This is a genomic window from Streptomyces canus, from assembly GCF_001514145.1.
In the GTDB taxonomy this organism is placed as follows: domain Bacteria; phylum Actinomycetota; class Actinomycetes; order Streptomycetales; family Streptomycetaceae; genus Streptomyces; species Streptomyces canus.
In genome coordinates this window covers 199,997-246,606 of record NZ_KQ948673.1, presented here as the reverse complement: position 1 = coordinate 246,606, position 46,610 = coordinate 199,997, and the positions used below count along the sequence as shown (strand labels likewise).

The window sequence follows — 46,610 nt, the reverse complement described above, 5'->3', positions numbered from 1 at the left end:
CCGCACCCGTGGCCGCCACCGGCGAGGGGAAGTCCTGACATGGCGGCCCCACTCGACCGTATCCGCGTCGGCTCGGCCCCGGACTCCTGGGGCGTCTGGTTCCCCGACGACCCGGCGCAGGTGCCGTGGGAACGCTTCCTGGACGAGGTCGCCGAGGCGGGCTACTCCTGGATCGAGCTGGGGCCGTACGGCTATCTTCCGACCGACCCGGCCCGGCTGACCGACGAGATCGCCCGGCGCGACCTCAAGGTCTCGGCGGGCACCGTCTTCACCGGTCTGCACCGCGGCCCCTCGGTCTGGGAGTCCACCTGGGAGCACGTCAGCCAGGTCGCCGCGCTCACCCAGGCCATGGGGGCGAGGCACCTCGTCGTCATCCCGTCCTTCTGGCGCGACGACAAGACCGCCGAGATCCTCGAGCCGCCGGAGCTGACCCACGAGCAGTGGGCCCACCTCACCAAGGGCATGGAACGGCTCGGCCACGAGGTGAAGGAGGCGTACGGCCTGGACATCGTCGTCCACCCGCACGCCGACACCCACCTCGACACCGAGGACCACGTCGAGCACTTCCTGGACTCGACGGACTCCGAGCTCGTCAACCTCTGTCTGGACACCGGGCACTACGCCTACTGCGGAGGCGACAGCGTCAAGCTCATCGAGACGTACGGCGAGCGCATCGGCTATCTCCACCTCAAGCAGGTCGACCCGGAGATCCTCGCGGACGTCGTCACGAACGAGGTGCCGTTCGGGCCGGCCGTCCAGCGCGGGGTGATGTGCGAACCGCCGTCCGGTGTACCCGAGTTGGAGCCGGTGCTGGTGGCGGCGCAGAAGCTCGGCGTGGAGCTGTTCGCCATCGTCGAGCAGGACATGTACCCGTGCGAGCCGGACAAGCCGCTGCCGATCGCGGTGCGCACCCGTAAGTTCCTGAGGTCCTGCGGCGCCTGAAGGGGATGACCATGACCGAGCGAGCCAACTTGGGCGTCGCCGTCATCGGCACCGGCAAGATGGGCGCCGACCACGTCCGCCGTCTCCATGAGGTCGTCAGCGGCGCGCGGGTGAGTGCCGTCGTGGACGTCGACGCGGAACGGGCCAAGACGATCGCCGCCCGCGTCGACGGCTGCACCGCCTACACCGACCCGGCCTCGGCGATGGCGGCGTCCGACGTCGACGCCGTCCTCATCGCCTCGCCGGGCCCCGCCCACGAGGCGGCACTCCTCCAGGCCTTCGAGCACGATCTGCCGGTGCTGTGCGAGAAGCCGCTCACCCCCGACGCGGCCTCCGCGCTGCGGGTCGTGGAGGCCGAGCAACGACTGGGCCGCAGACGTGCCCAGGTCGGCTTCATGCGGCGCTACGACACCGAGTACATGAAGCTCAAGTCCCTGCTGGAGACAGGCCAGTTGGGGCGTCCGCTCATGCTGCACAACCGGCACCGCAACGCCGCGAGCCCGCCCTTCTTCACCAGCTCCATGCTGATCAGCGACTCCGTGGCCCACGAGACCGACGTGACCCGCTGGCTGCTGGGGCACGAGATCACCGCGGTCACGGTCCTGCGCCCGACGCCGTCCGCGAACGCCCCCGACGACCTCCAGGACCCGCAGTTCGTCGTCTTCGAGACCGACGGCGGTGCCCTCGCCGACGTCGAGATCTTCGTCAACTGCGGCTTCGGCTACCAGGTCCAGGCCGAGGCGGTCTGCGAACGCGGTACCGCCCGCGTCGGCGACGGCCACGCCATGGTCACCAACATGGCAGGACGCTGGGGCGGCACCATCGCCCAGGACTTCGTCGAACGCTTCGCCGACGCCTACGACCGTGAGGTCCAGGCCTGGGTCGACGCCACCCGCCGCGGCGAGGTCACCGGCCCCAGCGTGTGGGACGGCTACGCGGCGGCCGCGGTGTGCGAGGCGGGCGTGAGGTCGCTGAACGAGGGCGGCCGGATGACCGTGGAGCTCGTGGAACGGCCCGCCCTGTACGGCTGACTTCGCTCCGTACAGGCGGAGTTCGGCAAAGTTCCCCCGTGCTCGCTACGTACTCGGTGAACAGCGGCATCGGCGTGCCCCCCTGTGCCACCATGGCGCGGCTGTCCTCGGCGGGGCGGCGAGGGGGTGCGTATGGGACTCGTACGGATATTGCTGCCGTTGCCGCGCGCGGCGGCCAAATGGGCGCCGGAGAAGGGCGGACCGCTGCTGGGGGCCGCGCTGTCGTCATGCGTCACGCCTTCCTGGGCGGGGCTGCCTCCGCCGTCGCCCGCGCGACGGCTGGCCTGGGCCGAGGAGGCGGTCGAGGTCTACCGCTCGACGGCCGACGCGGAGGGGCTGAGCCGGGCCCTGGCGCTGCGCGCCCACGCGTTGCTGCTGTCCGGCCGGTACGAGGAGGCGTGCACGGCAGCGATCGCCGTACCCGAGGCGTCGTGGGCGCTGACCGCCTTCGCGGGGGACGTGCGGGCGCAGGCGCTCGCGGGCGTGGGCCGGGCCGAGGAGGCCGTGTCGGTGGCACAGGCGTGCGTGGAGGCGTACCGCCGCCTGTCCGCCCCCGACCGCAGGGACCGGGTGCTCGGCAGCCTGCCCGGCGCGCTGCGGACGTACGGGATGCTGCTCGCCGCGGTCGGCCGCAGCGAGGAGTCGGTGGCCGTCTACGAGGAGTGTGCTGCGCTCCTCGCCGCCATGTCGCTCCGGGAGCTGGCGCACGTCGAGCTGGTGCGTCCGCAGGCGCTCGCCGAACTGGTCGGTGTGCTGAGGGTGTTGGGGCGGTACGGGGACGCGCTGGGCGTGGGCCCCGAGGCCCGGGAGGCGCTGCGGGGGCCCCTCGCATGGTCCGTCCCCGAGATCGTTCTGCCGTTGCGGGTACGGCTCCTGATCGATCTCGCCCGCTGCCACACCGCCACCGGGGACCCGGCCGAGGCCCGCGCCTGTGCCGTGGCGGCGGTGGCCGAGGCCCGCAAGCCGCACGGCGCGGGTGAGTTGACCTCGGCACTGGACTGCCTGGCCGAGCTGCGCGACAGCTAGGACACGCGCGGCCGCGGCTCGAACCCGGCCGCCCGGTAGGCGGCGTCGATCAGCGTCATCGTGGTCACCGCGTCGTCCGCGTCCAGCGGCAGCGGGGCACCCCCGCGCACCCGGTCCGCGAACGCCTCCAGCTGGTAGGTGTACGACGACCGCGTGCCGAGCCGCTCGGTGCGCTCGCCGTCTCCGGTGCGCACCACGACCCGGTCGTCCCGGTGCGGCAGCACGAAGTTCGGCGCGAGGACCTCGCCCCGCGAACCGATGATCCGGCAGCTCATCTCCAGCCCGTCGTACGCCATGTGGCAGCGTGCCGACCCGGTAGCGCCGCCGGGGAAGGCCAGGTCGGCGTCGAGCCACTCGTCGACGCCGGGCGCCCCCGCCCTCCCCCGGACTCCGTCCGGGGGGACCCCCATCTCGCTTCGCTCGCCTCCCCGCGCGGAGACCAGCCGCGGTGCACCGCCCGCCCACGGGGCCAGCATGCGCAGCGCGTGCAGGCTGTAGCAGCCGAGGTCCATCACCGCGCCGCCGGCCAGCGGCAGCGACCAGCGCGGGTCGGTGTCCGGCGGCGCCTGGATCGCGACCATGGCCTCGACGTGCCGCAGCTCGCCGATCTCACCGCTCGCGAGGACTTCGTGGAGCCGCCGGGTGACCGGGTGGAAGAGGTAGTGGAAGGCCTCCATGAAGACCGTGCCGGCCTTCGCGGCCGCCTCCCGCACTTCCGCGGCCTCCTCGGCGTTGCTCGCCGACGGCTTCTCGCTCAGTACGTGCTTGCCCGCGGCGAGCGCCGCGAGGTTCCACGGGCCGTGCAGACCGTTGGCGAGCGGGTTGTAGACGACCTCGACCTCGGGGTCTGCGATCAGCTCGGCGTACGACCCCGCCACCCGCTCCACCCCGTGCTCGGCCGCGTAGGCCTCGGCGCGGGACCGGTCCCGCGCGGCCACCGCGACGACACGGTGACCGGTCGCCCGGGCCGGGCCGATCAGTGAGGCCCCGCTGATCCGCGCGGCTCCCAGTACTCCGATGCGCAGCGGTTCGCTCATGTCCGCGGTTCCTCCTCGATGGCGGCAGGACGGGGCTCCTGCCGGATCAGTGTGCGCCTGCGCCCCGGGGCCCTGGGCACCCGGGACGCAGGAGACGACTCAAGCGGAGCGGACCTCGGCGATCGTCACCGGGCGGTGCTCGTGCAGCGACAACGTGCACGCCTCGGCGATCCAGCCCGCCTCCAGGGCGTCCGAGATCGTGCACGGCGAGGGCCGGGTGCCGGCCACGACCTCGGTGAACGCGGTGAGTTCGGCGCGGTAGGCGGCCGTGAAGCGGTCCATGAAGAAGTCGTGCGGGGTGCCCGCCGGGAAGGTCACGCCGGGCTCGACCGAGCGCAGCGGGAGCTTGTCCTCCAGACCGACCGCGATGGAGTCCGTGAAGCCGTGGATCTCCATGCGGACGTCGTAACCACGGGCGTTGTGACGGGAGTTGGAGACCACCGCGATCGTGCCGTCGTCGAGGGTGAGGATCGCGCCGGTGGTGTCGGCGTCGCCCGCCTCCTTGATGTACTCGGCGCCCCGGTTGCCGCCGACGGCGTACACCTCGACAACCTCGCGGCCGGTCACCCAGCGGATGATGTCGAAGTCGTGCACCGAGCAGTCCCGGAAGATGCCACCGGAGGCGGCGACGTACGCGGCCGGCGGCGGGGCCGGGTCCAGCGTGGTCGAGCGCACGGTGTGCAGCTTGCCCAGCTCGCCGCTCTGCACGGCGGCCCGGGCGTTGACGAAACCGGTGTCGAAGCGGCGGTTGTAGCCGATCTGGATCGGCACGTCGCTGCCCTCGACGGCCCTGAGGACCTCGACGCCCTCGCTCATGTGCTTGGCGACGGGCTTCTCGCAGAAGACGGGGATGCCGGCCTCCACTCCGGCCAGGATCAGCTTGGGGTGGGCGTCCGTCGCCGCCGCGACCACGATGCCGTCCACGCCGGCGGCCAGCAGGGCCTCGGGCGAGTCCACGACCTCGCCGCCGAACCGCTCCGCGGCGGACTTGGCGGCCTCCGCGAAGGGGTCGGTGAGCACGAGTGACTCGACGGCGTCGAGTCCGGAGAGGGTCTCGGCGTGGAAGGCGCCGATGCGGCCGAGGCCGAGGATTCCGATGCGCATGAGGGTGCAGCTCCTTGAGGGTTTTTCTTGCGAGCGGTGTTTCTCACGTGGGCGAAGCGGTCAGTCGAGGCCGCCGAGGACGTTCTGGTCCCAGTCGATCACCGAACCGGTCACCACGCCCGACCGGTCGGACAGCAGGAGGACCACGAAGTCGGCGATCTCGTCGGGCTGGCCGAGCTTGCCCATCGGGAGCTTGGCGGCGGCCTCCTCACGCCAGTCGTCGCCGGCGCCGTGGAAGGTCTTCTGGGTGGCGTCCTCGCCCTCGGTCGCCGTCCACCCGATGTTGAGACCGTTGATCCGGACCCGGTCCCAGCGGTGGGCGTGCGCGGCGTTACGGGTGAGGCCGATCAGGCCCGCCTTCGCGGCGACGTAGGGCGCGAGGAACGGCTGCCCGCCGTGCGCCGAGGACGTGATGATGTTGACGACCGTGCCGGGCGCCTTGCGGCCGACCATGTCCGCCACCGCCGCCTGCATGGCGAAGAAGGGCGCCTTGAGGTTGATCGCGATGTGCTGGTCGAACAGCTCGGGCGTGGTGTCGAGGAGCGTGCCCCGGGAGGTGAGCCCGGCGGAGTTCACCAGGCAGTCGACACGGCCGTACGCCTCCACGACCCGGGCGACGGACGCCTTGGCCTGCTCGGCGTCGGCGAGGTCGGCGCGGACGAACAGTGCCTTGCCGCCGGCCGCCTCCAGCTCCGCCACCAGCGCCGCACCGGGCTCGGGGCGGCGGCCGGTCACGGCCACGACCGCGCCTTCGCGGACGGCGGCCCGGGCGATGGCGGCACCGACGCCCTGGCTGCCGCCGTTGACGAGGACGACCTTGTCGTCGAGAAGTCCCATGAATGTGCCAGTACCTTTCAGCTTGTGCGGCGCTGATTCAGCTCGTACGCCGATCGGCGCCCGCGCGCAGCTCGTCCCTGAGGGTCCGTGGGGTCCAGCCCTCGGCGAGCGCCCGTCGTACGAGGTCCGCCTGGGAGGGCGGGGCGAGGCCGTCGACCGGAGGGTCGCTGTCGAGATTGGTCGGGAAGGGGTAGCCCTCGGCGCTCGCGGCGATCACGTTGTCCAGCCACTGTGCGTCGGCGCCGTCCGTCCTGCGGCGCAGCAGCGCCGGGTAGACGGCGTTCGACACCGCCTCCCGGTCCACGGTCTCCATGGCACGCCCGAAGGCCGAGGACACCTGCAGGAGATTGGCCATGCGCCGCACGTCGGTGGTGCGGTTGGTCCCGGCCGCGTGGAACAACGCCGGGTTGAAGAAGACGGCGTCGCCCTTCGCGAGCGGCAGCTGGACGTGGTGTTCCTTGAAGTACGCCTGGAACTCCGGCCGCCGCCATGCCAGATACCCGGGCTCGAACATCTGTGAGAACGGCAGGTACAGCGTCGGCCCCGACTCCACCGGCATGTCACAGTGCGCGACCGCGCCCTGGAGCGTGAGCACGGGAGACAGACGGTGCACATGCGCCGGATAGGCCGCGGCGACCTCGTCGGAGAGGAAGCCGAGGTGGTAGTCGCGGTGCGCGGTCTGTGCGAGGCCGCCCGGGTTGACCACGTTGACCTGCGAGGTGACCTGGTAACCGGGGCCGAGCCAGGCCTCGGACACCAGGGCGAGGACCGGGTTGGCGTAGTAGTCGGCGAATGCCGAGGGGTCGTACAGGGCCGCCTTCTCCAGCGCGTTCCACACCCGCTCGTTGGCACCGGGCTTCGCGAAGTGGTCGCCCGCGGTCGTGCCCGCCGCGTACTGCTCGCGGATCAGCGAGTCGAAGACCTCGGTGAACCGGTCGACCACCGAGTGATCGGGGAACGCCCCCTGGAAGACCACGACCCCGGGGCCGTCGGTCAGGGCCCGCACCAGCTCCTCCTGCAGCTCCCTGCGGTCCTTGGCGCCGCGGACGCGCTCGGCGTCGTACAGCAGGACGTTCCGCTCCACGGCGGTGGCGTGCGGGTAGTCGGCGGGGTCGGCCGTCCGCTCGACGAGCGCGCGGAACGAGTCGAGGTCGCAGTCCTGCTCGGACAGCCAGGCGCGGCGGTGTACGGCGGTGAAGGACATCGGCGTCCTCTCGGTGACAGGGGCGACTCAGCGCTGTCATTCTTGTCATGACAAAGGCGTCGAACAACCAGCAGGCAGCCATCAAAAACCCCTCAAGGAGCAGACGCGTGGGTCACCCGTACCCGATCCGGGAAATCGCACGTCAGGCGGGGCTGAGCGAGGCCACCGTCGACCGGGTCCTGAACGGCAGGGGAGGGGTGCGGGAGAACACCGCCCGCGAGGTCCACCAGGCGATCACGGATCTGGACCGGCAGCGCACCCAGGTCCGGCTGGTCGGCCGCACGTTCATGATCGACATAGTGATGCAGACGCCGGAGCGCTTTTCCACGGCCGTCCGCGCGGCCCTGGAGGCCGAGCTGCCCGCGCTGCATCCCGCCGTCCTGCGCTCCCGTTTCCACTTCCGCGAGACGGGCCCCGGCGCGGAGCTGACGAAGACCCTCGACCGGATAGCCCGCCGGGGCTCCCAGGGCGTGATCCTCAAGGCGCCCGACGTCCCCGAGATCACGGCAGCCGTCGGCCGGCTCGCGGAGGCGGGCATCCCCGTGGTCACCCTGGTCACCGACCTGCCCTCCACGGCTCGTCTCGCCTACGTGGGCATCGACAACCGGGCGGCGGGAGCGACCGCCGCCTACCTCATGGGCCAGTGGCTCGGCGACCGCCCCGGCAACGTCCTCACCAGCCTCAGCAGCGGTTTCTTCCGCAACGAGGAGGAGCGCGAGATGGGGTTCCGCAGCGCGATGCGCACCCGGCACCCGGAACGCGCGGTGGTGGAGATCGCCGAGGGACAGGGCCTGGACGCCACGCAGTACGACCTCGTCCGGGCCGCGCTGGAGCGGGATCCGGAGATCAGGGCGGTCTACTCCATCGGCGGCGGCAACATCGCCACGCTCAGGGCCTTCGAGGATCTGGGCAGGGAGTGCGCGGTGTTCGTGGCCCACGACCTGGACCACGACAACGACCGGCTGCTGCGGGAACACCGCCTGTCGGCGGTCCTCCATCACGATCTGCGGCAGGACATGCGGGAGGCGTGCCACATCGTGATGCGGGCACACGGGGCGCTGCCGCCGGCGGGGCCGACGACGCCTTCGGCGATACAGGTGGTGACGCCGTACAACATGCCGTACTAGGTCGCTGTCCGGCGGCGGGTCCGGTCCGGCTGTTCGCCGGGGAAGACGATCCCGCACTGCCTTCTGATCTCGTCCATCACCCGCAGCGCTGCGACCGAGTCGGAGAGCGGCCGCAGCGGTGTCCCGACGAGGCCGTCCCGGATGCAGCGGGCTGCCTCGGCGGCCTCGAAGTGCAGGCCGTCGTGGCCCGTACGAGGTTCGGTGTACGTCAGTGAAGGGCCCCCTCCGGCCGGGCCGAACACCACGTCCCCGGGCTGGTAGAAGGGCCCCGGCAGCTGGAGGGTCCCCTCGGTCCCCGCGATCACCGCCGTGCTCGGAGTGTCACTGAACAGCGTGGTGTGCACGACGGCCCGCCCGTCCAGGACGGCACCGATCTGCCCGTTCACCCCCGCAGGGTGCGCCTGTCCCGAAGCCTGCACGTTCTCCGCGGGGCCCAGCACCCAGGTGGCCAGCGACAGCGGGTAGGTACCGAGGTCGAGCAGTGGCCCACCGGTGAGATCGGCACGGAGGATGCGATGGCCCCCGGCAGGGTCGAAGTACTCACCCAGGTCGGCCAGTACGGACTTCACCTCGCCGAGCATCCCGGAGTCGAGCACCTGCCGTACGACATCGAAGCGCGGCAGAAAGAACGTCCACAACGCCTCGGCACAGAACAGCCCACGCGAGGCGGCGAGTTCGGCGATCTCCGCCCCCTGCGCCGCGTTCAGGCCGAGCGGCTTCTCGACCAGGACGTGCTTGCCGGCCTCCAACGCCAGTCGCGCACAGGCGAGATGGGCGGTGTGCTCGGTGGCGACGTACACGACATCGACGTCGGCGGCGGCCACCAGCTCCTCGTACGAGCCGTATCCGCGCGTGATCCCGTGCCGTGCGGCGAACTCACCGGCCCGAGCGGCATTTCGTGAAGCCACGGCGGTGAACCGCTGCCGGGTGTGCCGCTGGACCGAACCGATGAACCGCTCGGCGATCCAACCGGTTCCGAGGACACCCCAGTCGAGGGCGGGCGCGGCCATGGGGTCGGGGGTGCGGGGCGCGGGAAGGGTCGTCACGGCACGCCTCACACGGCCGGCAGGGACACGGGCGCGGTCCGGCCGCCGTCCCGCATCGACGCGATCACCGCCTCGGCGACCGCGGACGCGGTCAGCCCCGCACGCGCGGAGGCCAGCGGCGAGGGCCGTCCGGCGACGACCGCGTCGATCCACGCCTGCAGCTCCAGCCGGTAGGCCTCGGCGAACCGAGGCCGCCAGTCGGCCGGGTATCCGGTGGACCGGTTCCGTTCCAGAGAACTCACGACCAGCGCGGGATCGGCCAGCCGCAGCGCGCCCCGCTCACCGGCGATCTCACAGCGGACCTCGTACCCGTAGCGGGCGTTGAGGAAGGTCTCGAGGGTGGTGAGCGTGCCGTCGGCGGTGTGCAGGAGCATCACCTGGGGGTCACGCAGACCGGGAGCGGACTCGCCCTCGGGCGCGTGCCAGGACACCGCGGTGACGGGTGAGTCCAGCAGCCACGGCACGACGTCGAACTCGTGGATCGACGACCCGGTGACGCTGAACTCGCTGACCGCGCCCGGTGCCGAGGTCACACCGCGGCTCACACAGTGCACCACCCTGGGCCGACCGCACCGGCCCTCTCCCAGCGCGGCCTTCAAAGCGACGTACGCCGGGTCGAACCGCCGCATGAACCCCACCGACACGAGCCCGCCGCCCGCCTTGTCGTCCTCACGGACGACCTCGACGCACTCGGCGACCGTCGGCGCCAGCGGCTTCTCGCACAGCACCGGCTTCCCGGCGCGCACGGCGGCCACGGTCAGCTCCGCGTGGGTGGAGTCGTGCGAGGCGACCACGACGGCGTCCACACGGGAATCGGCGATCAGCGCCCACGCGTCGGGGCTGACGAGCGCCCCCGGCACGCCGGACGCGACGGCCCTCGCCCGCGCCCCGTCGACATCCGCCACCGCCACGACCTCGGCCGACGAGACGAACCCGTGCAGCAGCCGCACATGATCGGCACCCATCACCCCGGCCCCGATCACCCCCACCCGGACCGTCATGCCGACACCTCCACCCATGAACCGCTTTCCGCGGACCGGGACATGGCGTCCAGTACGACGGCGCTGTGCACGGCGTCCTCCACCGTGGCCCCGTACGACGTGCCCTCGGCGACCGAACGCAGGAAGCGGTACGCCTCCACGACCTTGAGGTCGTCGTAGCCCATGGCGTTGGCCGCGCCGGGCTGGAAGGCGCCGAACTCGCCGTCGCCCGGGCCGACATACACCGTGCTGACGGGCTGGTCCTGGTAGCCGGTGCCGCGGCTGATGCCCAGCTCACCCATGCGGCGGAAGTCCCAGAACACCGCGCCCTTCGTGCCGTGCACCTCGAAGCCGTAGTTGTTCTGCTCGCCGACCGAGACCCGGCAGGCCTCCAGGACGCCACGGGCACCGGAGGCGAAGCGCAGCAGGCAGTTGACGTAGTCCTCGTTCTCGACGGGCCCGAGCTCTCCGGTCGCCAGGGTGTGCCCGGCGGTGGCTCCGGTGGGGCGGGCGCGCTCGGGCACGAAGATCGCGGTGTCGGCCGTGAGGGAAGCGATGTCGCCGAGCAGGAAGCGGGCCAGGTCGGCGCCGTGCGAGGCGAGGTCCCCGAGCACTCCGCTGCCACCGCGTTCACGTTCGTAACGCCAGGTCAGGGCGCCCTGCGGGTGGGCCGCGTAGTCGCTGAAGAGCCGGACGCGGACATGGGTGACCGTGCCGATCTCCCCGGAGGCGATCAGGGCGCGCGCGGTCTCGACGGCGGGCGCGTTGCGGTAGTTGAAGCCGACCGCGCTCCGCACCCCGGTCCCGGCCGCCGCGTCGGCCACCGCGCGGGCGTCCTCGGCGGTGAGGCCGACCGGCTTCTCGATCCAGATGTGTTTGCCGGCCTCGGCCATCGCGACGCCGATCTCCCGGTGCAGGAAGTTGGGCGCGGTGATGCTGACGGCCTGGACGCGCGGGTCGGCGGCGACCTCGCGCCAGTCGCGGGTCGCCGAGGCGAACCCGAACTGCGCGGCCGCCTCCTCGGCCCGTCCCGGCACGTCCTCGGCGACGGTCACGAGCTCGGCGCGCAGCGGGAGCCCGGGGTAGTGGTGCGGGACACGGGCGTAGGCCTGGGTGTGCACCCGCCCCATCCAGCCGAATCCGACGACGGCGACACCGAGCGTATCGACCATGGGGAAGCCACCTTTTTGGACCGGTCCATTTTCTGTCCAGGTCACCTTGGGTGCCGTCTTCCCTCGCTGTCAACCCTTTGACAAGCCGCACCGCATCATGGAACGGTCCATACCATGAGACCGCCGACGATCCGTGATGTGGCCGACCGGGCCGGTGTCTCGAAGTCGCTGGTCTCACTCGTGCTGCGGGGCTCCGACCAGGTGCGCCCGGAGAGACGGGAGGCCGTGCTGCGGGCCGTGCGCGAGCTCGGCTACCGTCCGAACGCCGCCGCCCGCAGCCTCAGCGAGCAGCGCACCCGCACGGTCGGCGTCCTCCTGAACGACCTGCGCAACCCCTGGTTCGTGGACCTGCTCGACGGTCTGAACTCCCTGCTCCACGACAACGGCCTGCGCATGCTCCTGGCCGACGCCCGTCTCAACCGCCGTACCGGACAGGATCCGGCCGGTCCCTTCCTGGACCTCGGGGTGGACGGCCTGGTCGTGGTCGGCACGCTGCCCGATCCCGCCGCGCTCGGGGCGGTGGCCGAGCGGCTCCCGGTCGTCGTGGCGGGTGCGCGCGAGCCCGGGCTGCCGGGGGTGGACGTCGTCGCCAACGACGACGAGCGCGGCGCCCGCCTGGTCACCGAGCACCTGATCGGCCTCGGCCACCGCCGCGTCGCGCACATCGCGGGGTACGGGGCGGTCGGCGAGCTGCGCCGGCGCAGCTTCGAGGCGACGATGCGGGCGCACGGCCTCGGCGAGGAGGCGGTCGTCGAGGCGAGTGACATGACCGAGGAGGGCGGCTACCGCACGACGGTCAGGCTGCTGAGCCGCCCCGGCCGGCCCACGGCCGTCTTCGCCTTCAACGACATCGCCGCGATCGGCGCGGTGTCGGCCGCGGAGGAGCTCGGCCTGAGCGTCCCGCGCGACCTGTCCGTCGTCGGCTACGACAACACGAGCATCGCCCGGCTCCGCCACGTCTGGCTCACCACCGTCGACAACGCCAGCCACGAGGTCGGCCGCCGGGCCGCGCGGTGCCTGCTCGACCGGTTCGAGGGGCGTGGGGGAGAGGGGCGCACGGATCTCGCCGCGCCGGTGCTGGAGATCCGGGGCACGACGGCGGGTCCGCTCACAGGTTGATCGCGTACGCCTTCCGCAGGGTCTCGTGCACGGTCCACGTCGTACGGTCGCCCGCACGCAGTACGGCCATGTCGCCGGGCCCCACCCTCAGCGTCGGCCCGCCCTCGACCTCGATGGTCGCCGACCCGCTGATCACGACGAACAGCTCGTCCGCCTCCGTGTCGGTGACGACTCCGGGCGTGATCTGCCAGATGCCGCGGATCTGCCGTCCGTCCTGCGACTCCCAGACCACCTTTCCGGTCACCTCGGGCGTCCCCGAGACGATCTGCTCCCGCGCGAGGGGCTCGGATTCGAGCTCGGCGTCGGGGATGTGGAGTACGAAGCTGTGGTCCATGGTGCGACCCTAGCGAGGTCGTTCCCGGCCCGTGCGTCGACAGTGTGTGGAGTGTCGGCGCAGGTGGGAGGACACTCCGTCGCGAACTGGCGGCACTTGGCGGGGCGGGTGATCGTGGAGGGCATGGTGGACACCGAGGCTGCCGCGTCCCGGCCGCACCAGCACGACACGCGGGAGGCCGTCCTGTTCGGCGGTGTCTACGGTTCGGTCCTGGCCTGCTCCATGGTCGCCGCGCTCACCCAGTACGGGCACACCTCCCGGGACAGCCGCCGCTACGACGCCGTGTGGCTCCTGGTCACCGCCCTCGCCTCCGCCCTCGCCCACGGTTACGCCCACTACATCGCCGAGCGTGCCCCGCACCGCCGCTGGGACGCCCTGCGCACCCTCGCCGACGAGTGGCCCCTGGTCGCGGCGGTCCTGCCGACGGCCGTCGTCCTGGCCGGCGCGGGCTGGGGCTGGTGGCCGGCGAACGGCGTCGAGTACCCGGCCTTCGCCCTCAACATCACCATCCTGTTCACCCTGGGCCTGGTCACGGCCCGCTGGTCCCACCGCTCTTGGCTCGCTGCGATCACCATCGGGCTGGTGGACGCGATGCTGGGGGTCGTGGTCGTGGTGGCGAACGCGGTGATCAAGTAAGGGGTCGCTGGGTACGGGCGAGCCTTCAGAAGCAGCCCGTGTCGGCAATGACGACCGCTCGGCGCCGGTGAGGCTGCGAGGTCCGCGCCCTGCGTGCGTGGCGCGGTGCGACGCCGACCGGGTCGGCGGGGCGATGAGCCCGGGGTGGCCGCGGGACAGCGTTCTGAGAACGCACGGCCGACTGTGGCCGCGGGCTCGCGAACGCCGAGGGGCCGTTGCCTTGCGAGTGCCGGGTGGTCACCTTGCAGGATGCGGGGGTGGTCGCGGCCTTGTGGTCGGGTGCGGCTCTTGCCGACGCCTGGTGGCGGTTGCCTTGCGAGTGCCGGGTGGGTGCCGTGCCGGATGCGTGGGTGGTCGCCGCCCTGCGGTCGGGGGCGGCCCCCGCAACGCCGAGCGACCGCCGCCCCAGGGAGCGACGGCCGGTCAGCCCGGTACCGAAGCGGGCCTTACGCCTTGGCGCCGACCTCCGTCGGCCTTGTCGGTCCGTCGGCCGGAGGCTGCGGGGTGGTGTGCCGCTGGCGTGGGATGAGGGTCGCTACGGCGAAGGCGAGCAGGGCCGCCCCCGCTCCGATCACCATGACGACCTTGAAGCCGTTTTCCGAGGGCAGCGCGGTGCCGCCGAAATCGGTGGTCATCTGGGCCAGGATCACACCGGCGAGAGCGCTGGCGAAGGAGGTGCCCAGCGACCGCATCAAGGTGTTGAGGCTGTTCGCGGCGCCTGTCTGGGTGGGATCCACGGCACCCATGATCAGGGCGGGCAGCGCGCCGTAGGTGAAGCCGATGCCGGCGCCGATGACGCAGGAGACCAGGACGAGGTGCCAGACCTCGGACATCAGGACGATGTTGAGCACGTACCCGGCGGCCACGATCAGCGCGCCGATCATCAGCGTGACCTTGGGACCCTTGGCCTTGGTGACGGCCGCGGAGACGGCGGACATGGCCATCATCACCAGGCCCTGCGGGGCCAGCACCAGGCCGACGGTCAGCATGGACTTGCCGAGGCCGTAGCCGGTCTGCTCGGGCAGCTGGAGCAGCTGCGGGAGCACCAGGGACATCGCGAACATCGAGACCCCGAGCGCGATCGAGGCGAGGTTGGTGAACAGCACCTGCGGCTTGGCGGTGGTCCGGAGGTCGACCAGCGGCTGCGGGCTGCGCAGTTCCCACCAGCCCCAGGCCAGCAGGATCACGACCGCGGCGGCGCCGAGGCCGAGGGTGGTGCCGCTCGTCCAGCCCCAGTCACCGCCCTTGGAGACGGTCAGCAGCAGCGAGACCAGACCGGCCGACAGCCCCAGCGAACCGACGAGGTCGAACCGGCCCCCGGCGCGCACGTCGGACTCGGGCACGATCAGCAGGACGAGGACGAAGGCGACGGCACCGAGAGCGGCCGAGACCCAGAACAGGATGTGCCAGTTCCAGTTGTCGGCGATGAACGCGGCGGCGGGCAGCCCCAGCGCGCCGCCGACACCGAGAGAGGCGCTCATCAACGCGGTCGACCCGGCGAGCCGGTCGGACGGCAGCGCGTCCCGCATGATGCTGATGCCGAGGGGCACGACCGCGGCGGCCAGACCCTGCAGCGCACGTCCGACGATCATCGGGACGAGGGAGTCGGCGAGGCCGCAGACCAGCGAACCGGAGACCAGCAGCACGATGCTGAGCAGCAGCATCCGGCGCTTGCCGAACATGTCGCCGAGCCGCCCGACGACCGGCGTGGCCACCGACGCGGCAAGCAGGGTGGCGGTGACGGCCCAGGCGGTGTCGGAGGGCTCCGCGTGCAGGAGTTTGGGCAGCTCGGGAACGATCGGGATGACCAGGGTCTGCATCAGCGAGACGACGATTCCGGCCAGGGCCAGGACCGCCACCACGGCGTTCGGCTTCGGCGGGGCTGACGACCCCGCTTCGGCGGGTTGGGCAAGGGCGTCGGACATGGCTGGGCCTCCGGTCGGGAACCTGTGGATTGCTTGACTCACTCAAGTGAATCGCAATTGATTGACTTAAGCAAGTTCAATCGGGAGCGGGCTGGACAACACGGCTCAGACGGCCGCTTCCTGCGGGTGACCGTGCGGGTGGTACGGCAACTCGACGACGACCTCGAAGCCGCCCTGGGCGAGACGGCCCGCACGGATCCGCCCGCCTGCGGAACGGGCCCGCTCGCGCATGCCGATCAGGCCGTAACCGCCGCCGGGGGAGGGGGTGTTGGCGTACGCGCTGCCGTCGTTGACGACGGACACGAGCAGGTCGTCGGCCCGGTACACGAGCCGTACCGCCGCCGTGTCGACAGCCGCATGCTTGGTGACGTTGGTGAGGGCTTCCTGGACGATGCGGTACGCCGTGAGGTCGGCACCGGCGGACAGGGTCCTCACCCTTCCTTCGGTGGTGACGGCGACCGTGAGCCCGGCGTGCCGGAAGGAGGCGGCGAGCTCGGGCAGCCGGGCGAGCCCGGGGGTACGTTCCGGTGTCCTGGCAGATTCGGTCGTACGGTCGGCGTCGTGCCTCAACAGGCCCACGGTGGCCTTGAGTTCACGCAGCGCCGACGAGGTCGTGGTGGTCAGTTCGGCGGCGATCCTCCCGGCCTCGCCGGGCCGCGCGGGCAGCATACGGCTGACCGTGCCGGCCTGGAGGTTGGCCAGGAGAACGTGATGGGCCACCACGTCGTGCAGATCGCGGGCGATGCGCATGCGCTCGGCCGTGACCCGGTGCCGTGTCTCCTCCTCCCGGGTGCGTTCCGCGTGCTCGGCACGGCTCTGCACGGCCTCCAGGTAGGCGCCCCGAAGCCGGGTCGTGGTGCCGAGGGCGACGGGCAGCAGCAGCCAGGCGGCTGGCCCGAGCAGCTTGAGAACCAGTGGTTCGTCACCGGGCCCGGCCACGAGAGCCACCGAGATCAGGCAGACGATGCTCGCGAAGGCGAAGGTGTTGGCCGTCCTGCGGTCCGTGCGCAGGGCCAGGTAATAGAGGGCGGTCATGAGGGGACCGAGCAGCAGGACGGTGAGGATGTAGCCGAGGGCGGACACGACGGTCGCGCACGCCATGGCCACGGCCGTCGCGACCCGGGGACGGTTCCGGCGCCACAGCAGTGCCCCGCACGCCAGTCCGGTCAGCAGGACACCGGGCCACCAGGCGACCGCGGGGTCGCTGCCCGGCAGGGTGACGAGGCTGCCGGGGAAGGAGCAGGCGAAGAGACCGAGGGGCAGTGGCGTGTCGCCGAGGCGCGGACGGCAGCGGAAGAGAATGTCGATCATGGGGTGGAAGTCCCTGTCCGATGCCGTGCACCCCCACACCTCGAAGGGGCGCGGGAACGGCGCGAGCGGCCACGCCGAAGGCGCGGACGCCGGACGGCATGGTGGGGCAGCGCGAGCTCGAACGCGCGGCCGACCTCGGAGAACGGCACCCGGTGACTGATCAGCCTGGCGAACCGCTCCCGGTGCTCCACCAGCTCCGCCGTGACCTCGAAGATCTCCGTCGGATACCCCTGCGACGCGATGAGCGTCAACTCACCGCGCAGCATGCCGCCGAGATCCACCTCGCCCTTCTTCTGTACGGCCACCATGACGAGCTCGGCGTGCCACTTGGCGTTGGCGATCACGGCGTCGAAGACCGCCGGCGCTCCCGCGGCGTCGATGTGGACGTCGGTGCCGGCCCGCTGCTGTCCGAGCGCGTTCGCGGCCTCGCCGTGCAGCTCCTTCAGCCTGGCCGTGAGGTCCTCCGTGGCGGAGTCGACGACCGCGCCGGCGCCGACCGCCGGCGCGGTCTCCAGGCGCTCGGGGATGACGTCGACCACGGTCACGCGTGCCACCCCGCGCAGTGTCAGCCAGATCGTGGCGCCCAGACCGATCGGTCCGGCACCGAACACGACCCCCTTGTCCGTGGGCTTCGCCTCGGAGCGGTTGACGGCGTGCCGGGCGACCGCCATCGGCTCGTTGAGGGCGGCGACGTCTAAGGGCATGTCATCCGGGAAGACGGCGACGTTCGTGCCGACCTCGGCGTTCTGGAGGAGCAAGTACTCGTCCATACCGCCGAGTTCGCCGCCGCAGCCGATGATGCCGGTGGGCGCGCCCTGCGGGTTGACGACGACCCGGTCGCCGACCGCGAGACCTCTCACCTCGGCGCCCACCTCGACGAACTCACCGGCCGGCTCGTGGCCGAGCGGGATGGCCCGCGTCGCCCCGTCCGCACCGGAGGGCATGCCGCCCAGGTGGAGGAAGAAGGTGTCCGTGCCGCAGATCCCGCAGGCCCGGATCCGCACGAGGGCGTCCTTGGGGCCGGGTACGGGCCGCTCGACGTCCATCACGTCGACCTTGTCCTTCGCGGCGTGGACGGACTTCATCGTGGCCATGGGGTCCCACTTTCTGGAGGGATGCCATCTTGCTTGACTTAGGCAAGCACATGCGAGTTACTTAAGTCAAGCAATCAATTCGGCATTGCTTAAGTCGGGCAACTACCTCTGGGGGCGCCATGTCCGCACAGAATCCCGCGCCGACGGCAGGTGTGTCGGCGACCGTGGTCGAGATCGAGTACGTCCTCAGCCGAATGACCTATGTGGCCGGGAGGGCCCGGCAGCACGAGCGGCTGATGGCGGCCGCCGGGCTCGACCTGGACCGGGCCGCTGTGACCGTCCTGAGGAACATCGCGGCGCGTGACCCGGTGCGCCCGGGTGTGCTCGCGGTCCGGCTGTCCGTGGAGGCCTCCCATGTCACCCGGCAGCTGCGGCAGCTGGAGCGGATCGGGTACGTCGTGCGGGTCGCCGACCCGGACGACCGCCGGGCTCAGCTCGTGCAACTCACGGACGCGGGCCTCGCGGCGGTGGAGCGCATACGGGAGGCGAGCCGCCGGGGTGTCGAGCTGGCCCTTGCCGAATGGACCCCGGACGAGCTGGAGCGGTTCGCCACGCTCTTCCGCCGGCTGGTCCATGACTTCGTCGCCCACACCGAGACCCCGCTCGACCTCCCCACCCGAGTCGTCGCCGGGAGCTCCCCGTGAACGGTCCTGCATCAGTCTCCGCCCGTGGCAACGGACGGCATGTCCTGGTCGTCGCGGACTGGCCGGCTACCGGGTTGCCACGGTGGGCATCGGCGCCGAAACCATGGCCCGCCTCACCGGGGCACCGGTTCGACCTGGACAGGCCATGTACGCGATACGGCAGACAAAATTGTTGACAATCTTGTTTGGCTAGATTTAGGTTCGACAGGCACTCACTCAGGGAGGGCAACGATGCCGAATGAAGCCCGTCCGAGCACCGGGGAGCAGGCCAAGCAGCATGCGCTCGCGCAGCTGCGGCAGGCGATCCTGCACGGCGAGATGGCACCGGCGCAGCGGCTGGTGGAGAACGAGCTCGCCGAGCAGTTCGGTGTGACACGGGCCAGCATCCGGGCCGCGCTCATCGATCTGGAGGCCCAGGGCCTAGTCGAGCGGATCCGCAACCGGGGTTCCCGGGTGCGGGTGGTGACCGTCGAGGAGGCGGTCGCCATCACCGAGTGCCGCATGGTCCTCGAAGGACTGTGCGCGGCCAAGGCGGCGACCCTGGCCAGCGACGAGCAGCTCGCCGAGCTGACCGAACTGGGCACGGCGATGACCAAGGCCGTGGCCGACGGCGAGCCGATGACCTACTCCGAGCTCAACCAGGAACTGCACGCCAGGGTGCGGGAGTTCTCGGGCCAGCGGACCGCCGTGGATCTGCTGGAGCGGCTGAACGCCCAACTGGTGCGCCACCGCTTCCAGTTGGCGCTTCGGCCGGGACGCCCGCAGCACTCCCTGAACGAGCATCTGGCGATGATCGAGGCGATCAGGGCCAGGGACCCGCAGGCGGCCGAGAAGGCCGTCCGTGCCCACCTCACCAGTGTGATCGAGGCGCTGCGCGACTGAAGCCGCGCGAGGCGGGCGCGAACCTGTCCACTTCAAGGAGATGTCCGTAATGACGCAGTCAGGCGCGCCCGCCCCTCCACGTTCGACACTGGTGATCACCGCACATGCCGGGGACTTCGTGTGGCGGGCGGGCGGCGCCATCGCCCTGGCCGCCTCCCGGGGCGAGAAGGTCACCATCGCCTGTCTGACCTTCGGTGAACGGGGGGAGTCCGCCAAGGCCTGGCGCGAGGGCAGGAAACTCGACGAGATCAAGGCGATACGCCGGGACGAGGCCGAGCGCGCCGCCGCGACCCTCGGCGCCGAGGTGCGCTTCTTCGACGCCGGCGACTACCCGCTGGTCGCCACCGCCGAGTTGACCGACAGGCTCGTCGAGGTCTACCGGGCCACCCAGCCCGACGTCGTGCTCACCCACCCCGTCGAGGACCCGTACAACGGCGATCACCCGGCCGCCAACCGGATGGCCCTGGAGGCCCGGGTCCTGGCGCAGGCCATCGGCTACCCGGGCGAGGGCGAGATCATCGGCGCCCCGCCGGTCTTCTACTTCGAGCCCCACCAACCCGAGATGAGCGGTTTCAAGCCCGAGGTGCTCCTCGACATCACCGAGGTCTGGGAGACCAAGCGCAAGGCCATGGAGTGCCTCGGCGCCCAGCAGCACCTGTGGGACTACTACACCGACCTCGCCGTCCGCCGGGGCGTCCAGCTCAAGCGCAACGCGGGCCCCAACCTGGGTCTGGCCCACAAGACCATGGCCGAGGCGTACATGCGCCCCTACCCCCAGATCGCGAAGGAGCTGGCGTGACGGGCGTGATCGTCACCAACCCGCCGAAGGCGGACCTGAAGGACGTCGACGCGCTGGCGCGGTACGGCGTGGCCACCGTCAGCGAGGCGATGGGCCGAACCGGCCTGCTGGGCCCGGCCGTTCGCCCCGTCCAGCAGGGCGTACGGGTCGCGGGCACGGCCGTCACCGTGATCGGCTGGCCCGGCGACAACCTCATGATCCACGCGGCCGTCGAGCAGTGCGGCGAGGGCGACCTCCTCGTCGTCACCACCACCTCCCCGTGCACGGACGGCCTGTTCGGCGAACTGTTCGCGACCGCCCTGCAGCAGCGCGGGGTGCGCGGGGTCGTCACCAACACCGGCATCCGTGACACCCAGGAGCTGCGCGACATGGGTTTCGCCGCCTGGTCCCGCGCGGTCTCCTCGCAGGGCACGGTCAAGGCCACGGGCGGCTCGGTCAACGTGCCGATCGCCATCGACGGCCAGGTGATCCGCCCGGGAGACGTGATCCTCGCCGATGACGACGGTGTCGTGGTCGTCCCCCGCGAGCGCGCCCGAGAGACCATCGAGAGGTCCGAGGCCCGCGAGGCCAAGGAGGCCGCCACCCGCGCCGCCTTCGTCGAGGGCCAACTCGGCCTGGACCGCTATGGGTTGCGGGATACGCTGAAGAGGCTCGGTGTGGAGTACCGGACGTACGAGGAGTACGAGGGGGAGCAGCCGTGACCGAGGGGGTGCCCTGCCTGCTGATGCGGGGCGGTACTTCCAAGGGCGCCTACTTCCTCGCCGAGGACCTCCCCGCCGAACCCGCCCTGCGCGACGACCTGTTGCTGCGGATCATGGGCAGCCCGGACGAACGGCAGATCGACGGCCTGGGCGGCGCGCACCCGCTCACCAGCAAGGTCGCCGTGATCTCCCGGTCCACCGACCCGGAGGCCGACGTCGACTACCTCTTCCTCCAAGTCGTCGTCGACCGATCAGAAGTGAGCGACCGTCAGAACTGCGGGAACATCCTCGCCGGCGTCGGCCCGTTCGCCGTCGAGCGCGGACTCGTCCCGGCGGGGGAGCAGGAGACCTCCGTCCGGATCCGCATGGTCAACACCGGCGACCACGCGACCGCGACCTTCCCGACCCCCGGGGGCCGGGTGCGGTACACGGGGGGCGCCGAGATCTCGGGCGTGCCGGGGACGGCCGCGCCCGTGGTGATCGAGTTCCCGCCGGGCGCCGGAGAGTTGCTGCCCACCGGCAAGGCCGTCGACGTCATCGACGGCGTCGAGGTGACCTGCGTGAACAACGGCATGCCGACCGTCCTGATCGCGGCGGCCTCGCTCGAGGTCACCGGCTACGAGCGGCCCCGGGACCTGGAGGAGGACCTTGCCCTCGCCGACCGGCTGCATTCCCTACGGCTGGCGGCGGGCCGCCTGATGGGCCTCGGGGACGTGTCCGACGCCACGGTCCCCAAGCTCACGCTGCTCGCCACGCCGCGCGACGGCGGCGCGGTCACCACCCGCACCTTCATCCCCGTGCGCTGCCACACCTCCATCGGAGTCCTGGGCGCGGCCAGTGTGGCCGCGGGCCTGCGGATCGAGGGCGGTGTGGGCGCCGGCCTCGCGGCGATCGATCCCGGGAGCGACCGCGTCCGCATAGAACACCCCACGGGATTCCTGGACATCGAGAGCAGCCTGGCCGCCAACCCCGGCGGCCCGCCCTCCGCCCGGCGTACCGCCGTGGTCCGTACGGCCCGCAAGATCTTCGACGGCACCGTCTTCCCCCGGGCCGTCGACCGACCCACAGGAGGTCACGCATGACTCCGCCGCTCGGCGACATCGCCCACATCGGCCACACCCAGCTCTTCACCCCGGACCTGGACGCCAGCGTCGGCTTCTTCACCGACTACCTGGGCCTGACGGTCAACGGCCAGGACGGCGACACGGTGTACCTGCGGACCTACGACGACTACGAGCACCACAGCCTGGTGCTCACCGCCCGCGACCGGCCCGGCCTCGGCAGGCTCGCCCTGCGCACCTCCGGCGAGGAGGCACTGCACCGCCGTATCAAGGCGGTTGAGGATTCGGGCGGCACGGGCAGGTGGGTCGAGGACGAACCCGGCCTGGGCAAGCTGTACGTCACCATCGACCCCGACGGCCATGAGCACGCCCTCTACTGGGAGAGCGAGTACTACCGGGCCCCCGAGGAGCTCCGGCCGGCGCTGAAGAACCAGCCGCAGGCCAAGCCCAACAGGGGAGTGGGCGTACGGCGGCTGGACCACATCAACTTCCTCGCCGCCGACGTGCTCGCCAACGCCGAGTTCCAGCAGGACGTCCTCGGCGCCCGGCCCACCGAGCAGATCCGGCTGGACAGCGGGAAGATCGCGGCGCGCTGGCTGACGTACACGAACAAGTCGTACGACGTCGTCTACACGTCGGACTGGACCGGCAGCGAGGGACGGCTGCACCACATCGCCTTCGCGACAGACACCCGCGAGGACATCCTGCGCGCGGCCGATCTCGCCATCGACACCGGCGTGTTCATCGAGACGGGCCCCCACAAGCACGCCATCCAGCAGACGTTCTTCCTGTACGTCTACGAGCCCGGCGGCAACCGCATCGAGCTGTGCAACCCGCTCACCCGGCTGGTGCTGGCGCCCGACTGGCCGCTCGTCACCTGGACCGAGGAGGAGCGGAAGAAGGGGCAGGCCTGGGGGCTGAAGACCATCGAGTCGTTCCACACGCACGGGACGCCGCCGGTCGGCTGAGGCGTTCGGAGCCACCTCCCCGGGATTGATTGTCGATGAGATTGTTGACAAAAGCGTTGACACTCCGGAGGTGGCTCCTTAGCGTCTGGCGCACCACGTACGAGAGGCAACCAACGATGTCTTCCTCCCCCTCCCCGCTCCTGTCCGCCCGCGGCAGCCGGCTGGCCCTCCTGGTCGTCGGTCTGTGCTGGCTGGCCGTGCTCTTCGACGGGCTCGACATGTTCATCTACGGCTCGGTGCTGCCGCACCTGCTGGAGACCAGGACCTTCGGCCTCACCGCGGACCAGGCCGGCGACCTCGGCAGCTACGCCACCTTCGGCATGCTGGTCGGCGCCCTCGTCGCCGGCACGATCGCCGACCGGATCGGGCGCAAGAAGCTGATGGTCTCCTGCGTGACCCTCTTTTCGCTGGCCTCCGGCGCGTGCGCGCTGGCCGACAGCGTCACGGTCTTCGGCCTCGGCCGGACCCTGGCGGGCGTCGGCCTCGGCGGCCTGCTGCCGACCGCGATCAGCATGGTCTCGGACTACGCCCCGCGCGGCCGCGGCGCCATCGTCATCGGCCTGCTGATGACCGCCCACCACGCCGGCGGCATCCTCTCCGCCTACGTCGCCAAGTGGCTCATCGATCCGGTCGGCTGGCGTGCCGCCTTCTGGGTCTGCGTGCTCCCGCTGCTCTTCGCCCCGGTGCTGGCGAAGCTGCTGCCCGAATCGCTGAGCTTCCTGGTCGCCAAGGGCCGCGGCGAGGAGGCCAGGGCGCTCGCCGAGCGGTACGACGTCGAGGTGCCGGCCGCCAGGACCGGCGGCGCCGGTGACCGCTGGACCAACCTGGCCAACCTCTTCCGCGGCAACGAGTGGATCCAGACCCTGCTCTACTGGGTGGCCTCCTTCGGCGGTCTGCTCCTCGTCTACGGCGTCGCCACCTGGCTGCCCACCCTGATGCGGGCCGAGGGCTACGAGCTGGGCTCCGCCCTGTCCTTCGTGGTCGTCTTCAACCTCGGCGGCATCGTGGGCATGCTGGTCGCGGGCCGGGCCGCCGACCGCTTCGGCGCTCCGCGCGTCTCCGCGCTCTGGTTCGCGCTCACCGCCGCCGGCGTCTTCCTGCTGAGCATCCACATGGACATGACCGTGACGATGATCGTCGTCTTCTTCACGGGCGTCTTCCTCAACAGTGCCCAGACGATGATCTACGCGACGGTGTCCATCCGCTCCGACGCTGACAACCGCGCGACCGCGGTCGGCTGGACCTCCGGCATGGGCCGCTTCGGCGCCGTCTTCGGTCCATGGCTGGGTGGACAGCTCCTCGCCTCGGGCTACGGCGACTGGGGCTTCACCGCCTTCGCCATCGCCGGTGTGTCGTCCATGGTCTTCATCGGCATCGCCGCCCTGCGCAGCCCCCAGCAGACGGCCACGGGCAGCGAGCGGGAACTGGTCGCCGCGCACTGACCCGGGCGCGCCCCGGCTCAGCGCGACACGCGAACCCCGTCCAGCGCGATCGACAACACCCGATCGCGCTGGACGTCGTCGTCGAAGGCCGTCGCCGTGATGCCGGCGACCATGCGCAACAGGTCCACGAAGTCCATGTCCCGCCGCGCCTGGCCCGCCTCCTGCGCCCGTTCGAGCAATGGCCCGCCCGCCGCGTACATCGACTCCCGGCAGGCCGCGAAGATCTCCGACTCGTCGTTGAGGGCCTCGCGGACGGCTCGCTTGGTCACCATGTAGCCCGCGAACCGGTCGAGCCAGGCCGTGAGGGCCTGCCAGGGCTCCTGGTCGGCGAGTTCCTGGGCCACCTGCACCAGGGTGTTCACGTCGTCCGCGTAGACCGTCTCGAAGAGATGGCGGCGGGTGGGGAAGTTCCGGTACAGCGTGCCGATGCCCACGCCCGCCCGGCGGGCGATGTCCTCCAGGGAGGCCTCCGACCCGTGCTCCGCGAACGCCTCGCGGGCGGCGGCCAGCAGGGCGTCGTAGTTGCGGGCGGCGTCCTTCCGGTGGGGCCTGCGGGACGCGACGATCTCGGTGATGGGGAACGACGGGGCGGTCACGGCTGCCTCCCGGGGATGAAACGGAGGTGTACCTCCGGTACGGGTTGAAGCGGAGGCGTGCCTCCGCTAGAGTGGAGGCGCACCTCCACTTTAGCAGTCGGGGTGCCTCCATCGTCCTTTCCGCGACCGCTTCCCACGAGGCTCCGGCCGCACTCTGTGTTCGGAGAGGCTCTTCATGCCCCGCAAGTCCACCCGTCTCACCTTCGCGGTCCTCGCGACCGGTGCCGGCGTGTTCTCCATGCTCCAGTCGCTGATCGCGCCGGCCCTGCCGACCGTCCAGCACGCGCTGCACACCTCGCAGTCCACCGCGACCTGGGTGATGACCGCGTATCTGCTGTCCGCCTCGATCTTCACGCCGATCCTCGGCCGCGTCGGCGACCTGATCGGCAAGAAGCGCACGCTCGTCGCCGTCCTGGTGACCGTGGCGCTCGGCTGTCTCCTGGCCGCGCTCGCGCCGAGCATCGGCGTCCTCATCGTCGCCCGGGTCGTCCAGGGTGTCGGCGGCGCCCTCTTCCCGCTCTCCTTCGGCATCATCCGGGACGAGTTCGCCGCGTCCGAGGTGAGCGGCTCCATCAGCAACCTCTCCGCCGTGATCGCCGCCGGCGGTGGCGTCGGCATGGTCGCGGCCGGTCCCATCGTGACCGCGCTCGACTACCGCTGGCTGTTCTGGATCCCGGTCGCCATCGTGATCGCCGCCACGCTCATCGCCGTACGGTATGTCCCCGAGTCGCCCAACAGGGCGCAGGGCAACGTCAATTGGCTCGGTGCCGTCCTGCTGTCCGCGTGGCTGGTCGCGCTGCTGCTGCCGCTCAGCCAGGCGGGCACGTGGGGCTGGGGCTCGGCCCGGGTGCTCGGTCTGTTCGGCGCGGCCGTCGTGCTGTTCGCGCTGTGGCTCTACTCCGAGGCCCGCTCCCGCAGCCCGCTGATCGACCTGAAGGTGATGCGCCTGCCCGCCGTCCGGACCACCAACGCCGCGGCGCTGCTCTTCGGCGCCGGGATGTACTCGATCTGGTCCTTCCTGCCGGGCTTCGTCCAGACGCCGCCGTCGGCCGGGTACGGCTTCGGCGCGAGCGTCACCGCCGCCGGGCTGCTCATGCTGCCGATGCTGGTGGCGATGTTCTTCTCCGGAGTGCTCAGCGGCCGTCTGGAGCCGGTCGTCGGCGCCAAGTCCCTTCTGGTGACCGGTGCCGCGCTGGGCGCGGTGGCCTGCGGCTTCCTCGCCCTCTGGCACGACGAGCAGTGGCAGATCGCCGTGGTCGCGGGCCTGTTCGGCCTCGGCATCGGGCTCGCCTTCGCCTCCATGGCCAACCTGATCGTGGGCAGCGTCCCGGCCGACCAGACCGGCGCCGCGACCGGCATGAACGCCAACATCCGCACCATCGGCGGCTCCATCGGCGCGGCCGTCACCAGCGTCCTGGTCACGGGGCATCTGCAGTCCTCGGGACTGCCGTACGAGTCCGGCTACACCCATGGCTTCACCCTGCTGGCGGTGCTGTGCCTGGCGGCGGCGCTGGCGGCCCTGCTGGTTCCGGTACGGCGGGCCGGGCGCCGGGTCGTCACCGGGACCACGGAGCTTCGCGAGCCGGTCGCCACCCGGGGCTGACCTTCCGACAGTCGGTCCGGCCGCGCGTGTGGGGTAGGGTTCACCTGCGCGATCACACGGAACATCCGTGGGAGACGCGGCCGGGACGTGGCGCAGCTTGGTAGCGCACTTGACTGGGGGTCAAGGGGTCGCAGGTTCAAATCCTGTCGTCCCGACGGTCGAAGGGTCTTCGCGGGCGGGAGCCTGCGGGGGCCCTTTTCGCATGAGTCGTGTCCGGTCTCCGGCCGGCGGCATGTGGCCGTCCACGAGGCCCCCCGCTGAGGCGAGTTGAACCGGCTGCATAACCGGGCGGTCATCCCGCGGGACGTCGTCCTGCAACCCGAGACCGTCGTCATCGCAGGTCAGGAGGCCCGTCTTTGTGGTCGAAGCGCCCGCTGCGGTGAGGGCTCCATTGTCCCATCTCCAAATCGTAAGCACATATTCCACACATCCCCCTCTGCAGACGGGGGTCGATGGTCTAGATTGACCTTGCTGCCCATGCTGGGACACGAGCGACAAATAGCGATCTATGAGCCCAGTGCTGCGGACGTTAAGAAGAAACGTCTCGGCGCCAGGCTCGGGGGTGATCAGTTTTTGGAGCCCGAGGGGGCTTCGGGTGTGGGGTTCATCCGAGGTTTCGGTGGGTTCGCGCGCAACTCGCGAATCTGGCGGGACGTTCAAGTCCGCTGCCGCCAGGGTGAGTTGCTCACGTAGCGCTGAAGTGTCCGGCATGTCAGGCGCGGGGGGCGGTGCCTCCTGGGAGAGGAACAGCGCGGCGCGGGGCGGGGGCCCTGCGAGGGGAGAAACTTTGCGGGAGGGGGGCCTCCCGGGGGGAGGAACGGTGTCTGGCAACCACGTCGTACCACTGGGGACCTGGGGGGTTCTGTGCGGCAGGGGGGAATAGTCGGCCCCTTTCCGTCGGCGCACGAGCGTCTGACGAAAGGGGCGATCAGCCGGTCGGCGAACGACTGGGAGCAGCGGTACCGCCGTACCGTGATCATCAGCGATACCGTGGCCACCGCCGTCGTGGTGGAGGGGATCGGCAACTTCTTCGGGGTCCGGGACGCGGCCAACTGGCACGAGAAATGGGGCATACTCGCCGTCGGCACCGAGCTGCTGGTGCTGGGGGCGCTTGCGGTCGGCCGGGCGTGGGCTCCGGCCGTACTCGGCCAGGGTGCCGAGGAATTCCGTCGGCTGGGGCGCTCGCTGTTCGCGGCGACCGTCGTGCTGGCGCTCGGCGGGATCGCCCTCACCTCACGCAACATCAAACTCTGGATCTTCGTCGCGATCCCGGCGATCGCGCTGGTCACCATGACCGCGCGGTATGTCCTTCGCCTCAGGCTGCACAGACAGCGCAAGGAAGGACAGTGCCTGAGACCGGTGCTCGCCGCCGGGAGCCCGGACACCGTGCGCGACCTGATCACCCGCACCCGCAAGTTCCCGCACCTCGGCTGGCGGGTGGACGGGGTGTGCACGACGGATGGCCTCGGACTCGAGGGTGACGAACTGGACGGAGTGCCGGTCGTCGGCCGGCTGGAGGACGTCGCCAAGCACGTTCACCACGACGGCTACCGTGTCGTCGCGGTCACACCCGACCCGCACTGGACACCGCACCGCCTGCAGCGGCTGGCCTGGAACCTCGAGGGCAGCGATGCCGAGATGGTCGTGGCCCCCGTACTGATGGAGGTGGCCGGCCCGCGGCTGCACGTCGACGCGGTGCTGGGGATCCCGCTGTTGCGGGTCAGCATGCCGACCTTCACCGGTGGCCGCCGGGCGATCAAAGCGGTCGTGGACCGGGTGGGCGCGGCGATCCTGCTGACGCTGTTCGCGCCGCTGATGGCGCTCGTCGCGCTGCTCGTGCTGGCGGACAGCCGGGGCGGAGCGTTCTACCGCCAGCGCAGGGTCGGCAAGGACGGCCGCGAGTTCACCATTCTCAAGTTCCGCACCATGGTCCCCGGGGCTGACGGCGCACGTGCCGAGCTGGTCGACCTCAACGAGGGCGCAGGGCTGCTGTTCAAGCTTCGCCGGGATCCGCGGGTGACCCGGGTGGGCACGGTGCTGCGCCGGTACTCGCTCGACGAACTCCCGCAGCTCTTCAACGTACTGACCGGATCGATGTCGCTCGTCGGCCCGCGGCCTCCGCTGCCGGAGGAGTGCGCCGCGTACGACCCGGACATCCGGCGGCGGCTGCTGGTCAAGCCCGGACTCACCGGCCTGTGGCAGATCAGCGGACGCAGCGACCTGCCGTGGGAGGAGGCGGTCCGCCTCGACCTGCGGTACGTGGAGGACTGGTCGCTGGCCCTGGACACAGTGATCTTGTGGAAGACGCTGCGTGCGGTGCTGCACGGGCAGGGGGCGTACTGATGCGCGAGGGACTGCTGCTCAACCGTCCCGTCGGGGCGCTAACCGCAGGCCACAAGGGCCTGCCTGGGGGAGGGGACGCGTCATGAAGGTCAGCGTTTTCGGGCTCGGCTATGTGGGCTGCGTTTCGGCCGCGTGCCTGGCCAGCATGGGCCACGAGGTCATCGGCGTCGATGTGAACCAGGTGAAGGTCGACCTGGTCAACGACGGCAAGGCCCCGGTGGTCGAGGAGCGGATCGGCGAGCTCATCAGCGAGGTCGTGCGGACCGGAGCGCTGCGCGCCACCGCCGACGTCCGCGAGGCGATCATGGACAGCGAGGTGTCGCTGGTCTGCGTGGGCACCCCGTCGGAGCCCAACGGCAGCCTGTGCACCACGTACTTGGAGCGGGTCACCGAGGAGATCGGCGCGGCGCTGGCCGAGCGGGGCGGGCGGCACACCGTGGTGTTCCGCAGCACCATGCTCCCGGGCACCTGCCTGAACCTGCTGGTACCGATCCTGGAGAAGTACGTCGGCGGCACCGCCGGGGTGGACGTAGGGGTCGCGGTCAATCCGGAGTTCCTGCGCGAGGGCACGAGCGTGCGGGACTTCTTCGACCCGCCCAAGACCGTCATCGGCGAGCTCGACCCGGCAAGCGGCGACGCGGTGCTGGCCCTGTACGACGGCCTGCCCGGCGAGGTGTTCCGGGTGCCGGTCCCGACGGCCGAGGCGATCAAGTACGCGGACAACGCGTTCCACGGCCTCAAGATCGGCTTCGCGAACGAACTGGGCGCGGTGTGCCAGGCGCTCGGGGTGGACTCGCACCAGGTGATGGACGTCTTCCTGGCCGACCGCAAGTTGAACATCAGCCCCGCCTACCTGCGGCCCGGCTTCGCCTTCGGCGGCTCCTGCCTGCCCAAGGACCTGCGCAGCCTGGTCCACGCGGCACAGCGGGCCGACATCTCGGTGCCCATCCTCGCCCACGTGCTGCCCTCCAACTCCGCGCATCTGCAACGCGCGGTGGACCTGGTCGAGCGCACCGGCAAGCGCCGGGTGGGCCTGTTCGGGCTGTCCTTCAAACCCGGCACCGACGACCTCCGCGAGAGCCCGCTCGTCGAGCTGGCGGAGAGGCTCTTCGGCAAGGGGTACGACCTCAAGATCTACGACGCCAACGTGAGCCTCTCCCGGCTGATCGGCGCGAACCGCGAGTACATCGAGACCCGGCTGCCGCACCTCGCGCAACTGCTGGCGAGCTCCGTCGACGAGGTGCTCGAGCACGCCGAGGTGTGCCTGGTCGGGACCAAGGATCCGGCCGTCCTGTCGGCGCTGCCCCATGGCGACGACCCGGTGATCGTCGACCTCATCCACCTTCCCGACGCCGAGACGCGTCGGACCGAACCGGGGTACATAGGCCTTGCTTGGTAACACGTCCTTTGATGACACAGCCGGCGGCGACGGGTCGAACCGACGCGCGCTGATCCTGGTGGAGAACCTGTCGGTGCCGTTCGACCGGCGTGTGTGGCAGGAGTGCACGACGCTGCGCGACGCGGGCTGGACGGTGCACGTCATCTGTCCTCAGGGGGAGAAGCGGGACACGGAGCCGGAGGCGGAGATCGACGGGGTGCGCATCCATCGCTACCCGTTGCGCGCGGCCACCGGAGGACCGGCCGGCTACCTGCGGGAATACGGGTCGGCGCTGTGGCACACGGTCCGGCTGGCCCGCAAGGTCGGCCCGGTCGACGTGGTCCACGCCTGCAACCCGCCCGACCTGCTGTTCCTGCCGGCACTGTGGCTGAAGCGGCGCGGCGCGCGGTTCGTCTTCGACCAGCACGACCTGGTACCGGAGCTGTACCTCTCCCGGTTCGACCGCGGCGAAGACCTGCTCTACCGCGCCGTCTGCGCGCTGGAACGGCGGACCTACCGGGCCGCGGACATCGTCCTCGCCACGAACGAGAGCTACCGCGACGTAGCGATGCGCCGTGGCGGCCGGCGGCCGGAAGAGGTTTTCGTGGTGCGCAGCGCGCCCGCGATCGAGCGGTTCCAACCGGTGCCGCCAGAGCCGGAGTTGAAGCGCGGCAAGCCTCATCTGCTGTGCTATCTCGGGGTCATGGGCCCGCAGGACGGCGTCGACTACGCCTTGCGGGCCCTCGCGAAGCTGCGGGACGAGTTCGGGCGGACCGACTGGCACGCGGTGTTCGTCGGCGCCGGCGACGCCTTCGACGCGATGGTGGAGCTTTCCCGGCAGCTCGGGCTCTCCGAGCAGGTGCAGTTCACCGGGCGCATTCCGGACGCCGACCTGGTGCGCTACCTGTCCACCGCGGACGTGTGCCTTTCTCCCGACCCGCGCAATCCGCTCAATGACGTGTCGACCATGAACAAGGTCCTGGAGTACATGGCGATGGGCCGTGCGATCGTCTCCTTCGACCTGAAGGAGGCGCGCGTCTCCGCCGGTGACGCCGCCGTCTACGCGCCCGCCAACGACGAGGCCGAGTTCGCCAAGCTCATCACGCTGCTGCTCGACGATCCGGAGAAGCGGGCCGAGATGGGCGAGATCGGTCAGGAGCGGGTCAGCGGTCCGCTCTCCTGGCGCAACTCGCAAGCCTCGCTGCTCGCCGCCTACGCCGCTGCCTGCGGTGACCGCACTCCGGTGGCGGCCGGCAAGGCGGTCCGGACGAGGAAGAGGCCGGGGCGTTGAACGAGGACACGATTCGTCTGGTCACGATCGGGCGGATGCTCCGTCGGCGGTGGCGCCTTCTCGTCGCCCTCGCCCTGGTGGGCGCACTCGTCGGCTACGGCGCCTCCGTGCTGTTCCCGCCGCGATACATGGCGTCGGCATCGGTCCTGTTGCCGGGGCAGTGGGAGGAGCGCGAGCTGCTCACCCAGGTGGACGTCGCGACCAGTTCGACGGTGGTGGACCAGGCGGCCACCGCTCTCGACTGGAGCGGCGTCAGCGGCACCGATCTGCGGGATCGCGTGAGCGCCAAGACCTCCGACGGGAACATCATCAAGATCTCGGGTACGGCCGACACCCCGAAGCGGGCGCAGCAGCTCTCCGACCAGGTGGCCCAGCAGTTCGTCAAGTTCGCCGCGCATGTCTCGGGCGGCAGCACCGGCTCCGCGGCGGCCACGGGAGCCGAGGCGCTGCGCAAGCAGGTGAAGGAGACCAACCGCCGCATCAGCGACCTGGCCAAGGCGGCCGATCCGGGGCAGACCGTGGAGAGCGTGCAGGCCCGCACCGCGCTCGAGAGCCTGCGCACCTCGCTGGAGGATGCCATGCAGAAGCTGGACCAGGCCGACCCGTCGACCAACAAGGCCGGCATGGTCGTCATGGGCCCGGCACCCCGGCCGACCGGCGAGGAGCCCCCGACGAGGGTGCAGCTCGTCGGGGGCGGGGCACTGCTGTTCTTCCTGCTCTCGGTCATCGGCCATCTCGTTGCCGCCCGGATGAACCGCCGGCTGCGCACCGAACCGGAGATCGCCGCGGCGCTGGGCTCGGCGGTCCTCGGCACCGTGGACGTGCCGGGTGAACGGGGCGCGCAAAGGCGGGAAGGCGGGGGCCCACGGGCCTGGATCCGCCGATTCCTCGGCGTCGACACCCGGTGGGACCTACCCGTTCCGCAGCGGTCCGGCGACGAGGCGGACAGACGAATCCGCTACCGGCGGGTGTGCGCCCGCCTCCGGGAGCAGCTGCCGAACCCCCGGCGGCTGCTGGTCGTCGTACCGGACGGTGACGAGATCGCCATCCGGGCCGCCGGACAGCTCGTCGCCGAGGCCAAGAGCGATCCGCAGCTGCGGATGGTGGAGGTTTCCGTGGACCGGCCGACGGTGCCGGACCGAGTCAACGAGTCCGGTGCCGTGGTCGTCCTCAGCGCGGGCAGCTGGACCGCGGAAGAGCTCGCCGGTATCGCCGAGGCGTGCGCGGACGGCAGGCACGAGGTCGTCGGCGTCGTCGTCGCCGGCATGGTCCAGGCCCGCCCCACGCGCTCGGTCGGCCAGCTTCCGGACGACGCCACCCTGGCGCTCGCGATGCCCGGCCACGCGACGGGAGGTTCGGCGTGACGACAAGTGCAACTCCGGAGTCGTCGGCTGCCACTCCGCTCATCGACCTGCAGGCGCTGGTGGTGGCGGTGCGCAGGCGCCGCCGTCTCTGGTCCGCCATGGCGCTGCTCGGACTGCTGGCCGGCACGGCGGTGGCGGTCCTGATGCCGCCGCCGCCGACCGCGGTGACCAAGGTGCTGGTCGCGCACGCGGAGGACCAGCCGAACGACCCCGGAACGCTGATCAACACCGACGTCCAGCTGCTGGGGACCACGCGAATCGCCGCAGCGGCCCTGCAGTCCCTCAAGTCCCCGGAAAAACCGGAGGACTTCATGAGGGACTACCGGGGCGCCGGCCTCAGCAACAACCTGCTGCAGATCACTGTGACAGGTGACAGCCAGGCGGACGCCGTGGCCCGGGCCAAGGCGCTGGCCGACGCGTTCGTCGCGGACCATGTGAAGCGGGTCCGGGACACCGCGAAGGCCGAGGCCAACGCCCTGGTCGACCAGGAAAACCGCATGCGGAGCGAACTGGCCAAGATCAACAAGGAGATCGGGGACTCGCCGGAGAGCGACCCGGAGGCGTCGGCGAGCCTTGAGACGCTCTTCGCCCGCCGCGCCGAACTCAACTCACGAATCGCCGACTTCGATCAGCGCGCCGCGGAGGCACGCATCGGCACGCCCAACGTCATCGCCGGCACACAGATCGTGGACGCCCCGCGCGCGGTGCGGCAGTCCCTGCCCAAGGCGGCCGCCACCGACGCCGCGATCGGGCTCGTCCTCGGGCTCGTCCTCGGGCTCGCGCTGGCCGCGGTCGGGGTTGTGGTGACGGACCGCCCCGTGCTGCGCCGGGACATCGCGGCGAACCTGGGCGCCTCGGTCATCGCCGAGCTGCCCCGCCGCTTGGGCGGGCTGGGGCGGCGCCGACGGACCCGGGCGACACGCGAACGGCTCACCGCGACCCTCGCCCGTACCGTGCGTGGATCCGCGGAACCGGTGTCGCTGCTGGAACTGGGCTGTGCGCGCAATGCGAGCGTGATCGCCCTGGACCTCGCCAGGGCGATGACGGCGGAGGGTCCGGTCGTCATCGTCGACGGTCTGCCCGGCCCGCACCTCGCGAACCACCGCCCGCAGCCAGGAGACCCCACCGTGGTCAGCGGCGAGCGCGCCGCGGCCGTGCCGCCTCAGCAGCGCCGGCTCGGCGTCGGCTCGGTGGCGCCCGGCACGGCGTGGACCGACCTGCAGTACCTCGGCACCCAGACCGTGCTCATGGTGCGGGCCGGGCACGCCACCGCCGCATGGCTCCACACGGTGGCGCGGCAGCTCGCGGACCAGCGCATCCCGGTGATCGGTGTGGTGCTGATCGACCCCGATCCGCGTGACCGGACCGACGGCACGCTGTGGGACGGGCTGCACACCGCGCTGCGCGGCCGGAGCGAGCGGCCGGCCCGGCAGAACGGGACGGGCCGGCGGCGGTTGGAGCGGGAGCCGGTGTGGGCCGCACAGGGCCCGGACAACGACCAGGAAGCGCGGTAGGACATGTGTGGCATCGCAGGTACTTACCGATGGCCGGACGGGAAGGTCGTGACCGACCGGCTCACCGACACCCTCGCCCATCGCGGTCCGGACGGCGCGGGCCGGTACGGCCACCCCGTCGGTGACGGCGAAGTCCAGCTCGGACACCGCCGGCTGGCCATCATCGACCTGTCCGAGACCGGCGCCCAGCCGATGGTGTCGGACGGCCTCGCCCTGACGTACAACGGCGAGCTGTACAACGCGCCCGAACTGCGTGCCGAGCTGGCGGCCGCCGGGGTGCGCTTCCGCGGTACCTCCGACACCGAGGTGCTCCTCGAGGCCTGGCGGCGCTGGGGCACGGACTGCCTGCCCCGGCTGCGCGGCATGTTCGCGTTCGGGATCTTCGACGAGCGCACCGGTGAACTCGTGCTGGCCCGCGACCAGTTGGGCATCAAGCCGTTGTTCCTGCTCCGGCGCGGTACGGGCCTGGTGTTCGCCTCCGAGCTCAAGGCGCTCGCCGCCGCCACCGGTGGGACGCTGGAGGTGGACCATGCGGCGCTGGTGGCCTCGCTGCTGTACTACTGGGTGCCGGACTCACGGTGCGCGTACCGCGAAGCGGAGAAGCTGCCGCCGGGGAGCTGGCTCAGGTGCCGCCCCGACGGCCGGGTGGAGCGCGGCCAGTACTGGAACCTGAAGGACGTCGCCGCCGAGGGCCAGGAGCGGGCCCGGGCCGGTGAGCAGCCGGACATCGCCGCGATCGTCGAGGAGTCGACCCGGCGCCACCTGCTCTCCGACGTACCCGTCGCGACCTTCCTCTCCGGCGGTCTCGACTCCAGCTACCTGACAGCGCTGGCGGCCCGAGACCATCCCGGGATCTCCGCCTACACGATCGGGTTCCGCGCCGAGGACGCCAAGTTCGAGGCGATGCCGGACGACCTGCGCTATGCCCGGCAGGTGGCCGAGCGGTTCGGCGTCGATCTGCACGAGATCGAGATCGCCCCGAACGTGCTCGATCTGCTGCCGAGGATGACGCACCACCTGGACGAGCCGATCGGCGACCCCGCCGCGATCAACACGTTCCTGATCTGCTCGGCCGCCCGGGAGGCCGGGGTCAAGGTGATGCTCTCGGGGATGGGTGCCGACGAGCTGTTCGCCGGGTACCGCAAGCACCTGGCCAACCTGCTCGCACTGCGCTATCAGCGCGTGCCCCGGCCCCTGCGGCGCGGGGTGTCCGCGGCCGTGGACCGGCTGCCGGTCGCAACCAGCCGCCGGGGGTACCGGTCGGTGCGCTTCGCGAAGCGGTTCCTGTCCTTCGCCGATCTGCCGGAGGAGACCGCGTTCCGGCGCAGCTACACCATGTACGACCAGGACGAGCTGCTCGCCCTGGTCGACCCGGACCTGGCCGGGACGGTCGACGACGTGCTGACCGAGCACGCGGACGTCTACCAGGACAACGAGCTCGACGACTTCGTCAACCGCATGTGCCTGGGCGACGCCCGGATGTTCCTGCCGGGCCTGAACCTCGCCTACACGGACCGGTCCAGCATGGCCGCCTCGACCGAGGTGCGGGTGCCGTACGTGGACGTCGAGGTGGTCAAGGCGGCGTTCGCCGTGCCCGGCGATCGCAAGATCGTCGGACGGCAGGGAAAGGCCGTCCTCAAGGAGGCGGCCACCTCGATCCTGCCCCGGGAGATCGTGTACCGGCCCAAGGGTCTGTTCAGCGCCCCGCTGCGCGCCTGGATGAGCCGGGATCTGGCACCGCTGGTGCGCGAGGTGGTCAACGACGGTGTGCTCGTCAACTCGGGGATCCTGCGCCGCGACGCGCTGGCGCGGATGGTCGCCGAGGACGCCGCAGGGCAGCAGGACTTCTCCAAGCATCTGTGGCATGTGCTGACTCTCGAGTACTGGTATCGCGACGCGACCTCTGGTTCCGGCCAGAGCCAAGCGGCCTGACGGCGTGGAAACAAGAGGAGCTCGGGTGAAACAGGTTGTTCAGAACTACAAGAGCGGCGAGCTGGCGGTGCTCGACGTACCGGTGCCGGGGTGCAAGCCGGGCGGTGTGCTGGTCCGCAGCGTCTACTCGCTGATCTCCACCGGGACCGAGCTCATGAAGGTGTCCGAGGCCGGCATGTCGATGCTGGGCAAGGCCCGGTCACGGCCGGACCAGGTGGCCAAGGTCATGCAGAGCGTGGCCACCAACGGGGTGCCCGCCACGTACCGCAAGGTGATGGGCAAGCTGGACTCCTACACGCCGCTGGGCTACTCGTTGTGCGGGGTGGTCGAGGAGGTCGGCGCCGGCATCGACGACGTGAAGGTCGGCGACCTCGTGGCCTGCGCCGGCAACGAGCACGCGCTGCATGCCGAGCTGAACTGGGTGCCGAAGAACCTCTACGCCCCGGTGCCGGACGGCCTCGCGCCGCGGCATGCCGCCTTCGGCACCGTCGGGTCGATCGCGATGCAGGGCGTCCGTCAGGGCGAACCGCAGCTCGGTGAGGTGGCGCTGGTCATCGGTCTCGGGCTGATCGGGCAACTGGTGGTGCAGCTTCTGGCCGCCTCGGGAGTCCGCGTCGTCGGGGTCGACCCCGACCCGGTGCGCTGTGAACTGGCCGAGCGCCTGGGCGCCGCGGCCTGCGGCGATCCCGAGTCCGCGGCCGTGGAGGCCGCCGTCGCCGAGCTCACCGGCGGTCACGGCGTGGACCAGGTGTACCTGGCCGCCGGCGGTGGCAGCAACCAGCCCGTCGAGCTGGCCGCCCGGCTCTGCCGGGACCGCGGCCGGGTCGTCGACATCGGCAAGTGCCGCCTGGACCTGCCGTGGAACGCGTACTACGAGAAGGAACTCGACGTCCGGTTCTCCCGCAGTTACGGCCCCGGGCGCTACGACCCGGCGTACGAGATCGAGGGCCGCGACTACCCGATCGGCTACGTGCGCTGGACCGAGCGCCGCAACCTGGCCTGCTTCCTCGACCTCGCCGCCCGCGGCAAGGTCGACGTGGAGCCCCTGATCTCCCACGTCGCCGACTTCGACGACGCCGTCGAGACGTACCAGCGCCTGAAGGACGGCGACCTGAAGGCCATCACCGCGCTGTTCCGATACCCCGAACAAGGGGTGGAAGCGGAATCTCCGGCGGTGGCCGTGCCCACGGTGAACGTGAAGCCGAGTCCGGCCCGGGCCGCCAAGACGCCGGTGCGCCTCGCGTTCGTCGGCGCGGGGAACTACGCGACGTCGATGCTGCTGCCGCACCTGACACAGCGCGACGGCGTCGAGTTGTCGACCGTCGTCACCACGACGGCGCTGTCCGCGGCCAACGCGCAGCGGAAGTTCGGCTTCGCCGAGGCGACCACCGATCTCGACGCCGTGCTCGGCGACAAGTCCATCGACGCGGTGTTCGTGGTGACGCGGCACAGCTCGCACGCCGAACTGACCCGGAAGGCGCTCCTCGCCGGCAAGACGGTGTTCGTGGAGAAGCCCCTGGCGCTGACCGAGGACGAGCTGGCCGGTGTGCTCGCGGCGGTGGAGGAGTCCGGCAACGACCGGCTGCAGGTGGGCTTCAACCGCCGGTTCGCGCCGCTGCTGCAGGAGGCCAGGCAGCGGTTCGGCGCCCGGACCGGTCCGGCGAGCCTTCGCTACCTGGTCAACGCGGGCACGTTGGCGCACGGCAGCTGGTACCTCCAACAGGGCACCGAGGGCTCGCGGTTCGCCGGCGAGGGCGGACACTTCATCGACACGGCGAGCTGGCTGCTCGATGCCGATCCGGTCTCGGTGTACGCGGTCGCCCCGTCCGGCAACGAGGACCTGCAGATCGTCCTGCGCTACCCGGACGGGTCCACCGCCGCCATCAGCTACGTCACCACCGGCGCGCCCGGCTTCCCCAAGGAGACGCTGGACCTGGTCGCGGACGGGAAGGTGCTGCGGCTCGACGACTTCGTCCGGGCCTCGGTCCACGGCCGCAAGAAGTGGGTCAGCTCCCGGCTGCCCAAGGCCCGGGACAAGGGCCAGAACGCCGAGCTGGCCGCGTTCATCAAGGCCGTACGGACCGGCGGGCCGATGCCGGTGCCGCTGGAGTCCCTGGTCGCCACCACGGCGGCCACCCTCGCCGTGCAGGCCGGCCTGGCCGGCGGCGCACCGGTGACCTTGGCGAGGGCGTAATGACGATGAGCGCGGGCTGGTACCTGCGGCGGCTGTCCCGGATGGGACCGCGGGAGGTCGGCGGCCGGGTGGGCGACGCGGTGCGCAGGCGGCGGTGGCGGTCGGCGCCGCCGAACTGCCCGAACGTGCCCGACGCCCGGTTCACCGCGGTACTGCCCGCCGGGACGACCGCCGCCATACCCTCGGACGCCGCGAAACGCCTCATCGCCGAGGCGGACCGGCTGATGGACGGGCACGCCGAGTACTTCGGGGTGGTCCGCGACGACTTGGCCGACCCGGACTGGTGGCGCGACCCGAAGACCGGTCGCCGGGCCCCGTCGGGCTACGCCTTTGACGTGCCGTACCGCAACGAGGACGCGGTCGGGGACATCAAGCAGATCTGGGAGCCGTCCCGGCACCAGTACCTCACCGTGCTCGCCGCCGCGTACGCGGTCATCGGGGACGAGCGGTACGCGGAGCGCGTGGCCGAGCACCTGCGCTCGTGGTGGGAGGCCAACCCGCCGCTGCGCGGCGTGCACTGGATCAGCGGCATCGAGCTGGGCATCCGGCTGCTGTCCTGGGTGTGGATCCGCCGGCTGCTCGACGGCTGGCCCGGCGCGGCCGGCCTGTTCGAGGGCAACCAGGTGGCGCTGAACCAGATCTGGCACCACCAGCGCTGGCTGGCCGCCTTCCCCAGCCGGGGCTCTTCGGCGAACAACCACGTCATCGCGGAGGCCGCCGGGCAGTTCGCAGCGGCCTGCGCCTTCGACTGGTTCCCCTCGTCGGAGCGTTGGCGGACCGGCGCGCTGCGGTCGCTGGAGCGGCATCTGCGCGGCAACACCTACCTCTCCGGCCTCAATCGCGAGCTGGCCACCGAATACCACGGACTCGTACTGGAGTTGGGCCTGGCCGCGGTGGCCGAGGCGGACGCCGCCCGCGTGCCGATCCCCCCGACCGTCCGGCTCGTACTGCTGCGGATGACCGACGCGCTCGCGGCCGTCGTGGACAACCGGCTGCGGCCGCCGCGCCAGGGAGACGCGGACGACGGACACGGTCTGGTCGTGGACGGCGCGGATACCGACCGCTGGGCCTCGCTGCTGGCCACCGGGGACGCCGTGTTCGGCCGGCTCGCCTGGTGGCCGGCGGTGACCGGCACCGATGTGCGCACCCCCCTGCTGGCCGCGCTCATCCGGCCGTACCCGGAAAAGGGAACCGTACCGGCCGTGACCCGCCCGGCAAGCCGACCGGCCCACTTCGCCGACGCCGGCATGACCATCCTGCGCGGTCCGGAGGAGATCTGGTGCCGCTGCGACGGCGGTCCGCACGGCTTCCTGTCCATCGCCGCGCATGCCCACGCGGACGCGCTGTCCGTGGAGGTCCGGCACGACGGCGTCGACGTGCTCGCCGACCCGGGGACGTTCTGCTACCACGGTCAGCCCGAGTGGCGGCAGTACTTCCGCTCGACCCTCGGCCACAACACCCTGCAGCTGGACGGCGGTGACCAGTCCGTCTCCGGCGGCCCGTTCCTGTGGACCCGGCATGCCGAGAGCAGCGTCCTGGTCGCCGACACATCCGGCACCTCCGACGGGGGGACGGCCCGCTGGTGTGCCGAGCACGACGGTTACCAGGGCTCCGTGCACCGCCGCACGGTGGAACTGAGCGCTGAGAGCCAGGAGTTGCGGGTGGTCGACGAAGTGCGCGGCCCCCGCCGGGACGTACGCCTCGCGTTCCACCTCGGTCCGGCGATCGCCGTGGACCTGGTGGGGAACAGGGCAGTGCTCACGTGGATCGTGGACGGCGAAGGACGCTCCGCGGTGCTCGACCTGCCCGGGCAGCTGTCCTGGCGGGCCCATCGCGGCGAGACCGACCCGCCGCTCGGCTGGTACTCCGCCGGATTCGGGCGCAAGGAACCCTCGACGACGCTCGTCGGCACCGGCTTCGCCGACGGCACGGAGGGCTTCACCACTGTGCTCGGGTTCCGCGGCTTGGGGGCGTCGTGAAAGTCACCTGCCATGCCCGCGGTGTCCGGTGCGTGCCCTCGGCGTACCGGACGAACGCCCTCGATGGGGAGTCGCTGCCTGGGTCTTCGGCCGGTGCGGCGAGGGTGCGTGCCGGGCGCTGTGGGCGCTGTGCGGGACTTTCACCACACCCCCAAGGGGGGCGCGTGGGGGCCATGATGCGGCACTGGGCGTGGTCGGCGGCACCCCTGGCGCTGGCCCTGCTGGCGACCGGCTGTGACAGCACCTCAGGGGCCCCGGGCGCCCGGGGCGCGGAGCCGACCGCCGCGCCGACCACGTCCGGCGGCCGAGCCGTGGCCCAGGTGTGCGCCAAGCCCGCCGCCGGGCCGGCCGAGCCGCCGGCGGGTGCGGTGACGGTCGACCCCGCGGTGGTCGGTGACCTGGCGGCGAAGACCATGAGCAACCCCCCGCACACCACGTTCTGGCTTCGACCGGGCAAGCACAGGCTCGACCCGGACCGCTTCGCCCAGGTCGTCCCCAAGGAGGGGGACCGCTACATCGGTGCGCCCGGTGCGGTGCTCGACGGCGGGAAGAAGAGCCAGTACGCGTTCAGCGGCACCGCCCGCGACGTCACCATCCGCTACCTGACCGTGGAGCGTTTCGTGGCGCCGCTGGACGAGGGCGTGGTCAACCACGACTCGGCCGACGGGTGGGTGATCGAGCACGCGACGATCCAGAACAACTCCGGCGCCGGACTGATGGCGGGCGCCCGCCAGCAGGTCCGCGCCAGCTGCCTGCGCGACAACGGCCAGTACGGCATGAACGCCTACAAGGGCAGCGGCCGTATCACCGGTCTGGTGGTCGAGGACAACGAGATCGTGGGCAACAACACCGGCGACTGGGAGCGGCGGCGGAAGGGCTGCGGCTGCACCGGAGGCATCAAGTTCTGGGCAGTCGACGGCGCCGACGTGCGCGGCAACTGGGTGCACGACAACCGCGGCACCGGGTTGTGGGCGGACACCAACAACAACGACTTCCGCATCGAGAACAACGTGATCGAGGCCAACGACGGCGCCGCGCTGATCTACGAGATCAGCTACAACGCGGTCATCCGGAACAACACGATCCGGCGGAACAACTGGGTCGAGGGCCGCGCCGCGGCCGAGGGCGGCGACAACTTCCCGTTCGCGACCGTCTACCTGTCCGAGTCCGGTGGCGAACCACGGATCAAGGCCCGCACCGACAAGATCGAGATCTATCGGAACCTGCTGGAGGACAACTGGTCGGGGATCACCCTGTGGGAGAACGCCGACCGGTTCTGCAACAGCCCGGCCAACACCTCGTCCGGTGACTGCACCCCGCTGGTGAAGAACACCGACCGCTGCGCGAAGCCGGCGATCGCCAAGCCACCGCTCTACGACGACTGCCGGTGGAAGACCCAGCGGGTGGACATCCACGACAACCGCTTCGTGCTGGACATGTCCGTCGTCAAGTGCACGGAGAAGTGCGACCGCATGGCGGTCCTCTCCAACTACGGCACCTATCCCGACTGGTCGCCGTACAAGGGCGAGAAGGTGGCCGACGCGATCACCCTCAAGCAGCACAACCGCTGGCACGACAACGTCTACCTCGGCCCGTGGAAGTTCGTCGCCCACGACCCGAGCCGGGTGCTCACCTTCCAGGAGTGGCAGGGCGCGCCGTACCGGCAGGACACCGGCAGCACCTTCCGCGCACGGGCAGGTGGTTGAGATGGGCGGAGACCTGCGGCACGGCGGCCTGCCGGGCACAACGGACCCGGCGGACACGCGGCCCGGCGCCGAACCGCTCCCGGCCGGCACACCTAAGCTCGTCGGGACGGTCTGGGGACTGCTGATCCTCAACACGCTCGGCTCCACCGGGGCGAAGACGATCATCCCGCTGCCCCGTTCCCTCATCCAGTTGGTCACCATGGGCGCACTGGTCGCCGCGTTCGCGCTGGCGCTCTTGGTCAATGCCCGGCTGCGTATCCGAGCCAGCGCCTACGTGCTCCTGCTCACCCTGCTCCTGGTGGTGAGCGTGATCTCCAGCGCGCACCTGGAGTCCGGGTTCGGCGCGCTGTTCCGCTGCTTCCGGCTGGCTCTCTTCGTCGGCACGCTGTGGCTGCTCAGCCGCTGGTGGGATGGCGGCCTGACGTTCGTCCGGCCCCACATCCGGGTGTACTTCGCGGTCCTCGGAACGGTGGCCGCCGGCCTGGTCGTCTCACCGGGCGCGGCTTTGGCCGACGAATACGAGGGACGCCTCGTCGGCGCGTTGTGGCCGCTCACCCCGCCGCAGATCGGACAGTACGCCGCGGTGGTCATCGGGCTCACCGTGCTGCTCCTGCTGGGCCGCCGGACCGACCGGGTGAGCGCGGCGGTCGTCATCGTGCCGTCGCTCGCCCTGCTCGCGTTGACCCATACCCGGACGGCCACGCTCGGCCTGCTCGTGGGGCTCGTGCTGGCGATCGGCTCGCTCATCCTGACCAGCGCCGCCGCCCGCCGGTTCTTCACCTGGGCGGTGCTGTGCGCCACGGTGGCCGCGGTGGTGTTCGCCTCCGCGCTGCAGGCGTGGTTCCTGCGCGGGCAGAGCCAGGAGAACTTCTCCAGCCTCACCGGCCGGGCCAAGGTCTGGGACGCTCTTCTGGCCGCGCACCGGTCGACCTCGGAGCAGGTGTTCGGCGTGGGCCTGGGGGACAAGTCGTTCGGCGGGCTGCCGATCGACAACAGCTGGCTGGCCGTCTACAACGAGCAGGGTCTGATCGGCGTCACTCTGGTCGCGGCGATCATCATCGTGCTGGGCGGCGTCGCGCTACTGCGGCCACCGTCGCTGCAGAGGGCCTGCGCGATCTTCCTGATCAGCTACTGCGGGATCGCGTCGTACACCGAGGTCGGCCTGGGCGACGCCTCACCGTATCTGCTGCACCTGGCACTGGCCGCCTCGCTCCTCGCGGCACCGGCCGAGCCCGCTCCGCTCTCGACGCCCGAAGTCCGTCGACGACGCGTCCCGCGCTGGGCCCAGAGATCGGAGGCGACGTGAGCATGCACGTCCTGGTGGTGCACAACCGTTACGCCTCGGCGCAGCCGAGCGGAGAGAACAAGGTCGTCGACCAGGAGGTGGAGTTGCTGCGCTCGGCCGGCCACCGGGTCGAGGTGTTCGAGCGGCGCAGCGACGACATCGCCGCCCGGTCCCTGCTCGGCAAGGTCGCGGTGCCGCTCCTCGTGCCGTGGAACCCGGGGGTCCGCAAGGAGCTCACCGCCCGGCTTCGCACCGACCGGCCCGACGTGGTCCACATCCACAACGTCTTCCCGCTGCTGTCGCCCGCGGTGCTTGCCGCATGCGCCGACGCCGGCGTGCCCGCCGTGGCCACGCTGCACAACTACACCCAGGTCTGCCCTCCCGGCACGCTGCAGCGGGACGGCCGGCCGTGCACCGAGTGCGTCGGGTCCTCGCCGCTGCCCGCCGTCCGGCACGGCTGCTACCGCAACTCCCGCCTGGCGACCGTGCCGCTCGCCGTCAGCCTGTCGGTCAACCGGCGGCGGTGGTGGTCCGGCGTGGAGCGCTTCTTCTGCATCTCCGCGGCGCAGCGCGACGTCCTGGTGCGGTCCGGCATGCCGGCCGAGCGGCTGGCGGTGAAGCACAACTTCGTGCCGGAGCCGGGCACTCGCCGAGAGGGTGACGGCGAGCACGTGCTCTATCTCGGCCGGCTCGCGGAGGCCAAGGGCGTGCGGCTGCTCATGACCGCGTGGGACGAGATCGCGGCGGGCGGCGGTGTGGGCGTGCCACTCGTGATCGCCGGCACCGGGCCGCTGGAGCGAGAGGTGACCGCCTGGGCGGCGGGCCGGGACGACGTACGGTACGCCGGCCTGCTGGACACGGCGGAGTGCCGGAAGGTCATCGCCCGCTCCGTCGCCGTGGTGGCTCCTTCGACGTGGCTGGAGGCGTTCGGCCTGGTGGCGGTCGAGGCGATGGCGGCAGGGGTGCCGACCGTCGCCGCCGGACACGGCGCGTTCGTCGAACTCGTCGAGGACGGTGTGACCGGACTGCTGCACCGGCCGGGCGAGGCAGCCTCGCTCGCGTCCTGCATACGCCGGATCGCGGCCGAAACGGCCCGCAACCGGGAGATGGGCCAGGCGGCCCGGCGCCGTTACGAGCAGGGCTTCAGCCCGGCCGTCGGCCTCGAGCGCCTGGTGGAGGGGTACCGCACCGCGATCGCGGGTCGGACGGAATCAATGGGGGACGGAATCAATGGGGGGCAGTAAATGACACGATGCCGACTCTGCGGCTCGACGACGCTGGCGAGCGTCGTCGATCTGGGGGCGACCCCGCCGTGCGAGAGCTTTCTCGCCGCGGACCAACTGGACCTGCCGGAACCGGCGTACCCGCTGCACCTGCGGGTCTGCACGGACTGCTGGCTGGCGCAGATCCCGCCGCTGATCACGCCGGAGGAGACGTTCAAGGAGTACGCGTACTTCTCCTCGTTCTCGACCTCCTGGGTGGAGCACGCCCGCACGTTCGTCGCCGACGCCGTGCAGCGGGTGGGTCTCGGCGCCGACGGCTCCGACGCCTTCGTGGTCGAGGTCGCGAGCAACGACGGGTACCTGCTGAAGCACGTGGTGGACCGGGGGATCCGCTGCCTCGGCATCGAGCCGTCGGTGAACGTCGGCGCTGCGGCGCGGGACGCGGGTGTGCCCACCCTCACGGAGTTCCTGAGTCCGGACACCGGTGCGGCCGTCCGCAAGGAGCACGGCCCGGCGGACCTGGTCGTGGCCAACAACGTGTACGCGCACATCCCCGACGTGGTCGGATTCACCCAGGGCCTGCGCGCCCTGGTCGCCGACGACGGCTGGGTCTCCATCGAGGTGCAGCACCTGCTGACCCTGATCGAGGAGAACCAGTACGACACGATCTACCACGAGCACTTCCAGTACTACACGGTCGCGTCCGCGATCCGAGCCCTCGCGAGCGGCGGACTCGCGCTCGTGGACGTGGAGTTGCTGCCCACGCACGGCGGCTCCATCCGACTGTGGGCCCGGCCGGCCGAGGTGGCCGGTGAGCAGACCGAGCGGGTGGCCGACGTGCTGGCCCGCGAGAAGGCCGCCGGGCTGCAGGAGCTGTCCGGCTACACCGAGTTCTCCGCCCGGGTGGCCAAGGTCCGCCGGGACCTCCTCAAGTTCCTCATCGAGGCGGCCGAGCGCGGCGAGACGGTCGTCGGCTACGGCGCCCCGGGCAAGGGAAACACCCTGCTCAACCACTGCGGCATCCGGCCCGACCTGCTCGCGTACACGGTCGACCGCAACCCCTACAAGCACGGCAGGTACACGCCGGGCACCCGCATCCCGATCCTGCCGCCCGAGCAGATAGCCGTCGACAAACCGGACTACGTCCTCGTCCTCCCGTGGAACCTGCGGGCCGAGCTGATCGAGCAGCTGTCCTTCGTGCACGACTGGGGCGGACGGCTGGTCTTTCCCATCCCGGAACTGAGCATCGTCGAGGTCGCGTCGTGAAAGGTCACAGCATGAAGGTCGTTCTGTTCTGCGGCGGTTACGGGATGCGGATGCGCAACGGAACCTCCGACGACGTGCCCAAGCCGATGGCGATGGTCGGCCCGCGCCCCCTGATCTGGCACGTCATGCGCTACTACGCGCACTTCGGACACACGGAGTTCATCCTGTGCCTCGGCTACGGGGCTCACCACATCAAGGACTTCTTCCTCAACTACGAGGAGACGACGTCCAACGACTTCGTGCTGCGCAAGGGGGAGACCGAGCTGCTGTCCACCGACATCTCGGACTGGACGATCACGTTCGCGCAGACCGGCATCGAGTCGCCGATCGGGGAGCGGCTGCGCCGGGTGCGGCACCATCTGGACGGCGACGAGATGTTCCTCGCCAACTACGCCGACGTGCTCACCGACGCCCCGCTGCCGGAGATGATCGAGAAGTTCGCGCAGCGCGACGCGGGTGCGTCGATGATGGTGGTGCCGCCCCAGTCGTCGTTCCACTGCGTGGAACTGGGCGA

39 protein-coding genes and 1 tRNA gene (1 of these 40 cut by a window edge) are annotated in these 46,610 nt (G+C 71.1%); 28 read left to right on the top strand and 12 right to left on the bottom strand.

Going from position 1 to position 46,610, the window contains the following annotated elements; translation table 11 throughout:
• The first annotated feature begins 39 nt into the window (after positions 1-39).
• From AQJ46_RS41670 to AQJ46_RS41660, 3 genes are all read left to right on the top strand, one after another.
• Entirely contained in the window at positions 40-942 is a 903-nt protein-coding gene (locus tag AQJ46_RS41670; protein WP_059210534.1) for a sugar phosphate isomerase/epimerase family protein, read from the top strand.
• Between the two features lie 11 nt (positions 943-953).
• On the top strand, positions 954-1,973 hold the full coding sequence (locus tag AQJ46_RS41665) for a Gfo/Idh/MocA family protein (protein WP_059210551.1): 1,020 nt from the start codon (positions 954-956) through the stop codon (positions 1,971-1,973).
• A gap of 132 nt (positions 1,974-2,105) precedes the next feature.
• Positions 2,106-2,999, top strand: coding sequence for a hypothetical protein (locus AQJ46_RS41660; RefSeq protein ID WP_159064117.1), 894 nt, complete (start codon positions 2,106-2,108; stop codon positions 2,997-2,999).
• Here AQJ46_RS41660 and AQJ46_RS41655 read toward each other — a convergent pair.
• The 4 genes from AQJ46_RS41655 to AQJ46_RS41640 all read right to left on the bottom strand — a co-directional run bounded on the left by AQJ46_RS41655 (position 2,996) and on the right by AQJ46_RS41640 (position 7,181).
• On the bottom strand, positions 2,996-4,036 hold the full coding sequence (locus AQJ46_RS41655; protein WP_059210532.1) for a Gfo/Idh/MocA family protein: 1,041 nt from the start codon (positions 4,034-4,036) through the stop codon (positions 2,996-2,998). The two genes, AQJ46_RS41660 and AQJ46_RS41655, sit on opposite strands and share 4 nt — an antisense overlap.
• A gap of 99 nt (positions 4,037-4,135) precedes the next feature.
• The gene (locus tag AQJ46_RS41650; RefSeq protein WP_059210531.1) at positions 4,136-5,140 is read right to left on the bottom strand and encodes a Gfo/Idh/MocA family protein; all 1,005 of its coding nucleotides are present in this window, start codon (positions 5,138-5,140) and stop codon (positions 4,136-4,138) included.
• Positions 5,141-5,200: 60 nt separating this feature from the next.
• On the bottom strand, positions 5,201-5,977 hold the full coding sequence (locus AQJ46_RS41645) for an SDR family oxidoreductase (RefSeq protein WP_057617858.1): 777 nt from the start codon (positions 5,975-5,977) through the stop codon (positions 5,201-5,203).
• 37 nt (positions 5,978-6,014) lie between these two features.
• Positions 6,015-7,181, bottom strand: a complete 1,167-nt coding sequence (locus AQJ46_RS41640) for a phytanoyl-CoA dioxygenase family protein (RefSeq protein WP_059210530.1) — start codon at positions 7,179-7,181, stop codon at positions 6,015-6,017.
• Positions 7,182-7,288: 107 nt separating this feature from the next.
• Between AQJ46_RS41640 and AQJ46_RS41635 the strand changes: the two genes are divergently transcribed.
• Positions 7,289-8,308 (top strand): LacI family DNA-binding transcriptional regulator, encoded by a 1,020-nt coding sequence (locus AQJ46_RS41635; protein ID WP_059210529.1) that lies wholly within the window; start codon positions 7,289-7,291, stop codon positions 8,306-8,308.
• On the opposite strand, the gene AQJ46_RS41630 is transcribed toward AQJ46_RS41635, so the two are convergent.
• The 3 genes from AQJ46_RS41630 to AQJ46_RS41620 are packed head-to-tail and all read right to left on the bottom strand — an operon-like array spanning position 8,305 to position 11,506.
• Positions 8,305-9,354, bottom strand: coding sequence for a Gfo/Idh/MocA family protein (locus AQJ46_RS41630; protein ID WP_225887529.1), 1,050 nt, complete (start codon positions 9,352-9,354; stop codon positions 8,305-8,307). The two genes, AQJ46_RS41635 and AQJ46_RS41630, sit on opposite strands and share 4 nt — an antisense overlap.
• Before the next feature lie 8 nt (positions 9,355-9,362).
• Positions 9,363-10,355 carry a Gfo/Idh/MocA family oxidoreductase gene (locus AQJ46_RS41625; RefSeq protein ID WP_059210527.1) on the bottom strand — a complete coding sequence of 331 codons (993 nt, stop codon included), beginning with the start codon at positions 10,353-10,355 and terminating at the stop codon, positions 9,363-9,365.
• The gene (locus tag AQJ46_RS41620) at positions 10,352-11,506 is read right to left on the bottom strand and encodes a Gfo/Idh/MocA family protein (RefSeq protein WP_059210526.1); all 1,155 of its coding nucleotides are present in this window, start codon (positions 11,504-11,506) and stop codon (positions 10,352-10,354) included. Before AQJ46_RS41620 ends, AQJ46_RS41625 begins: the two co-directional genes overlap by 4 nt.
• 114 nt (positions 11,507-11,620) lie before the next feature.
• Here AQJ46_RS41620 and AQJ46_RS41615 point away from each other — a divergent pair, with 114 nt between their 5' ends.
• A complete protein-coding gene (locus tag AQJ46_RS41615; protein WP_059210525.1) occupies positions 11,621-12,625 on the top strand; it encodes a LacI family DNA-binding transcriptional regulator in 1,005 nt (334 codons plus the stop codon).
• Here AQJ46_RS41615 and AQJ46_RS41610 read toward each other — a convergent pair.
• Positions 12,615-12,959 (bottom strand): cupin domain-containing protein, encoded by a 345-nt coding sequence (locus tag AQJ46_RS41610; RefSeq protein ID WP_059210524.1) that lies wholly within the window; start codon positions 12,957-12,959, stop codon positions 12,615-12,617. The genes AQJ46_RS41615 and AQJ46_RS41610 overlap by 11 nt on opposite strands.
• Before the next feature lie 123 nt (positions 12,960-13,082).
• Here AQJ46_RS41610 and AQJ46_RS41605 point away from each other — a divergent pair, with 123 nt between their 5' ends.
• Positions 13,083-13,595, top strand: coding sequence for a hypothetical protein (locus AQJ46_RS41605; RefSeq protein ID WP_059210550.1), 513 nt, complete (start codon positions 13,083-13,085; stop codon positions 13,593-13,595).
• Between the two features lie 446 nt (positions 13,596-14,041).
• On the opposite strand, the gene AQJ46_RS41600 is transcribed toward AQJ46_RS41605, so the two are convergent.
• The 3 genes from AQJ46_RS41600 to AQJ46_RS41590 all read right to left on the bottom strand — a co-directional run bounded on the left by AQJ46_RS41600 (position 14,042) and on the right by AQJ46_RS41590 (position 17,925).
• Entirely contained in the window at positions 14,042-15,520 is a 1,479-nt protein-coding gene (locus AQJ46_RS41600; protein ID WP_059210523.1) for an MFS transporter, read from the bottom strand.
• 105 nt (positions 15,521-15,625) lie between these two features.
• On the bottom strand, positions 15,626-16,831 hold the full coding sequence (locus AQJ46_RS41595; protein ID WP_059210522.1) for a sensor histidine kinase: 1,206 nt from the start codon (positions 16,829-16,831) through the stop codon (positions 15,626-15,628).
• Positions 16,828-17,925, bottom strand: a complete 1,098-nt coding sequence (locus AQJ46_RS41590) for a zinc-dependent alcohol dehydrogenase (RefSeq protein ID WP_079072649.1) — start codon at positions 17,923-17,925, stop codon at positions 16,828-16,830. Before AQJ46_RS41590 ends, AQJ46_RS41595 begins: the two co-directional genes overlap by 4 nt.
• 119 nt (positions 17,926-18,044) lie before the next feature.
• Between AQJ46_RS41590 and AQJ46_RS41585 the strand changes: the two genes are divergently transcribed.
• The 7 genes from AQJ46_RS41585 (at position 18,045) to AQJ46_RS41555 (ending at position 24,422) form a co-directional block, all read left to right on the top strand.
• Positions 18,045-18,569 (top strand): MarR family winged helix-turn-helix transcriptional regulator, encoded by a 525-nt coding sequence (locus AQJ46_RS41585; protein ID WP_059210521.1) that lies wholly within the window; start codon positions 18,045-18,047, stop codon positions 18,567-18,569.
• Positions 18,570-18,800: 231 nt separating this feature from the next.
• Entirely contained in the window at positions 18,801-19,451 is a 651-nt protein-coding gene (locus AQJ46_RS41580; RefSeq protein ID WP_059210520.1) for a GntR family transcriptional regulator, read from the top strand.
• Between the two features lie 49 nt (positions 19,452-19,500).
• Positions 19,501-20,250, top strand: coding sequence for a PIG-L deacetylase family protein (locus tag AQJ46_RS41575; RefSeq protein ID WP_059210519.1), 750 nt, complete (start codon positions 19,501-19,503; stop codon positions 20,248-20,250).
• On the top strand, positions 20,247-20,951 hold the full coding sequence (locus AQJ46_RS41570) for a 4-carboxy-4-hydroxy-2-oxoadipate aldolase/oxaloacetate decarboxylase (RefSeq protein WP_059210518.1): 705 nt from the start codon (positions 20,247-20,249) through the stop codon (positions 20,949-20,951). The genes AQJ46_RS41575 and AQJ46_RS41570 overlap by 4 nt, the downstream gene beginning before the upstream one ends.
• On the top strand, positions 20,948-22,033 hold the full coding sequence (locus tag AQJ46_RS41565; protein WP_263972898.1) for a 4-oxalomesaconate tautomerase: 1,086 nt from the start codon (positions 20,948-20,950) through the stop codon (positions 22,031-22,033). Before AQJ46_RS41570 ends, AQJ46_RS41565 begins: the two co-directional genes overlap by 4 nt.
• Positions 22,030-22,980, top strand: coding sequence for a catechol 2,3-dioxygenase (locus AQJ46_RS41560; protein WP_059210517.1), 951 nt, complete (start codon positions 22,030-22,032; stop codon positions 22,978-22,980). The genes AQJ46_RS41565 and AQJ46_RS41560 overlap by 4 nt, the downstream gene beginning before the upstream one ends.
• Positions 22,981-23,096: 116 nt before the next feature.
• Positions 23,097-24,422, top strand: coding sequence for an MFS transporter (locus tag AQJ46_RS41555; RefSeq protein WP_059210516.1), 1,326 nt, complete (start codon positions 23,097-23,099; stop codon positions 24,420-24,422).
• Between the two features lie 17 nt (positions 24,423-24,439).
• Here the strand turns inward: AQJ46_RS41555 and AQJ46_RS41550 are convergent, their stop codons facing one another.
• Positions 24,440-25,018 (bottom strand): TetR/AcrR family transcriptional regulator, encoded by a 579-nt coding sequence (locus AQJ46_RS41550; protein WP_059210515.1) that lies wholly within the window; start codon positions 25,016-25,018, stop codon positions 24,440-24,442.
• A 175-nt stretch (positions 25,019-25,193) separates the two neighbouring features.
• On the opposite strand from AQJ46_RS41550, the gene AQJ46_RS41545 reads away from it, so the two are divergent.
• The 15 genes from AQJ46_RS41545 to AQJ46_RS41475 all read left to right on the top strand — a co-directional run.
• Positions 25,194-26,621 carry an MFS transporter gene (locus AQJ46_RS41545; RefSeq protein WP_059210514.1) on the top strand — a complete coding sequence of 476 codons (1,428 nt, stop codon included), beginning with the start codon at positions 25,194-25,196 and terminating at the stop codon, positions 26,619-26,621.
• Between the two features lie 81 nt (positions 26,622-26,702).
• A tRNA-Pro gene (locus AQJ46_RS41540) sits at positions 26,703-26,776 on the top strand.
• A 709-nt stretch (positions 26,777-27,485) separates the two neighbouring features.
• The gene (locus AQJ46_RS41535; protein ID WP_079072648.1) at positions 27,486-28,964 is read left to right on the top strand and encodes a sugar transferase; all 1,479 of its coding nucleotides are present in this window, start codon (positions 27,486-27,488) and stop codon (positions 28,962-28,964) included.
• Between the two features lie 82 nt (positions 28,965-29,046).
• Entirely contained in the window at positions 29,047-30,363 is a 1,317-nt protein-coding gene (locus tag AQJ46_RS41530; RefSeq protein WP_059210512.1) for a nucleotide sugar dehydrogenase, read from the top strand.
• The gene (locus AQJ46_RS41525) at positions 30,353-31,633 is read left to right on the top strand and encodes a glycosyltransferase family 4 protein (protein WP_079072647.1); all 1,281 of its coding nucleotides are present in this window, start codon (positions 30,353-30,355) and stop codon (positions 31,631-31,633) included. Before AQJ46_RS41530 ends, AQJ46_RS41525 begins: the two co-directional genes overlap by 11 nt.
• Positions 31,630-32,997 carry a Wzz/FepE/Etk N-terminal domain-containing protein gene (locus AQJ46_RS41520; RefSeq protein WP_059210511.1) on the top strand — a complete coding sequence of 456 codons (1,368 nt, stop codon included), beginning with the start codon at positions 31,630-31,632 and terminating at the stop codon, positions 32,995-32,997. Before AQJ46_RS41525 ends, AQJ46_RS41520 begins: the two co-directional genes overlap by 4 nt.
• On the top strand, positions 32,994-34,511 hold the full coding sequence (locus tag AQJ46_RS41515; protein ID WP_059210510.1) for a Wzz/FepE/Etk N-terminal domain-containing protein: 1,518 nt from the start codon (positions 32,994-32,996) through the stop codon (positions 34,509-34,511). The genes AQJ46_RS41520 and AQJ46_RS41515 overlap by 4 nt, the downstream gene beginning before the upstream one ends.
• Before the next feature lie 3 nt (positions 34,512-34,514).
• Complete coding sequence (gene asnB / locus AQJ46_RS41510; protein ID WP_059210509.1) at positions 34,515-36,443, top strand: asparagine synthase (glutamine-hydrolyzing); 1,929 nt, start codon at positions 34,515-34,517, stop codon at positions 36,441-36,443.
• 25 nt (positions 36,444-36,468) lie between these two features.
• The gene (locus AQJ46_RS41505; RefSeq protein ID WP_059210508.1) at positions 36,469-38,637 is read left to right on the top strand and encodes a bi-domain-containing oxidoreductase; all 2,169 of its coding nucleotides are present in this window, start codon (positions 36,469-36,471) and stop codon (positions 38,635-38,637) included.
• Entirely contained in the window at positions 38,637-40,616 is a 1,980-nt protein-coding gene (locus AQJ46_RS41500; RefSeq protein ID WP_059210507.1) for an alginate lyase family protein, read from the top strand. The genes AQJ46_RS41505 and AQJ46_RS41500 overlap by 1 nt, the downstream gene beginning before the upstream one ends.
• Positions 40,617-40,789: 173 nt before the next feature.
• Positions 40,790-42,322 carry a right-handed parallel beta-helix repeat-containing protein gene (locus tag AQJ46_RS41495; protein WP_079072646.1) on the top strand — a complete coding sequence of 511 codons (1,533 nt, stop codon included), beginning with the start codon at positions 40,790-40,792 and terminating at the stop codon, positions 42,320-42,322.
• A gap of 1 nt (position 42,323) precedes the next feature.
• Entirely contained in the window at positions 42,324-43,628 is a 1,305-nt protein-coding gene (locus AQJ46_RS41490; protein ID WP_059210505.1) for a hypothetical protein, read from the top strand.
• 2 nt (positions 43,629-43,630) lie between these two features.
• Positions 43,631-44,851, top strand: a complete 1,221-nt coding sequence (locus AQJ46_RS41485; protein WP_059210504.1) for a glycosyltransferase — start codon at positions 43,631-43,633, stop codon at positions 44,849-44,851.
• Entirely contained in the window at positions 44,852-46,096 is a 1,245-nt protein-coding gene (locus AQJ46_RS41480; RefSeq protein ID WP_059210503.1) for a class I SAM-dependent methyltransferase, read from the top strand.
• An 11-nt stretch (positions 46,097-46,107) separates the two neighbouring features.
• Positions 46,108-46,610: the 5' portion of a glycosyltransferase family protein gene (locus AQJ46_RS41475; RefSeq protein ID WP_059210502.1), read on the top strand. It continues 292 nt past the right edge of the window; the window shows 503 of its 795 coding nt (coding positions 1-503); its start codon is at positions 46,108-46,110; the stop codon falls past the right edge of the window.

What these genes read in the sequence shown, in the direction of transcription:
- AQJ46_RS41670 (WP_059210534.1), top strand. Translation starts at nt 40, where the DNA reads ATGGCGGCCCCACTCGACCGTATCCGCGTCGGCTCGGCCCCGGACTCC.
- AQJ46_RS41665 (WP_059210551.1), top strand. Translation starts at nt 954, where the DNA reads ATGACCGAGCGAGCCAACTTGGGCGTCGCCGTCATCGGCACCGGCAAG.
- AQJ46_RS41660 (WP_159064117.1), top strand. Translation starts at nt 2,106, where the DNA reads ATGGGACTCGTACGGATATTGCTGCCGTTGCCGCGCGCGGCGGCCAAA.
- AQJ46_RS41655 (WP_059210532.1), bottom strand. Translation starts at nt 4,036, where the DNA reads ATGAGCGAACCGCTGCGCATCGGAGTACTGGGAGCCGCGCGGATCAGC.
- AQJ46_RS41650 (WP_059210531.1), bottom strand. Translation starts at nt 5,140, where the DNA reads ATGCGCATCGGAATCCTCGGCCTCGGCCGCATCGGCGCCTTCCACGCC.
- AQJ46_RS41645 (WP_057617858.1), bottom strand. Translation starts at nt 5,977, where the DNA reads ATGGGACTTCTCGACGACAAGGTCGTCCTCGTCAACGGCGGCAGCCAG.
- AQJ46_RS41640 (WP_059210530.1), bottom strand. Translation starts at nt 7,181, where the DNA reads ATGTCCTTCACCGCCGTACACCGCCGCGCCTGGCTGTCCGAGCAGGAC.
- AQJ46_RS41625 (WP_059210527.1), bottom strand. Translation starts at nt 10,355, where the DNA reads ATGACGGTCCGGGTGGGGGTGATCGGGGCCGGGGTGATGGGTGCCGAT.
- AQJ46_RS41620 (WP_059210526.1), bottom strand. Translation starts at nt 11,506, where the DNA reads ATGGTCGATACGCTCGGTGTCGCCGTCGTCGGATTCGGCTGGATGGGG.
- AQJ46_RS41615 (WP_059210525.1), top strand. Translation starts at nt 11,621, where the DNA reads ATGAGACCGCCGACGATCCGTGATGTGGCCGACCGGGCCGGTGTCTCG.
- AQJ46_RS41610 (WP_059210524.1), bottom strand. Translation starts at nt 12,959, where the DNA reads ATGGACCACAGCTTCGTACTCCACATCCCCGACGCCGAGCTCGAATCC.
- AQJ46_RS41605 (WP_059210550.1), top strand. Translation starts at nt 13,083, where the DNA reads ATGGTGGACACCGAGGCTGCCGCGTCCCGGCCGCACCAGCACGACACG.
- AQJ46_RS41600 (WP_059210523.1), bottom strand. Translation starts at nt 15,520, where the DNA reads ATGTCCGACGCCCTTGCCCAACCCGCCGAAGCGGGGTCGTCAGCCCCG.
- AQJ46_RS41595 (WP_059210522.1), bottom strand. Translation starts at nt 16,831, where the DNA reads ATGATCGACATTCTCTTCCGCTGCCGTCCGCGCCTCGGCGACACGCCA.
- AQJ46_RS41590 (WP_079072649.1), bottom strand. Translation starts at nt 17,925, where the DNA reads ATGGCCACGATGAAGTCCGTCCACGCCGCGAAGGACAAGGTCGACGTG.
- AQJ46_RS41585 (WP_059210521.1), top strand. Translation starts at nt 18,045, where the DNA reads ATGTCCGCACAGAATCCCGCGCCGACGGCAGGTGTGTCGGCGACCGTG.
- AQJ46_RS41580 (WP_059210520.1), top strand. Translation starts at nt 18,801, where the DNA reads ATGCCGAATGAAGCCCGTCCGAGCACCGGGGAGCAGGCCAAGCAGCAT.
- AQJ46_RS41575 (WP_059210519.1), top strand. Translation starts at nt 19,501, where the DNA reads ATGACGCAGTCAGGCGCGCCCGCCCCTCCACGTTCGACACTGGTGATC.
- AQJ46_RS41560 (WP_059210517.1), top strand. Translation starts at nt 22,030, where the DNA reads ATGACTCCGCCGCTCGGCGACATCGCCCACATCGGCCACACCCAGCTC.
- AQJ46_RS41555 (WP_059210516.1), top strand. Translation starts at nt 23,097, where the DNA reads ATGTCTTCCTCCCCCTCCCCGCTCCTGTCCGCCCGCGGCAGCCGGCTG.
- AQJ46_RS41545 (WP_059210514.1), top strand. Translation starts at nt 25,194, where the DNA reads ATGCCCCGCAAGTCCACCCGTCTCACCTTCGCGGTCCTCGCGACCGGT.
- AQJ46_RS41530 (WP_059210512.1), top strand. Translation starts at nt 29,047, where the DNA reads ATGAAGGTCAGCGTTTTCGGGCTCGGCTATGTGGGCTGCGTTTCGGCC.
- asnB (WP_059210509.1), top strand. Translation starts at nt 34,515, where the DNA reads ATGTGTGGCATCGCAGGTACTTACCGATGGCCGGACGGGAAGGTCGTG.
- AQJ46_RS41500 (WP_059210507.1), top strand. Translation starts at nt 38,637, where the DNA reads ATGACGATGAGCGCGGGCTGGTACCTGCGGCGGCTGTCCCGGATGGGA.
- AQJ46_RS41495 (WP_079072646.1), top strand. Translation starts at nt 40,790, where the DNA reads ATGATGCGGCACTGGGCGTGGTCGGCGGCACCCCTGGCGCTGGCCCTG.
- AQJ46_RS41490 (WP_059210505.1), top strand. Translation starts at nt 42,324, where the DNA reads ATGGGCGGAGACCTGCGGCACGGCGGCCTGCCGGGCACAACGGACCCG.
- AQJ46_RS41485 (WP_059210504.1), top strand. Translation starts at nt 43,631, where the DNA reads ATGCACGTCCTGGTGGTGCACAACCGTTACGCCTCGGCGCAGCCGAGC.
- AQJ46_RS41480 (WP_059210503.1), top strand. Translation starts at nt 44,852, where the DNA reads ATGACACGATGCCGACTCTGCGGCTCGACGACGCTGGCGAGCGTCGTC.